This window comes from Lentzea albidocapillata, from assembly GCF_000719115.1.
Taxonomy (GTDB): Bacteria; Actinomycetota; Actinomycetes; order Mycobacteriales; family Pseudonocardiaceae; genus Lentzea; species Lentzea albidocapillata.
Genome location: NZ_JOEA01000006.1, coordinates 56786 through 113268 on the forward strand (window position 1 = coordinate 56786; position 56483 = coordinate 113268).

Consider the following 56483-nt stretch of genomic DNA (forward strand, 5'->3'; position numbering starts at 1 on the left):
ACTGGTCGGCCACGCGCTGCTCGCGCTGGGCCTGCAGCCGGGCGAACGGGTGGCGATCCACTCCGAGAACCGGCGCGAATGGCTCTACGCCGACCTCGGCATCGTCGCCGCCCGGGGCATCACGGTCGGGCTCTACCCGACCAACCCCGCGTCCGAGGTCGCCTACCTCCTGTCCCACTCGGGCTCGCGGATCCTGATCGCCGAGGACCAGGAACAGGTCGACAAGGCGTTGCTGGTGCTGGAGGACACGCCAGACCTGGAATGGATCGTCTACATCGAACCGCGCGGCATCAAGGGCCGCTACGACAACCCGAAACTGCTGGCCTGGGAGGACTTCCTGGCGCTGGGCGCCCAGCACCGCGACTCGTTCCCCAATGAGCTCACCGAACGCATGGCGGCCGTCGAACCCGACGACGTCATGACGCTGATCTACACGTCCGGCACCACCGGGCCGCCCAAGGGCGCGATGCTCACCGTGGCGAACGTCGAGTTCGCCGTCCACGTGCTGGTGGAGGGCGGCGGTTTCACTTCGCCACCACCGTCCTCCACCGACGTCACGCTGTCCTACCTGCCGTTGTGCCACGTCGCCGAACGCATCTTCACGACGTGGTTCAGCGCGGCCAGCGGCGTGCAGGTGCACTTCGCCGAGTCGATCGAGACGGTGCAGGCGAACCTGCGCGAGGTGCAGCCGACGATCCTGTTCGGCGTGCCCCGCATCTGGGAGAAGGTGCTGGCGGGCGTCACGATCGGGGTGTCGTCGGCTTCCCGGCTCAAGCGCACGACGACCCGGTTCTGGCTCAAGCGCGCTGAAGCCATCGGCGAAACGCTGGTGCACAACGGTGGTAGGCACACGGGCAAGAGCCGGTTGATCTACGCGCTGGGCTGGCTGTTCTGCTTCCGCGCCTTGAAGGCCCGGATCGGCATGCGGCACGTCCGGTACGCGGCCTCGGGTGCCGCGCCGATCGCCCCGGACGTGCTGAAGTTCTTCATGGGCATCGGGGTGCCGATGCACGAGGTCTACGGCATGACCGAGAACACCGCCGTGGCAACGGGAAACCGGCCGGGCCGGGTGAAGATCGGCACGGTCGGCGAGCCGCAGCCCGGCACCGAGCTCCGGATCGACGAGGAGACCGGCGAGATCCTCACCAGGCACGGTGGCACGTTCGCGGGCTACTGGCGTGATCCCGAGTCCACCCAACGGGTGCTGGACGACGGCTGGCTGCACACCGGTGACGTCGGCGAGTGGGTCGACGGCACGCACGTGAAGATCACCGACCGGATGAAGGACATCATCATCACCGCGGGCGGCAAGAACATCTCGCCGTCGGAGATCGAGAACGCGCTGAAGACCTCCCCGTACGTCAAGGAAGCCGTGGTGATCGGCGACCAGCGGTCCTACCTGGTGGCGTTGATCGGCATCGAGTACGAGACGGTCGGCCACTGGGCGCAGCAACGAAGGATCACCTACACCACCTACCGGGACCTGTCGGAGAAGCCCGAGGTCCTGGAGCTGATGCAGAAGATCGTGACCGAGGTGAACGGCAAGTTCGCCACCGTCGAGCAGATCAAGAAGTTCCGGATGTTCCCCAAGGAGCTCGACCACGAGGACGGCGAGCTGACCGCGACCCAGAAGGTCAAGAGATCCGCGCTGGGCAAGATGTTCGACGACCTCGTGGAGAGCATGTATGGATGAGTTTCTCCAGTCGTTGATCCGGGGTCTCGGCACCGGGTCGATCTACTCGCTGCTCGCGCTCGGCTTCGTGATCATCTACAAGTCGACGCAGGTGATCAGTTTCGCGCAGCCGGCGTTCATGCTGGCGGGCGCGGTGCTGGTCTCGTACCTGTCACCCGTCGTGTCGTTCGTCGGGGCGGTTCTCGTGGCCGCCGTGGTGATCGCGGTGCTGGCGCTGGGCGTGGAACGCACGGTGCTGCGGCCGATGGTCGGCAAACCGGTGTTCGTGGTCGCGATCATCACGATCGGCGTGGACGTCGTGGTCAGGGTGGTCACCAACGCGTTCATCGGTCTGGACGTGCGGCAGGTCGGTGATCCGTGGGGCCTGGACACGGTGAGCTTCCTGGGTGCCGAGGTGCAGCAGCGCTACCTCGTGATGATCGCGACGACCGCGGTCGTGACGGCGCTGCTCTTCCTGTTCTTCCGGTACTCGCGGATCGGGCTCGCGATGCGGGCGGTTGCCTACGACCAGGAAGTCGCGCTGGCACAGGGCATCTCGGTCGGATCGGTGTTCGCGCTGTCGTGGGCACTGGCGGGCGGGCTCGCCGCTCTCGCCGGCGTGTTCGTCGCCACGGGCGCCGGTGTCGACCAGCAACTCTGGATCGTGGCGCTGAAAGCGTTGCCCGCGATCATCCTCGGCGGCCTGGAGTCGCTGGGCGGCGCGGTGGTCGGCGGGCTCGCGGTCGGCATTGTCGAGTCGCTTTTCGGTACGTACCAGAACGACTTCGCACCGTGGCTCGGGCCTAACTTCGCGCTGGTCGCGCCGTACGCGCTGATGCTGCTCGTCTTGCTCGTCAGACCGTACGGACTGTTCGGCAAGAGAGAGGTGGAGCGGCTGTGAAAGGTCGTCCTGAGCTGTACACCTCATACGGGCAGGACATGGGGTTCCTGAACACGCGTCCCAAACGCGCGTGGTCGGGCGGGCTCGTCGTCGTCGCCCTGATCCTGCCGTTCATGATCACCGACGACCTGTTGCAGCTGCTCGCCACCGGGTTCGTGGCGGCGATCGGTGCGATCGGGCTGAACATCGTGACGGGGTACGCGGGCCAGGTTTCCCTGGGCCACGCGTTCTTCCTCGCGATCGGTGCGTACACGGCCGCGGCTCTCAGCGGTCCCGAGACCGGGCGGGTGATCGGGTTCGGCATCACGTCGCTGCCGATCTGGCTGCTGGCCTCGGGGTTGGTGGCCGCGTTGTTCGGCGTCCTGGTGGCGCCGGTGGCGGTGCGGTTGCGGGGGCTCTACCTCGCGATCGTGACGCTGGGGCTGGTCTTCCTGGGAGAGCACGTGTTCCGGGAGTGGACGTCGCTGACCGGCGGCCCCGGTGTCGGCCGGCCCGCCGCCGTGCCCGAGCTGTTCGGGGTGCGGCTGGACCAGGACAGCGCGCTGTTCACGGCGGCACAGCAGTTGTACCTGCTGATGTTCGTGCTGCTGGTGATCTTCGGTGTGCTGGCGCGGAACCTCGTGCGCTCGCGCGTCGGCCGGGCGTTCGCGGCGGTGCGGGACCGGGACCTGGCCGCGTCGGTGATCGGCGTGGACCTGACGAGGTACAAGGTCCTGGCGTTCGCGGTGTCCTCGTTCTACGCGGGTGTCGCGGGCGCGTTGCTGTTCGTGGTGAACGGGTTCTTCGATCCGGGCTCGTTCAGCCTGTTGTTGTCAGTGCAGTACATCGCGATGGTGCTCATCGGCGGCGCGGGCACCATCTCCGGAGCGATCATGGGCGCGCTCTTCATCACTCTGCTGCCACGCATCACCAGGGAACTGCCCACGGTGCTGCCGTTCATCAGTGGTGACGCGACCGGCGGGATCACGGTCTTCCAGCTGGAAGCCGTGCTCTACGGCGTGCTCATCATCGTGTTCCTCATCGTCGAGCCACGAGGGTTGTTCGGCATCTGGGTCCGCGTCCGCAACTACTGGCGTACCTGGCCGTTCTCGTACTGAGGAGAGAATCCCCATGTCCGGTAAGAGACTCGCAGTCATATTCGTCGGGGCGCTGTTGCTCGCTTCATGTCGAGGCGGGGACGGGGCCGCACCTCAGGAGGGCGCGGGCGGCATCAAGGTCGACGCCGGCGTGACGTCGGAGGCGTGTCCCAACGCCGTCGACAAGTCCAAGGGCTGCATCTACCTCGGCACCATCTCGGACCTCACCGAGGGCCCGTTCAAGACCCTGGCCGTGCCGATCACGGACTCGCAGAAGGCGTTCTGGAAGCGCGTCAACGACAAGGGCGGCATCGGCGGCTACGAGGTCGACGTCACCAAGTACGTCAAGGACAACAAGTACAACCCGCAGATCCACAACCAGGTCTACCAGGAGATCAAGGGCAACATCCTGGCGCTGACCCAGACGCTCGGCTCGCCCACCACCGTCGCGATCCTGCCGGACCTCGAGAAGACCCCGATGGTCTCCGTGCCGGCGTCCTGGACCTCGTTGTGGGGCCACCAGGAGGTCGTGCTGGAGTCCGGCGCGAACTACTGCGTCGAGTCGATGAACGCCGTCGACTACGCCACCGAGAAGCTGGGCGTGAAGTCCGTGATGGCCGTGCACAATGCCGGTGACTACGGCGACGACGCGGCGGCCGGCACGAAGATCGCGGCCGAGAAGCGCGGGCTGACGTTCGAGAACGTGACCACCACGGCCGGCCAGGACAACCAGGGCGGTGCGATCGACGCCGTGGTGTCGAAGAAGCCGGACCTGGTGATCCTGACGACCGGACCGACCGACGCGGCCGTGATCATCGGTCAGGCCGCGGCCCGTGGCTTCAAGGGCAAGTTCATCGGCACCTCGCCGACGTGGAACCCCGGTCTCCTGAAGTCGCCGGCCGCACCCGCGATCAAGGCGCTGTACATGCAGTCGGCGCCGTGGAAGTCGTGGGGCACCGAGTCCGTCGGCCACACCGCGATGCGCGCGGCACTGCCCGGCGTGACGCCGAACGACGGCTACACCGCCGGCTGGGTGTGGGCGTACCCGCTCAAGGCGGCGCTCGAAAAGGCTGCCTCGAACAAGGATCTGACGCGCGCCGGCCTGCTCGCCGCGGTGCGCCAGCTCACGTCGGTGGACTACGAGGGCATGCTTCCTTCGGGTGCGGGCAACTTCTCCGCTTCGCCCCAGGACGCACTGTTCCGTCAGTCGACGCTCTACCGGCCCGACGACGCCGCTCCGACCGGAGTGACGCTGGTGGAGGACTTCTTCACCGGCTCGACGGCGAAGGACTTCAAGTTCGAGAAGCCCTGCTACCAATGAACCGAACGGGTGACACCCGACGCTGAAACCGGACATCCCTGACTAGTCTCGTTGCTGAGGCTTGGTAGGAGGTTGTGACGGTGTTGTCGTGCGTCGAGGTTCGCCGCTCCACCGGAGGCCTCCGGTTGTTCGTCCGTCCCCCGGCCGCGTTGCGCTGGAGCGCGCGGCTGGGGTACGAACGGGTATCGGAGTTGCTGACCGCGATTCGTCAGGCGCAGTCGTGCACCGTGCCGGACGTGGCACTGCGGTACGTGCCCGACCAGCGCACCGGTGAGGCGGTGCTGGCGTGCGAGACGGGGTCCGTTCTGCTGGACGCCGACGAGGTGTCGGCGTTGCACGACACGCTTCGCGCGCACATGCCGGACCGGATGAGGCCCCTCCCGATCTAGTTGATCGGCGCGGGAGAGCTCGCCTCCGGGACCAGGATCGCGGGCGTTCCCGAACCGTCCGCGGGCACCGCCCACACGTCGTTGAGTCCGTCGTCGCGCTGGATGCCGTACGCGACAGTCCTGTCGTCCACCCAGGCCGGTTGGTCGTCGATGCTGCGGGTCTCGGCGAGCTCCGTGATCGCGCGTGTCGCGAGGTCGAGCACGGACACCCGCCAGCCCTTCTGCGGGTCGCCGCCGACCGCCTTCTTGTAGGCGATGCGGGTGCCGTCCGGTGAGAGCGACGGGCACTCGACGTCGTCCATGTCCGTGAGCGGCCGGATCCTGCGTGCCGCGAAGTCGCCTTCGAGCAGGTAGCGGTGACCGCCGGTGGACATGGTGGCGTAGAAGCGGTTGTCGTCGGCGGTGAACGTGACGCCCCAGTAGTTCGTGTCGATCGGCCGCTGTGGCATGCCCTCGACCGCGAACTCCTCCAGCGAGGTGACCAGCGTGCCGGTCTTCGTGTCCAGGATGCCCGTGCTGGTGGAGAACCCGTTGGCGGCGTAGGAATGTCCGTCGACGAACAGTGTCCAGGCCACCATCCGGCCGCTGGCCGACACCCTCGTGCGGTTCGGGAAACCGGTCAGCGGCACCGTCCTGAGCTCCTTCAGGTCGCGGTCGAGCACGGCCAGTTCGCTCGCCTTCAGCGCTCCTACCGGCCGCAGGCAGGAGATCGTGCCCGCCGCCGAGTAGACGCGGTCGCAGCGCTGTTCGGTGACTTCCCGCGAACCGGCCGGATCGGTCCGCGACACCGTGGAGAGCTTGCCGTTGCTCAGAACCATCAGCCGCGGCCCGGCACCGGCCGGAACGGACTGCGCGGCATCGTCCGGCGTGGCACCGGACAACGCGGTGTAGCCGGCGGCGACGCCTCCGAGCAGGACGGCGGCGGTCAGGGTGATCAGCAGGCGCTTGTTCATCGGCGGCGTCCCAGGAGTGCGGCGGTGGCGATCAGGGCGCAGACCACCGCGACGGCGGCGATCCTGGTGGCGGCTTCGGGGCTCCAGAACTGCCAGGCGAGGCCGAACAGCACGGACGAGCCGAGGTAGGCGAGCGCCTGTCCACTTTGGATCAGCGCGATTCCCGTGGTGCGCAGGCGTTCCGGCAGCACCGGGCCCGCCAGCGCCATCAGCACGCCGTCCGTGCACGCGTAGAAGACGCCGTAGAGCAGCACCACCAGAACGAGGAGCGGCCAGCCGCCCAACGGTCCGTGCAGCAGCAGGTAGACGACGGTCAGCGCGCCGTAGCCGGCCAGCATGACCTTGAGCCGGCCGATCCTGTCGGCGAGCGCGCCCAGCGGTGCGGCGAGCAGCAGGTAAACCAGGCTCGTGCCCACCGCGAGCAGCGGGAACCAGCCGAACGCCAGCCCTTCGCGCTTCTGCAGCAACAGGTACACGAAGCCGTCGCCGATGGTGACCAGGCCGAGCAGTGACGCGGCCAGCACGATCCGGCGGACAGCCGGGTCCTTGAGCAACGCGAGTTTGAGAGGCTCCTTGCGCGCCAGGGGTTCCGGCCGGTCCCGCACGTAGAGCACGAGCACCAGCACACCGAACGCGGCGATGCAGGCGCTGGTGACGAACACGGCGTCGAACGACTGGGCGGAGGCCGCGAGCACGGCCATCGCGACCAGTGGCCCGGCGAACGCGCCGATGCCGTCCATCGCCCGGTGCACGCCGAACGCCCGTCCCAGGTCGCCGCTGGGCGTCGAGAGGGTGATCAGCGCGTCGCGCGGAGCGGTCCGCAGACCCTTGCCCGCGCGGTCGGCGGTGATCGCGAAGCCCAGCGCGGTCAGGGAGTTGCCGGCGGCGAGGAGTCCGAGCTTGGCCACCGCCGAGATGCCGTAACCGAAGCCCGCGACGGCCTTGCGCTTGTTCGTCCGGTCGGCGAGGTAGCCGCCCGCGAGTCTGAGGAGCGTGGTGGCGCCGGTGTAGACGCCGTCGATCAGCCCGTACGCGGCGGGACTGAGCTGGAGGCCGATGACCAGGTACAGCGGCAGGATGGCGGCCACCATCTCCGACGAGACGTCGGTGATGAGGCTGACCGTGCCGAGCGCGAAGACGTTGCCGCTCAGCCCTTTCCAGTTCGCCGTCCTGGGTTTGTCGATCGTGGACAGGTACATCATCGGCCTCCAGCGGTCCGTCAGTGACAGTTGGTGGTGCCGCTGTCGGTGTAGGTCTTGCCCGCGACGGGGACGAACTGCCAGTCGAAGCTGTTGCTGCGCAGCGTCAGCTTCAGCACGCCCTGGGTGCCGGTGTTGCGGGCCTCGCTGTTCGGCTTGATCGTGCCGAAGCCGTAGGCGCCCGCACCGCCCATACCCGCGACGAACGTCCGGATGCCGCGCGAGTTGTCCAGCCCGCCCGTGGGGTTCTGCGGGGCGAACCGCTCGTACTGGTGGTTGTGACCGAAGACCACCACGTCGGCGTTGGCGTCGTACAGCGCCTGGAACAACGGCCTGGTGGCCGTCGAGGGCGCGTGGTTGGCACCGCTGGTGAACAGCGGGTGGTGCCAGTACGCGGCGGTGCACGGCTTCGTGCTCGCCGCCAGGTCCTGCCGCAGCCACTGCTCCTGCGCGCTGCCCGCCGACATGCTGATGTTGGAGTTCAGCGACACGATGTGCCAGTTGCCGAGGTCGTAGGAGTAGTAGCCCCGGCCGGACGGCCCGGCCTGTGCGCCGAAGTAGTTGTAGTAACCGGTGGCGCCACTGGTGTGGTAGTCGTGGTTGCCGGGCGAAGGCCGGGTGCGCGCCTTGTGCCGGCCCCACGTGGGCTCGTAGTAGGTGTTGAACTGGCTCGCGGTGCCGTCCGGGTAGACGTTGTCGCCGGTGGTCCAGACGGTGCCCTGGATGTTGTCCAGCAGCGCGGCCGTGGCCGTGTCACCGGAACCGGAGTCGGCGATGTCGCCGGCGCCGACCCAGACCGGGTCGCCGGGAGGCGGGATGGTGCCGTCGGTGACGACGAGCTGTGGTGCGGTGGAACCCGACTCGCGGGAGTCGTAGTCGGCGCCGTCCGTGCTGCTCGACGTGATGCCGATGCTGTACGTGCCGTTGCCCGTGACGTAGCTGGTGACGTCGACCTCGTACCAGGCGTTGCGCACGACCGAGCCGAGCGAGCCGACCGTGGCGCCGTCGATCGCGGGCTGGTTGTTCCAGGTGACCGCGGTCTCGGTCCAGCTGACGTTCGACATCGCTCTGAACGTGCCGCCGTTGGGGCTTGCCGCGCCGGAGACGTCGTCGGTGTGGATGCGCAGCTTGGCGTTGCTGACGCTGCCGGTGATCCCGGAGACGGTGAACTTGAGGAACGTCCGCTTGATCGGCGAGTTGTCGATGCCGAGCTGGCCGGAGGTGCCGTAGTTCGTGCCGGTGGACCCGTTGTCGACGTAGGTGTCGGCGGTGGGTGTGAAGGTGGTGGTGGCAGCCTGAGCTGCGGTGGAGGCGGTGAGCGTGGCCGCCGTGACGATGACGGTGGAGAGCACGGCCAAGGGAGCCCTGCGACGTGACATGCCGGTCCTTGTGGTGGTGGGCGGACATGGGCCGTCGCGAAGAGTAGGGGTGCGATGGTTCGGTCACCAATGATCGTTCGGCGGCGGTTCGGTGAACGGTGGGAAAACCCCACCAGGGGGTGACTTCCGGCGGCTCGGTATTTCCACGGCTGCCGCTCGCTCCGTAAGAACATGGGAGTCGAGGTCTGCGACCCTCGCTGGCTCACGGCCGTGCCGGAAGCCGAGCTTGTGGTCGCGCTGGACGAGGTGGGTGGATACGCCGCCGACGGGCACCGGGTGACGGTGCTGATCGACCTGGTGCCGGGCAATGTGTCGATGCTGCGCGGCCTGGCCGCCGAAGCCGTGGGCGAAGGCGCCCGCAAGGTGCGGGTGCGGCCGCACGGCGTCGATCGGGTCGACCTCGTCTACGCGGCGGTGGAGCTGAACCGGATCGCGGAGGACGACGCCGTCGAGGTGCAGTTCGACGTCACGTCCGCCGCGTTGCTGCGGGCCGATCCCACGGCGTTCGTGCGGGTCGATCCGCTCGTGGTGAAGGCCGACGGGACGGTCGTGCCGATCTGCGCCGGGCTGGAGCGGTACGCGCTCGGGTCACTCGGGTCGCTGGACGACCTGGTGGCCGCGTGGGATCCCGAACCCGTCCGGGACCTGTGCCGGGTCGCGCTGAGCCGCGCGCTGGCCGACACCGGGCCGCTCGTGTCCTGGTACGAGCACCTCACCCGGACAGCAGCCGGGCTGCGGTCCTCGTGTTGATCACCTGCTCCGGCTCGACACCGCACTCCTCCGCACGCGCGCAGCCGTAGTTCAGCCAGTCGAGCTGGCCGGGCGCGTGCGCGTCGCTGTCGACGGAGAACGTGCAGCCGGCGTCGACGGCCAGGCTGAGCAGCCGGCGCGGGGGATCGAGCCGTTCCGGCCGTGAGTTGATCTCGACCGCGGTGCCGTGCTCGGCGCAGGCCTCGAAGACCTGCACGGCGTCGAACTGGGACTCCGGGCGGCCCTTGCCCACGACCAGCCGGCCCGTGCAGTGGCCGAGGATGTCGACGTGCGGGTTCCTGACCGCGTTGACCATCCTGCGGGTCATCTCGGCGCGCGGCATCTTCAGTTTCGAGTGGACGCTCGCGACCACGACGTCAAGGCGTGCCAGCAGATCCTCGTCCTGGTCCAGCGAACCGTCGTCGAGGATGTCGACCTCGATGCCGGTCAGGACCAGGAACGGCGCCAGTTCGGCGTTCAGCTCGGCGACGACCTCGAGCTGCTTCTCGAGCCGCTCGCGGGAGAGTCCATTCGCGACGGTGAGGCGCGGGGAGTGGTCCGTCAGCACCATGAACTCGTGGCCGAGATCGCGTGCCGCCTCGGCCATGTCCCTGATCGGGCTGCCGCCGTCGGACCAGTCGGAGTGGACGTGGCAGTCGCCCTTCAGTCGCGCGCGCATCTCCTCGCCGCCGGTGATGTCGACGTGCCGCAGCTTCGCCAGGTACGACGGCTCGCGGTTCGCGAGCGCGTCCGCGACGACACCGGCCGTCGACTTGCCCACGCCCTTGAGGTCGGTGAGCGTGCCGAGCCTCGCCCGTTTCTCGACGTCGGCGGGGTCGAGGTGGGCGAGGACGGCGGCCGCGTTGCGGAACGCCTGGACGCGGTAGGTCGGCTCGCCGGCACGTTCGAGGTGGAAGGCCACCTGCTTCAACGCCTTGACCGGATCCATACCTCTTCCTACCTCATCGGCGGTGTCCGCGCGCTGTCTCGAATGGCGCCGTCGCGGTGAATTTCACCCGACCTTCGGGGGTGTCGACCGGGACGGCGACTGCGAAAGCGTTCTGTCGCTGGCCGACGATCGTGAGGGGTACGCGTGAGGAAGCGTTGGGGCGCGGCGGCTTTGGTCGCTCCGCTGTTCATGTCCCTGGTGGGAACGGCCCAGGCGGCGCCGGGACCGTTGGACGAGTACTACACGCAGACCGTCGCCTGGGCCGAGTGCCCGGCGGGCTGGGTCTCGCCCTCGACGGGGATCGAGTGCGCCACGGTCATCGTGCCGATGGACTACAAGAACCCGGGCAACGGCAACCTGGAGATCGCCATCTCGCGCAGGAAGGCCACAGATCCGGCGCGCCGCAGAGGCGTGCTGATGACGAACCCGGGCGGTCCCGGTGGTTCGGGTCTCGGCGCCGTGCACTGGTTCAACGCCCAGACCGACGTCCTGAAGATCTACGACGTCATCGGCATGGACCCCCGCGGTGTCGGCCGGTCGACGCAGATCCGGTGCATCTCGACGCCGTCCGACGATGAATTCCCGTCGCGCCCAACGGATTCGCAGCTCGCGAACTGGTCGGACTACGCCCGTGCGGTCGAGGAGAACTGCCAGCGCGGCGGCGGTGAGATGCGCCGGTTCATCTCGACCATGAACACCGCCCGCGACATGGACGTCATCCGCGGAGCCATGGGGGAGAAGAAGATCTCCTACGTCGGCTACTCCTACGGCACGCAGCTCGGTGCCGTCTACGGCTCGATGTTCCCCGCGCGCCTCGACCGCAGCGTCCTCGACTCCGCCCTGGACCCGCTGAAGACGTGGCACGAGCAGGACGTCGACGTGGTGGACGCGATCACCGACAACCTCCGCAAGTGGACGGAGTGGACCGCCGCCCGCAACGGCACCTACGGCCTCGGCACCACCCCGGCAGCGGTGCGCGGCGAACTCGACGCCATCGCCGCACGCCTGAAGACCGGTCCCTACGGCGGCTACGCGGACGTGACCTCCTTCGACTACGCGGCCGGCGCCACCCGCTACCGCCGCTCGTGGGCCGCGTTCTCCCGCCACATCGCCTCGATCAAGGCGGGTGCCGCGGACCCGGCCGAGGCCTCCGCGATCGTGGCCGCGCTGAAGAAGGGCGACATCGAGCCCACCTCACCGGGCACCTTCCAGGCCGTCGTGTGCGAGTGGGACTGGTTCTCCGACGTCAACACGTACTACAACGACATGAAGCGCTGGCGCGACACCAACCCCTACGGCGGCACCGTCGACTACATGGCGCCGACCAACTGCACGTTCCGCGCCTTCCAACGCCCGGAGAAGATCCCGGCCATCACCCGCAAGTACCCGGCCGGCCTCGTGGTCAACTCCGACGGCGACACCCAGACCCCGCTCGCCAACGGCCGCGTCATGGCGGAGCACCTGCGCCAGCCGCTGATCAGCGTGGCGAACGACGGCCAGCACGGCCACTACGCGTTGCGCCGCAACACCTGCGTCGACACGCTGGTCAACAAGTACCTGGTGTCGGGAATCCTGCCGGCGTCCCGGGTGACCTGTGCCGGGACGGACATCGCGGAGACCGTGCCTCCGGGGCAGGCGGCGGCCCTGGGCGCGCAGCCGGCCCGGCCGTTGAGCGACATCCTGGGTGAGATCGCGGCGGAGACGAAGCCGTTCTGATCGTGTGAACGATCTTGTCGGACCCTCCGAGTACGTTGAGATCTACCGATTCCGTGATTTACCAGTGAGCTGGGAACACTCGCCTGGTTGCTGCTACTGACGGTCGGATGTGCTGCTACGCGGTAGCATCACATCCGATCCTCGGCAGCACTCTCGGGCCGCCTGTGAGCTGCGCCGTTGCGGGCGTCGCTGGTGCCGGCCGTCAGCGGTTGTCGAGCCTGTGTTCAAGCCAGCGGCGCGCGCCTTCGGTGGCGTCTGTCCCGGCAAACTTCCGCTCCCAGAGGCGCACGAGGGAGGCGGTGTACGCGGTGATCCCGTCTGGATCCGCTGCCCGGAATCCGTCGAGTTGCCCGGCCCATGCTTCAGCGGCTGAGGGCGGATGTCCTGCGGCGATGAGCCGAACAGCGACTTGAGCGCCGTCAACCCACGGAGCGCCAGACCTCCACCATGCCCAATCCACGACACGAGCGCGGTCCGAGATGAGGAAGTTGAACGGGTTCAGGTCGGAGTGGATCAAGGCCGTGCCGTCCATGTAGGCCGGTGCGCGGCTGGCCCACTCCCTGATTGTGGCTGCGTTCTCCCGAGACCAGGCGTGGGCATCTTCGGGTAGCTCCATGCTCAACTCGCGGTCGAGAGCGGTAGCCCATTGCTTCCCCATCTCGCGCTTCGCAGAGGAAGTAGGGGGCGCGTTGGTCGTGCTGATCGTTCGCACAGCGTCGGCCAGCATCGGCAGATGCGGCGATCCAGGGGAAAAGTCGGCATGCTGCCCGGACACGTGCTCGAACCCGAGCAGCAGCCAACCTTCCTCTTCGATCTGCCACAGCAACCGTGGTGCCAGCCCCTCGGGCAGGAACGGGTTCACGGCTGCTTCGTTGCGGTGCATGAAGGACTGAGGATCGTCCGCCTTGACGCCCTTGCAGAAGAACCAGCCATCCGTAGCCATGAGTGAGACGGCGATCTCGGAGTTCCGGCCCGCTGGCGCGTCCTCCGTGTCGATCACATCGCCGACCTCCTTCTCGACTGCGTTCACGAGGGCCGGAGGTAGCACGGTCCAGTCAAGGCGGTTAATCGTCAGTCTCCTGTCCAGGCGGTGTTACGGCTGGTCTTCCTGCCCGCAGCTGGTACAGCCGGCGTGGCACTGAGTGCACTTGCCCGCTTCCGCGAACCACAGCTCTTTGTGGATCGGCAGGCCTGCTGCCTCGATCGCGTCCACCGTAGGCCTCAGCGTGTCGGCCACGTCGGTGCTCTCCCCGCTCGGCGCGGCGAACTTTTCCGGGACGTGGTGAAGGAACCGCCCCGCGACGCGCTCGCAGAACTCGGCGTAGTCTCTTGTGCTCAGGATGAACTGATGCCAGCCGATGTCGACCTTTTTACTCGGCCGGTAGCGGTTGCACGGGTTCAGCGCGCATACGGTGAGGAAGCTCAACGTGTCGCTGATGATCTGGTCCGCCTCCATCAGCGGAAGTCCGCTGTCCTCCGTGATCTGATTCCGCCACGTCATGCGGAACTCCGTGGAGACAGTTGCCTGAGCGGCCTTGACCTCAGGCTCAAGCGTTGTCGTCATTGTGCGTCCTTTCGTCGTTTCCTGTGGTGACACCCGCGATTGCGCGCAGATGATTGGTGCCACCGAGTAGGAGCCTTTGGGGGCTCCGATGCTCATAGCTGGGGTCTCTCTGTGCTTTGCGGTGGCCGGATGCCGCAATTCCGAACGAAGGTCCGGCGGCTTCGGTCAGGTGGGCCGGCACTGATCGGTGTCCTAGCGGTGCCTCCTGCAGCCCGGGAGCAGGCAACGCGAGGGAAGTTCGGAAGACGTGTACGGGCTGGTCGGAATAGGTCCACGACACGAAGTTGGGCTCGAACGGGTCGGGAGATGCGGTGAGAATCCCGCGATAGCCGTACGCATATCCAGGTCGCGTCATGATGGCGACATCGGTGACCACGTCCGCGCTCACGGCTTCCGCTCCGGGCAGAGTGAGTAGCGCTCGACGGACGCGAGGCAACTCACGCACCCGCAAGCCCTCGCGTGAAACAAGCGGCAAGCACAGACCGCGAGGAGCCCGAGCGCTACTCCCGATAGTGCGAGCACAATCCCTGCGAGCATCAGACTCCTCCCAACCGTGCGAACAGGACGGAGGCTGAAGCGCCATCAGGTTCCGTAACCGAGGCGCTCGGGGATCCAGACCCCGCCCTGTTCTTGGCCTGCTCGACATCTCGTGAGCGGGCTTTGCTGACGGTAAGCGGGATCATGAACTTAGAGTGACAGTGAAATGACAGTCCGTTCGAGTGAAGGTGTGGCCTGGGTACTCTGGGGAAGCGGCGACAACACCTGCCACCCCACCGGGAGGACTCGTGACGGACTCGACCGGCGTCGGTGCGAACGTCGCGCGGGCACGCAAGCTACGCGGCTACACCCAAGAACGACTCGCTAGTGAGATCACGTACTCAGTCTCGATGGTGCGCAAGGTCGAGCGCGGACTTGAGCCCGCGTCGCCCGCGTTTCTGTCAGCCGCCGCACGCGCACTCCGAGCCGACGTCAACGACCTGACCGGCGCTCCGTACCGCGGAACCATCGAGTTGGACGGGCTCAGCGATCTTCGCGCGATCCTCGCGGAGGGGCTCCACGTGCGAGCGATCGAACCGCAGCCACTCGACGAGCTGGCCGCTGAGGTCAACCGCGTGAACCTGCTCTATCGCAACGACCGGGGCAGGCAAGCACTCGCGAAGCTTCCGATCCTCATCCGCCAACTTCACGGCGCACTCCACACCGCCGGCACTGAAGCCGAGCGAAGCGCGGTGTACTCGCAGCTCGCGAGCGCCTACGTCACCGCCGAGCGGATCGCGCGTCGGTTCGGGTATTTGCCGCTCACCACTCCCACGTTGGACCGGCTGGAGGTCTTCGCCGAACGCGCCGACGATCCGCTGTACGTTGCTCAAGCGCTGGTGAAGCGCGCTCGGGTGCTCATGTACCACGACAGCTACGACCTGGGGCTGACGCTGGTCGAGCAAGGGCTCAGCAAGATCGAAGGCACCGGCGAACGAGCACTGGCTGTTCGCGGATACGGCCACCTTGCCGGGGCGATCGTGGCAGCACGCGGGCGGAAGCCGGACGTTGCCCGAGCACACATCGCCGAAGCGCGGAGCGTCGCTGAGCACGTCGATGGAGAGTCTGACGCCTACGGGACGCTCTTTGGGCTCGCCAACGTCGGCATCCACTCAGTCGCGGTGGAGTTGGAAGCTGGAGACCCCGCGACGGCTGCTCGTCAAGGCTCCACGCTTCGCCTCCCGAAGTCGATTGCGGCACCCCGCGCTGGCCACCATTGGCAAGACACCGCACGTGCATTCCTGCTCGCAGGAGACCCCGGAAACTCACTGAGGGCGCTCAACCGGGCTCGGAAGGCTGCACCGCAGCAGACACGGCTGCACCCGATGGTCCGCGAGACTCTTCGCGGAATCGCGACGCTCGAACGCCGCAAGTCGGACACGGTTTCGAACTTCGTGGACTGGCTCGGTCCGAGCGCGGTGCTGTGACTTGGCTGATCTCTGCTTCGTGACTCACGGTTGTAGCAGGTCGCCGTCTAACCAGGCGGCACGACCGGGCCGAGCCGCTTGCGCACGCCGTCCTCCTGATAGCGCGCGACGGTGTCGGCCAACTGCTCGCACGCCCGCTCGATGGCCTGCCTGGCCTCGTTGCGCTCGCTGGTGACGGCGCTCAGGATCAGCCCGGTCAGCGCCACCGATCCGTTGAACGCCTGCAGCACGATCATGGTGGTCAGCAGGTCGTGCGCGACGAAGTGGCCGCTGGCCGCGGACATCACGGCGGCCACGGCGATGATCACCGCGCACGGGGCGGCGACCGCGTGCTGGAAGCGGAGCGCGGCCCAGATCAGCATCGGGAACACCAGGAACAGCAGGCGCGACTCCGTTGTCGTCACGAAGGCGGCGATCACGGCGGTCACGACCAGCAGCGCGGCCGCCTCCGCCAGCCGGCGTGGCGGGGCGTTCCAGTGGCGCGGCACGGTGAGCAGCAGCGGCGTGAACACCAGCACGCCCATCGCGTCGCCCGTCCACCACACCGACACCACGGCCGGCACGTCGTTCCACGGGATCACGCCACCGGCCCTCAACGCCGCCGCGCCGACCAGCGCGCTGACCGACATCGCACCCAGGGCTCCCGCGAACACGAGCAGCAGCGCGTCCTTCAACCGGTCGAGCGCCGGGCGGAAGCCGAAGCGGGTCAGCAGGTACCAGGCGAGCAGGGGTGCGGCGGTGTTGCCCGCGGTGATCAGCAACGCCGAGAGCAGCGGCGCGCCCAGGGAGATGTTGGTGGCGAACGCTCCCAGCGTGATCCCCGGCCAGACCCTGCGGCCTGACATCAGCAGTGCCGCCACGGCGATCCCCGTCGGCAGCCACAGCGGAGTGACCTGACCCTTCACGAGGGCCAGGACCAGGCCGACCTGCGCGGTCGCGTAGTACGCGAGCGCGATCGCCGCGATCGTGACGACGGTGCGGAGTGTGGCGTTCACCGCCACATGCTGCACCTGTGTACAGACGTTGGCCATACCCCGCGACAGGGCGTACCCACCTGGACTCACTCCGTAGGTAGACGCCGGCCGGTCCCGCCGGCACACCCGGCTTTGACCAGTGCAAATCGACATACCGGCTGGTATGCTCGGCGACTCTCAGGCGGTCGTTGGGCTGTTCGGGTTGACCTCGGCCGGGCGGTTGCGTCGGATGGCAGACGACTAGTACCCGTTAGTAACAAGCGGCTTAAGGGGACCCATGAAGACCGTGTTCACGACCTGCCCGCTCTGCGAAGCGATGTGCGGGCTGGAGCTGACGGTCGAGGGCGACCGCATCACGAAGGTGCGTGGCGACCGCGAGGACGAGTTCAGCAAGGGCTTCATCTGCCCCAAGGGCGCCTCGCTCGGCACGCTCGACGCCGACCCCGACCGGCTGAGCACCCCGCTGATCAAGCGCGACGGCGAGTTCCAGGAGGCCACCTGGGACGAGGCCTTCGCGTACATCGACGAACGCCTGAAGGACTTCCCCGACCGCGATGCCGTCGCGATGTACCTCGGCAACCCGGTCGTCCACTCGCTCGCCGGCGGCCTCTACGCGGGACCGCTGCGCAAGGCGCTGGGCAGCCGCAACGTCTTCACCGCCAGCACCGTCGACCAGATGCCGAAGCACGTGCAGGTCGGCCACATGTTCGGCGGCATCTTCTCGATCCCCGTGCCCGACATCGACCGCACCGACTTCATGCTGGTGCTGGGCGCGGACCCGTTCTCGTCCAACGGCAGCCTGTGGACGGTCCCGGACGCGCCCGGCCGGTTCAGGGACCTGCAGAAACGCGGTGGTTCCTTCGTCGTCGTCGACCCGCGCCGCAGCCGCACCGCCCAGGCCGCCGACCAGCACGTCGTGATCAAGCCGGGTACGGACGTGTTCCTGCTGCTGGCGTTGATCCACGAACTGTTCGCGCAGGACCTGGTGAACCTCCGCGAACTCGCGGGGCACGTCACCGACCACACGGTGATCCGGGACCACGTCGAGAAGTTCAGCCCCGAGGCCGTCGAGGAACGCACGGGCGTCGGCGCGGCCACGATCCGCGCGCTGGCAAGGCAGCTGGCTGGGGCCGAACGCGCCGCGGTGTACGGCCGGATCGGCACGACGACCGTCGAGTTCGGCACGGTCGCGTCGTGGGCGGTCGACACCCTCAACGTCCTGACCGGCAACCTCGACCGGCCCGGTGGCGTGATGTGGCCGCTGCCCGCGCACAGCAAACGCGGTTCCGGCAGTGGCAAGGGTTTCGCCATCGGCCGCTGGCACAGCCGGGTCAAGGGCCACCCCGAGGTGATGGGGGAGTACCCCGCCGTCACGATGGTCGACGAGATCGAGACGCCCGGCGAGGGCCAGGTGCGGGCGCTGTTCACGATCGGCGGCAACCCCGCGCTGTCGCTGCCGAACTCGGCGCGGGTGAACGACGCTCTGTCCTCATTGGACTTCATGGTCAGCGTCGACCCGTACCTCAACGAGACCACGAGGCACGCGGACGTCATCCTGCCGACGCCGCCGCCGTCCCGCCGCGACCACTACGACATCGCGTTCCTCAACAACTCCGTGCGCAACGTCGCGAAGTACTCCCGCGCGGCGATCCCGTTGGAGGAAGGCAGGGTCGACGAGACGGACATCTTCTTCCGCCTCACCACGATCCTCGCCGGCATGGGCCCGGCGGCCGATCTCGACGCCATCGCGGCGTTCCAGCTCGACGACCTGAAGAAGAAGGCGGGCGCCGGCTTCGAACCCGAGGGCGAGACGCGCGAGGAACGCCTGCTGGACCTCAAACTCCGCACCGGCGCGTACGGGGTGACGTTGCGGCAGTTGCTCGACCACCCGCACGGCATCGACCTCGGCCCGCTCACCTCGCGCCTGCCGGAGATCCTGCGCACGCCGTCAGGCAAGATCGAACTCAGTCCGCAGCCGATCATGGACGACCTGCCGCGCGTGCTCGCCGCGCTGGAGACGCCCGAGACCGGGATGGTCCTGGTCGGCCGCAGGCACCTGCGCACCAACAACTCCTGGATGCACAACGTGCCCGCGCTGGTGAAGGGCAAGCCGTTGTGCACGCTCCTGGTCAACCCCGGCGACGCCACCCGCATCGGCCTGACCGACGGCGCGACCGCCCAGGTCACCTCGCGCGTCGGCAAGATCGAGGTGCTGGTCGAGGTCACCGCGGACATCGCGCCCGGCGTCGTCTCGATGCCGCACGGCTGGGGCCACGACCAGCCCGGCACGCGGCTCACCGTCGCCGAGAAGCACGCCGGCGTGAACGTCAACCTCCTCACCGACGACCTCCGCATCGACCCGCTCTCGGGCACCGCCGTGCTGAACGGCACCCGCGTGCAGGTCGTGCCCGCCTGAGACCCCGTTTCCCGACGTGTAGGAGCCGCCATGACCGCCGGAGTCACCAGCCCCAACGCGGTGCGAGCCGTCCGCCGGATAGCCGACCTGCCGTTCCTCGCGGAGCAGGCCTACGGCGACGCGGTGGCGTGGCGGTTCAAGCAGGACGGGCAGTGGCGCGAGCAGACCTACGCGGAGGTCGCCGAGGTGGTCCTGGACCTCGCGTCCGGGTTCGTCCACACCGGACTGGAGGTGGGCGACCGGGTCTGCGTGCTCGCGAACACCCGTCCGGAGTGGACGGCGGTCGAGCTCGCGGTGCTCGCGGCGGGTGGCATCGTCGTGCCGATCTACCCGTCGAGCGCCCCGGAGGAGATCGCCTGGGTCGTCGGCGACTCCGGCGCGTCGATTGTCGTGGCCGAGAACGAGGAGCAGTGCGCCAAGGTCGAGGCTGTCCGATCCGAACTCCCCGAGCTGCGCGCGGTTCTCTCGATCGATCCGGCCGGCGACCGCCCGCGGGTCGCGGAACTGCAGGACACCGGCCGCACCTCGCCGCTGGCCGGCGTGCTGGACTCCCGCCGGGCCGCGATCAGGCCGGAGGACCCGAGCCTGATCATCTACACCTCGGGCACCACCGGCCCGCCCAAGGGCTGCGTCCTCACCAACGCGAACTGGGTCGCGCTGTGCCGGGTCGCGGAAGAGGCCCGCATCGACGCGATGACCGGCGTCGTCTACCTGTTCCTGCCGCTCGCGCACGTCTTCGCGCAGATCATCATGTTCGGCACCATGTACCGCGGCGGGGCGCTGGCCTACTTCGGCGGCGATATGAAGGCGATCGTGCCGGAACTGGCCGAGGTCCGGCCGACGTTCCTGCCGTCCGTGCCGCGCATCTTCGAGAAGATCTACACGTTCGTCACGTCGAGCGTGCCCGCGGAGCAGCTCGACCAGGCCGTGGCGCTGGGCCTCGAGGTCCGGCGCAGGCGGGCGGCGGGCGAGCCGGTGCCGGCGGAGATGGCGGCCGCGTTCGAGCAGGTCGACGCGTTGTTCGCCAACGTGCGGGCGGTGTTCGGCGGCCGGCTCGTGCAGGCCCTGTCCGGTGCCGCACCGATCTCGCGTGAGGTGCTGCGGTTCTTCCACGCGGCCGGGGTGCCGGTGCTGGAGGGCTACGGCATGACCGAGTCCACGGCGGTCGGCACGATCAACACACTGGACCGCTTCCGGCTCGGCTCGGTCGGCGCGTCCGGTGTGGCGGGCCTCGAGATGTCGCTGGGGGAGGACGGCGAGCTGCTGATGCGCGGCCCGCACGTCTTCGCGGGCTACTGGCGCAACGACGAGGCCACGGCCGAGACGCTGCGGGGCGGCTGGCTGCACACCGGCGACCTGGGCGAGATCGACGCCGAAGGGTTCGTGACGATCACGGGGCGCAAGAAGGACATCATCATCACCGCGGGCGGCAAGAACATCGCGCCGGCGAACGTGGAGAACGTGCTGCGCCAGTCCCGCTGGATCTCGCACGCCGTCCTGTTCGGCGACCGCAGGCCGTACTGTGTGGCACTGATCACACTCGACGCCGACGAGATCGCGCCGTGGGCGACGGCCCGCGGCTTGCCCTCCGACGTCGAATCTTTGGTGGGTCACCCAGACGTGCGCACGCTCGTGCAGGAAATTGTCGACGAAGCGAACTCGCACTTCGCCAGTGTTTCCCAAGTGAAGAGGTTCGTGCTGCTCACCCGTGATCTGTCCCAGGAGGAAGGTGAGCTCACCCCGACGTTGAAGGTCAAACGCAACGTCGTCCATCGCCTTCACTCTGCGTTGTACGAAGGGCTCTACGGGTAACCCGAACGTACGAGAAATCCAAAAACAGGTACATCCACCCTGGCGGATTCGTTCCGGTCAGGGCAGAGTGGGACACCAAGCGGCGCTAGGCCCCCTCCCCCCTCGGGCCCAGCCGCTTCGCGGCCCCGGCTCAAGGCGTACTCCCCCCAGACGCCCAGCCGGGGCCGCCTTGCATCTCCGTCCTTTGTGGTCGCGCCGGCGACCGATCGGATCCGTGTCAGCGTTTCGGTGGCGTCGTGGTCCCGCGCACGATCAGCTGGGTCTCCGCCATGATCTGCGGCGCGTCGGTGTGGTCCGAGTCCAGCCAGTCCAGCAGGAGGTTCACGGCCGTGCGTCCCGCCTGCGCCACCGGCATCGCCACCGTGGTCAGCGCGGGCGAGCACAGCGAGGCGTACGTGAGGTCGTCGAAGCCGGTCACCGACACGTCGCCCGGCACGGACACGCCCCGGTCGCGCAGCCGTGCCAGCACGCCCAGCGCCATGATGTCGTTGTAGGCGACGATCGCCGTCGTGGCTGCCGCGAGGGCAAGGTCCGCCGCCTGCAGGCCGCCCTCGAAACGCGGTGCGAACGGCCCGAGGTCGACCAGGTCCACCCCGTGCTTCGCCACCGCCGTCATCAGGCCGCGGCGACGCTCCTGGTTGGACCACGAGGTGCGCGGCCCGTTGAGGTAGGCGATGCGGCGATGCCCCAGCGCGACGAGGTGGTCGATGACGGCGTGCATGCCGCCCGCCGAGTCCATCAACGCCGCGGGCACGCCGGGCAGACGCCGGTTCAGCAGCACCAGCGACGTCACGCCGGCCACCTCGCGGACCTGCGAGTCCTCCAGACCTGGCGCGCACAGCACGACCCCGTCGACCTGCTTGGCCATCGCGTGCACGAGCTTGGCCTCGGCGACCGGGTCCTCGTCGCTGTCCGCCACGAACACCGCGTAGTCGGCCTGCATCGCCCGTGCCTGCACGGCCTTGAGCACGCCGGTGAAGAACGGGTTGTCGAGGTCCGGCACGACGATGCCGATGTTGCCCGTCTTGCCCGTGATCAGCCCGCGAGCCGCCCTGTTGGGCTGGTAGCCGAGCTCCGTCGCCGCAGCCAGCACGCGGGTCCTGGTCTCCGGGCGCACGAGCTCCGGGGACGTCAGCGCACGCGAAACGGTGGCCACCGACACGTGTGCCCTGCGCGCCACGTCGCGGATGGTGACTGCCACTTGTACCTCACCCTCAACAGCTGGTTGAACCAATCATGACGGGTGCTGCCGGGAAAGCCCGTCGAGCAGCAGGCTGATCAGCCGCCGGGGGTCGTAGCGTGGGTCGTCGTCCCGGCCGATGCACAGGTTGCCGATCCCGCGCATCAGCTCGAACGGCCGCACGTCGGCGCGGATCTCGCCGGCCTCGGCCGCCGCGTCGAGCAACGAGCCGCACACCGGTCCGAGCCGGTCGAGGAAGTACGCGTGCAGCGACGCGAAGCCGCTGCTGTCCGACTGCATCGCGCCGGCGAGCCCGTGCTTGGTCACCAGGAAGTCCACGAACAGGTCGATCCACTTGCGCAGCGCGGCGGCAGCGGAGTCCTCTGTGGACAGCAGGGCGGGGCCGGCCTCCGCGCAGGCCTCGACCTGGTGCCGGTAGACGGCCACGACGAGGTCCGCGCGGGTGGGGAAGTGGCGGTAGATCGTGCCCATGCCGACACCGGCCTCGGCGGCGATCTCGCGGATCGGCGCGTCGACGCCCGACCGTACGAACACCTCGGCCGCGGCGGCGAGCAGCGTCTGCTCGTTGCGCACGGCGTCGGCTCGCTTGCGTGGTGGCACGCGCGCTCCTTCCCGAGCGGACGGTTGACAAAACGGAACAGTGCTCCGTATCGTTCCGGAACGTCGCTCCGCTTGAGTGGACTGTACTCGAAGGGAACCCCATGACCGTCTTCACGGTGAGCCCTGTTGTGCTCGAAATCCCCGGCAGGCCCGTTGACCTGCAGTTGAAGGTCTCCGCGCCGACCGAGGGCACCGGCCTGCCGATCCTGCTGCTGTCGCACGGGCAGGGCTACTCGAACCACCTGTCCTCGCTGAACGGCTACGCGCCGCTCGCGAACCACTGGGCCGAGCAGGGCTTCGTCGTCCTGCAGCCAACGCACCTGAGCAGCGGAAGCCTGACGCTGCCGGAGAACACCCCTGGCGCGCCGATGTTCTGGCGTTCCCGCGCCGAGGACATGTCGCAGATCATCGACCGCCTCGACGAGATCGAGAAGGCCGTGCCGCAACTGCAGAACCGCTGGGACCGCACGAAGATCGCCGTCGCCGGGCACTCGATGGGCGGCCACACCGCGAGCCTGCTGCTGGGCATGAGGACCGAGGGCGTCAGCCTGAGGGACGACCGGATCAGGGCGGGCGTGCTGCTCGGCTCGACGGGCCGGGGCGACGTGGTCACCGACGTGGTGAAGGAGCACTACTCCTTCATGCAGCACACGGACTTCAGCGAGATGACCACGCCCGCGCTCGTCGTCGCCGGCGACGCGGACGCCTCCGCGCACCTGACCACCATGGGGCCGGACTGGCACGCCGATCCGTACCACCTCGCGCCCGGCCCGAAGGATCTGCTCACGCTGTTCGGCGCGGAGCACGGGTTCGGTGGCATCTCCGGTTACGACGTCGCCGAGACCACGGACGAGAGCCCGGAACGGGTCGCGGCCGTGCAGCGGCTCACCGCGGCCTACCTGCGCGGTCAGCTGCACGGAACCACGGACTGGCAGGACATCAAGGCCGCCGGGATCACCGAAGGCCGCGTCGAGTCCAAATAGGACTCAGTGCGCGTTCGGCTCGGGGTTTCGCCCAGGCCGTGACAGGAACTCGAAGTCGCAGCCCTTGTCGGCCTGCGTGATGTGCTCGTAGTACAAGGCGCCGTAACCGCGTTCGAACTTCGGCGGTGGCGTTGTCCACGCGTCACGACGACGCGCCATCTCCTCGTCGGAGATCTCCACGCGCAGCACCCGCGCCTCGACGTCCAGCGTCACGAGGTCGCCGTCCCGCACCAGTGCCAGCGGACCGCCGATGTGCGCTTCCGGTGCCACGTGCAGAACGCATGCGCCATAAGAAGTTCCGCTCATCCGCGCGTCCGACACGCGCACCATGTCCCGGACACCCTCGCGCAGCAGCTTGTCCGGGATCGGCAGCATCCCGTATTCCGGCATGCCGGGCCCGCCCTTGGGGCCGCCACCGGCCAGCACGATCACCGAATCCCTCGTCACCTCCAGCGACGGGGAGTTGATCCGTGCCTGCAAGTCCTGGTAGCCGTGGAAGACCACGGCGGGCCCGGTGTGCCTCCACAACGCGGGATCGGCCGCGACGTACTTGATCACCGCGCCGTCGGGGGCCAGGTTGCCCCGCAGCACGGCCAGCCCGCCCTCGGGTGAGATCGGATCGTCCAGGGGGCGGATCACGTCGGAGTCGTACACCTCGGCGCCGTCGAGGTCCTCGCCGAACGTCCGCCCCGTCACCGTGATCCGCTGGAGGTGCAACGAGTCCCGCAACCGCGACAGCAGCCCGCGCAGCCCGCCCGCGTAGTAGAAGTCCTCCATCAGGTGCGTTCCGGCGGGCTGGACCGAGGCCAGCACCGGCACCTCGCGCGACAACCGGTCGAAGTCGTTCAGCGACAACGGGATCTGCGACCGCCCGGCCATTGCGATCAGGTGGATGTACGAGTTCGTGGAGCCGCCCAGCGCCAGCACGGTCCGGATCGCGTCCTCGTAGGCCTCCGCCGACAGCACGTCGCCGATCGTCAGCCCCTCGCGCACCATCTCGACCGCGCGCATGCCCGACGCGGCCGCCATCCGGTGGTGCGCCGAGTCGACGGCCGGGATCGACGACGCCCCCGGCAGCGTCAGCCCCAGCGCCTCCGCGGCGGCCGTCATGGTCGAGGCCGTGCCCATCGTCATGCACGTGCCGGGGGAGCGGGCCAGTCCGGACTGGATCTCCGCCCAGTCGCCGGACGAGATCGTGCCCGCCCGCTTCTCGTCCCAGAACCGCCACATGTCCGTGCCGGACGCGAGCTTCTCGCCCCGCCAGTGGCCCCGCAGCATCGGCCCGGCGGGCACGAAGACGGCAGGCAGCCCGGCGGAGGCGGCACCCATCAGCAACGCGGGGGTGGTCTTGTCGCAGCCGCCCATCAGCACGCAGCCGTCGACGGGATAGGACCGGAGGATCTCCTCGGTCTCCATCGACAGCATGTTCCGGTACAGCATCGGAGTCGGCTTCTGGTACGTCTCCGACAGGGTGGAAACCGGGAACTCCAACGGGTAACCGCCCGCTGCCCAGACCCCGCGCTCGACCTGCTGCGCCCGTTCGCGCAGGTGCATGTGGCACGGGTTGATGCCGCTCCACGTGTTCAGGATCGCGATGACCGGTTTGCCAAGGTGCTCGGCGGGGTTCAGGCCGAGCTGACGCATCCGGGCGTTGTGCGAGAACGCCCGCAGCCCCTCGCCCTCGAACCACTCCGCGCTGCGAAGCCTCACAGCAGGCTCCACGAGTTCAACAGCACACCCACGGCCGAACGGTCGGCCTCCGACAGCACCGAGGCAGGCGGCCGTACGTCCCGGCGGCACAACCCGAGCTGTGCCAGGGCTTCCTTCACGACGGACACGTTGTTCGCCGACTCGCCGGCCGCCCGCAGCTCCTCGAACCTCCGGACGAACTCCCAGAACTCCATCGCCGCACCGAACTCGCGGGCCCGCAGGCACCGGAACATCTGCACCGACAGCTGCGGCGCGACGTTCGCCAGCCCGGACGTGAACCCGGTGGCCCCGACCGCGAAGTACCCCGGCGCCGACAGCTCGGCCAGCCCCGCGATCCACGTCAGCCGCTCGAGCCCGGCGTCGCGGGCCACCGAGGCGAACCGCACCGGATCCGGCACCGCGTACTTCACGCCGACGACGTTCGGGCACGCGTCCGCCAACGCCGCGATCTGTGCGCCGCCGATACGTGGGTTCCGCACGTACAGCACCACGCTCAGCTCGGGCACCGCCGAGGCGATCGCCCGGTGGTAGTCCACCCACCCGTCCAGCGAGACGTACGGGTGCACCGGCTGGTGGATCATGATCCCCTGGGCGCCGGCCCGATCCGCGAACCGGGCGGCGGCCACGGCGGACGACAGGTCGTGCCCGACCCCGGCGACGATCGCCGCACGATCCCCGGCCACGTCCACGGTGATCCGCAGCGCGCGTTCGGTCTCGGCGGAGGACAACGTGTAGAACTCGCTCGTGTTGCCGTTCGGCGTCACGACCGAGATCCCGCCCTCGACCATCCGGTCCACGACCGCGGCGTAGCTCTTCTCGTCGATCGCGCCGTCCGCGCCGAACGGTGTGACGGTGATCGCCACCACGGAAGCCAGCTGCTCGGACAGGTCATCGAACGACATCGGAAAGCTCCTCGACCACTCGATCGGCGAAAGTCCGGATGTGGCGGCGCAACAGATCGGCCGCGACGTCGCCGAAGCCCTCCTCGGCGGCGACGAGGATCGCCCGGTGCTCGGCGGCCTCGGCGTCCCAGGTGGGGTGGAGGCCCCAGCCGGCGATGGTGATCAACGCGGCCTGGTCGCGCAGCCCGTCGAGGATCCCGACCAGCAACGGGTTGCCGCACCCGGCGTAGAGCGCGCGGTGGAAGCGGCGGTTGGCCAGGCTGCGCCGCGCCAGGCCGGGGACCTCCTCCAGGGCTGATCTCGCCTCGGTGAGGTCCGCTCCCAGCTCGACGGAACGGCGCAGCGCCTCCGGCTCCAGCAACATCCGCACGTCGTAGACGGACGCGGCCATCCCGGCGTCGACCGTGCGGACCGTGGCGCCCTTGTACGGGCTCATCACCACCAGCCCCGACCCGGCGAGCGTCTTGAGGGCCTCGCGCACGGGCGTCTTCGAGACGTTGAGCGTCGCGGCGAGATCGGTTTCCACGAGCGCCTGACCGGGCTTCAGTTTTCCGTGAAGAATCGCTTCTTTGATCGATTCCAGAACGAAGTCCGTCCGGGACGCCGGAACGACTCCGGGCCGGTCATACATCATATATGAGAGCGTAGGAGCTGGTAGAGCCCCAGGTCAACCGTTTCGTGTGGGCTGTACAACCTCCTTGTATCCACGTTGAACCAACTTCCTCGCAGGCTCGTTCTGAAGATGTTGGTCACCGCCGTACGCGGGGCTGGAGAAGAAGAAATTCGAACGTCCTGGGCACCGACGAGTTGAACGAGAACGACATGCTGATGGAAGAACTGCCACCGGAGGCCGCGATCGACGGGCCTCCGCCGGACCTGGACCACCTGCTCCAGCGCACGCTGGGCACGGTCCGTGAAGAGAGACATCAGGCCGTGCGCCGCCGAGGGCGCATCACGGCACTGTCGTCGACCCTTGTCGTCGCCGGAGTGCTCGCCGGGGGCGTCTGGCTGGGTCAGGGAATGGGGGTCGGTGGCACCGAGAACGTCGACGCGCTCCTGCAGGGGACCTCGTCGTCGGGTGCGCGGATGGCCGTCCAGGTCACCGACACCGAAGGTGGCTTGAAGCTGGTCGCGACGGTCGACGGCATGCAGGACGGGGAAGCCTGCTGGCTGGTCGTGCACACGAGGGACGGGCGAACGTTCACCGCCGGCTCATGGAGGGCGCACGCCGGTGAGGTGACCCTGGCCGGGTCCGCGATGGTGCGGGCAGGGGACGTGGCCGGAGTCAGCGTGGTCGACCACGATCGCCGGCCGCTGGTGACCGCCCACTGACGCGGGACTCCCGGCGCGCCGGGTTATCGTCGTGCCCGGACGTGCCGGCCAGTCCTGCTGAGACGGCGCGCTTCTGTTCGCGCGGACGGATTGGCAGGCTGTGGACGTGGCCCGGAACAAACCGGTGACCTTCGCGGTCGCGGTGGTCGCGCTCCTCGTCGTCACGGGCTCCGCGGTGCTGCTGTGCGGCACGTCCAACGGTGCGCTGTCCGCCGACCAGTACGTCAGCGAGCTCGACCAGGTGCTCACCGGCCCGAAGACGCCGAGCGTCGTCATCCGGTGCGGTGCGAACGAGGACCGCCACCTCAACGCGGACAACCCCGTCGTCTCACCCGGCATCCCGTTCGGCGCTCACCACACGCACGAGTACGTCGGCAACAGGTCGGCGGACGCCAAGTCGACCGACGAGTCGCTCGCGGCCGCGACCACCACGTGCGAGAACGACGACCTCTCGACCTACTACTGGCCCGTGCTGCGCCTGACCGACGGCGTCGGGCACGACGAGCACGCGGACGGCGGCGGCCTGCACGGCAACACCGGTGAGGTGCTCCGGCCGAAGAGCGTGGAGATCCGGTACGACGGCAGCCCGGTGAGCAACGTCCTGCCGATGCCCCGGTTCCTGCGCCTGATCACCGGTGATCCGTCGGCGTTCTCCAACGACTACGGCCCGAACACGCGCGCCCGGTGGGGCTGCTCGGACCGGCCGGACCGCTACACGACGAAGTACCCGTTGTGTGGAAACGCGACCACGTTGCGCAGCTACGACTTCGGCAGCTGCTGGGACGGCAACAACACCGACAGCGCCTCGCACCGCACGCACGTGGTGTTCCCGCTGGCCGGCGGCATGTGCCCGGCCAAGACGTTTCCGATCCCACGCGTGCACGTCACCGTGGGCTACGACATCCCCGCAGGTCGCCCGTTCGCGATCGACAGCTTCGAGGAGGAGCTGCGCGACCCGGCGACGGACCACGCGATGTACGTCAACGCAATGCCGGAGCAGCAGATGGCCGAGTTGGTCGGACATCTCAACCGTTCCCGCTAACATCCGGCATTCCAATTTTTCGTTGAAAAGCCGTTGAACCGAAGCTCTCTGTCGCTCGTGTGTCGGCTGAGGTCTTGAACAGGACGCCCGCAGAGGTGTTCGCGGGCGGGGAGGAGTGGGTGGATGGCGGCTTTGTTCTCCCGCAAACGGGAGGCCGCGGCCGACGAGGCACTGATCCGATCGCTCTACGAGGAGCACGGCCGTGCGCTGCTGGCGTACGCGACGCGGCTCACCGGCGATCGGGCGGCTGCCGAGGACGTGGTCCAGGAGACCCTGGTCCGAGCTTGGCGCCATCCCGACGCCCTCGTGAACGGCAAGGGATCGGTGCGTGGCTGGCTGCTGACGGTGGCGCGCAACATCGTCACCGACAGGGTTCGTGCGAAGGCCGCGCGTCCTCAGGAGGTGGCGGAGTCTCCGGCGACGCCACCGATCGAGCGCGACCACGCTGACCAGGTCGTCGACTCGGTCGTGGTACTCGAAGCGCTCGACAGGCTGTCCTCCGACCACCGCGACGTGCTGATGGAGATCTACTTCCGCGGCCGGAGCGTGACGGAGGCGGCGGCGGCGCTCGGGGTGCCACCTGGCACAGTGAAATCGAGATCGTATTACGCGTTGCGAGCCTTGAGGGAGACCTTCGGCGGTCAGAAGGTCGCACTGAAGGGGGTGGCCGGATGACCACGCGACACGACCCGCAACTGCTCGGTGCCTACGTTCTCGGGGCACTGGACGAGCAGGAGGTGCGTGAGATGGACGAGCACCTGGCGTCCTGCCCCGACTGCGCACGTGAACTCGGCGAGCTCCGCGACATGGAGGCCTTCCTCGGCGAGGTGCCGCCGGAGGCCATGCTGGACGGGCCGCCCGAGGGCGCCGATCTGTTGTTGCAGCGCACCCTGCGCCAGGTGCGTTCCGAACGGGGCGGCGTCGCACGGCGTCGTCAGTTCGCGCTCGGTGCCGCGGCGGCCGTCGTGGCCGCGGTGGTGCTCGGTGCCGGTGTCTTCGTCGGTAAGGCCACGTCACCCGATGTGACGGCCCTTCCCACCCCGACGGTGGCACCGGACCCGGCGGGCACCAGGCTCGCCACGTTCACCGACCCGCTGACCAAGGCGTCGATGACCGTGAAGGTCGTCCCCGCCGCCGGGTGGGTCCGCACGAACATGGCGATCAACGGCATTCCCGAAGGCGAGAAGTGCCGGATCTTCGTCGTCTCGAAGGACGGCAGCCGCCAGGAGGCGGGCTCCTGGGTGGTGTCCAAGAAGGGCGCCGCCGAGGGCACGAACCTGGACGGTTCCGCGCTGGTCGACCCCAAGGACGTGAAGTCCGTGGTGGTCGAGAACTTCGCGGGCAAGAAGTTCGTCGAGGTGCCGGTGCAGGCGTGACCGAGTGGCCGCTTCCGCTGGTCGGAAGCGGCCACTCCTCTCACGGCCTGAGCACGACTTTCCCCGCCGTGGCACGGGATTCCAGCGCCTCATGGGCTTGGGCGGCGTCCTTCAACGCGAACGGCGGGTTGACCAGCGGCACGAACCGCCCGCTCGCCAGCCCGGCCATCGCCTCGTCCTCCAGCACCCGCAGCCCGCGCCGCATCAGGCCGGGCCCGAGCGCGACGGTCGCGGTGAGACTGTTGGCGAACAACGCCTCCGTGCTGATCGGGGTCGAGGTCCCGGACGCCCACCCGTAGATGATCTGCCGCCCACCGGGCCCCAGCGTCCTCAGCGCCTGGGCCCCCGCCTCACCGCCGACGCCGTCCAGCACCACGGTCATGTCCTTGAGGCCGTCCGCCCAGCCGGGCCGGGTGTAGTCGATGGCGGCGTCCGCCCCGTTGTCCATGACGAGGTCGAGCTTCTCGCCACTGGCGAGCCCGATGACCTGGGCCCCGACGTTGCGCGCCTCCTGCACGAACAACGCGCCCATGCCACCGGCGGCCGACGTCACCAGCACCACGTCGTCCTTCGTGAGCTTCGCGGCGTCCAGCACCCCGACCACCGTCCGCCCGGTGCCGATCATGGCGACGGCGACCTCGAACGACACGTCGTCGGGCAGGCCGTGCAACGCGCTGACGCCGGCGACCGCGAGTTCGGCATAGCCGCCGTTCGCCTGGCCGAGGTGCGCGACGACCCGCCGCCCCAGCCACTCGGCCTCGACCCCGTCCCCGAGCGACGTGACGACCCCGGCGACCTCACGCCCCGGCGTCATCGGGAAGTCGACGGGCCCGAAGCCGCCCTTGCGGATCGTGGTGTCGACCAGGTGCACCCCGGCCGCGGCAACTGTGATCCGCACCTGACCGCTCGCCGGTTCCGGGTCGGGAACCTCCTCGAAGCGCAGGTTCTCCGCCGGGCCGAACTCGTACTGCCGAATCGCGAACATGCCGCCGACGCTAGGAGCTCGACTTAACTGGAGGTCAACAGCCGGAGTGCGCGATCATCACATGCTTGACGCGCGTGTAGTCCTCGAGTCCGTGCATCGACAGGTCCTTGCCGTAACCCGAGGCGCCGAACCCGCCGTGCGGCATCTCGGCCGCGACGAGGCCGTGCGTGTTGACCCAGACGATGCCGAAGTCGAGCCGTGCGGTCAGTGCCGCGGCCCGGCCCGTGTCGCGGGTCCACACCGAGGACGCGAGTCCTTGCGGAACCCCGTTGGCCAGAGCGATCGCCTCGTCATCGGAACCGAAGGTCTGCACGGTGATCAGCGGCGCGAACGCCTCCTCCTGGACCAGTTCGTCGTCCTGCGCGAGGCCGGACACGACGGTGGGCTCCAGGAAGAAGCCCTCGGAGCCGTGCCGCTTCCCTCCACAATGGACGGTGCCGGACGTGCGGGACAGCAGGCCGAGCACGCGGTCCAGCTGGGCCTGGCTGTTCAACGGCCCGAAGTCGCTGCCGGGAACCTGCGACGATGCGGCTTTCACCAGTGCGGCAACGAACTCGTCGTGCACGGCCGAGTGCACCAGCACGCGTGACGCGGCCGTGCAGTCCTGGCCCGCGTTGTAGAACGCCGCGCCCACAACGCCTTCCGCTGCGGCGACGACGTCCACGTCGTCGAACACCAGGACCGGCGCGTTGCCGCCGAGTTCGAGGTGCGTGCGCTTCACCGTCGCCGCGGCGCTACGGGCCACCTCGACGCCGGCCCGGGTGGAACCGGTCAGCGACACCATGGCGGGCACGGGGTGCTCGACGAGCAGCCGGCCGGTGTCGCGGTCGCCCAGCACGACGTTGAACACGCCCGCCGGGAGAACGGAAGCGGCGAGTGTGGCCAGCAGCACGGCGGACGACGGCGTGGTGTCGGCCGGCTTCAACACCACCGTGTTGCCCGCCGCCAGGGCCGGGGCGATCTTCCACACGGCCATCATCAGCGGGTAGTTCCACGGCGTGATCTGCGCGATCACGCCGACCGCCTCACGCCGCTGGTACGAGGTGTGGCCGGGCACGTACTCACCCGCGGCGGCGGTGCCCAAAGCCCTTGCCGCACCGGCGAAGAACCGGATCTGGTCCACGCACTGCGGGATCTCCTCGTCCAGCAGGACCGAGCGGATCTTGCCGGTCTCGCGGACCTCCGCACCGGCGACGGCCTCGGCGTTCGCTTCGAGGAGGTCGGCGAGCTTCAGCAACGCCAGCTGACGTTCGCCGGGCGTGGTGCGCGACCAGGCGGGGAAGGCCGCCTCGGCGGCACGCACCGCCGCGTCGACCTCGGCGGCCCGGGAGACGACCGCGCGGCCGAACTCCTCGCCCGTGGCGGGATCGATGAGCGGTGAGGTCTCTTCAGCGGCGGCGGAGGTGCCGTTGACGAAGTTCGCGACGATCACGTGTGCTCCAGGTGCGTGGGGGCGAACATGCGCAACACCGCGGGCAGCACGACCACGTGCGGGCCGTCCCCGGCGAACGCCTTGGCGAGGTCCTCGCGCAGCGACTCGGGTGTGCTGAGGGTGGCGGGCACCCCGAACGCCCCGGCGAGTGCCACGAAGTCCGGGCGGGCCAGTTCGGTGGCGGTGGCCTGGCCGAACGCGTCGGTCATGTACTCGCGCAGGATGCCGTAGCCGCCGTCGTCGACGATCAGCCACACGACCCGCGACCCGTGCTGCGCGGCCGTCGCGAGCTCCGAGATCCCGTACATCGCGCCGCCGTCACCGGACACCGCGAGCACCGGCCCGTCGACGGCCGCCGCGACCCCGAGCGCGGCCGGGAAGCCGTAGCCGAGCCCGCCGGAGCCCTGGGCGGAGAACTGCGCGCCACCCCGCGGATCCCAGGCCGACCAGGCCCAGTACGCCAGGATCGTCATGTCCCAGCAGGTCGGCGTGCCGTCCGGAACCGCCGCCCGCAGCGCGGCGAGCACCTGCCACTCCAGGTCGAGCTCCTGCTCCGAGAACCGTTCCCGCACGCTCGCCAGCAGCCCCAGCACCCGTTGCTCCGCGGCACCGTCCACCGCGCGGGCCGTCACGCCGGAAGCCAACGCCCGCAAGGCATGCCGGGCGTCGGCGTGGATGCCGAGCGCGGGGTAGTTCGACTCCAGCTTGCCGAGGTCGGCCTCGATCTGGACCACGGCGCCGCGCGGCCGGAACGTCCGGTAGTTGCTCGACAGCTCACCCAGCCCCGATCCGACGACGAGCAGCACGTCCGCGTCGGCGAGGAACTCCGTGGTGTGCCAGTCCTCCAGCCACGACTGCGCGGAAAGCGGGTGCTCCCAGGGGAAGTTGCCCTTGCCGCCGAACGTCGACACGACCGGCGCCCGCAGCTTCTCCGCCAGCTCCAGCAGTTCGGCCGACGCACCGATCGCGCCGCCACCGGCCAGGATCACCGGCCGGTCGGCGCCGTTCAGCAGCCGCACGGCCTCCTCGACCAGTTCGGCCCGCGGGTGCAGTTCGCGCGGCGACCAGGCCACCGACGTCACGGGCGGCACGGAGGCGGGCCCGAGCAGCACGTCCTGCGGGATCTCCACCCACACCGGCCCGAACGGCGCGGTCAGCGCGATCTCCCACGCCTCGGCCAGCGCCGACGGGATCTGGGACGCGTGCCGGACGACCCGCGCGTGCTTGACCACGTCGCGGAACGAGGCCAGCTGATCGGTCAGCTCGTGCAGGTACCCGCCCCGCACGCCACCGAGGCCGGCCGAGGGGATCTGGGACGAGATGCCCAGCACCGGCGCCGACCCGGCGGCCGATTCCTGCAGCCCGGCAAGGGTTTGCAGCGCGCCGGGCCCGGTCGACACCAGCAGCGGCGTCACCGAACCGGTGATCCGCGCGTGACCGTCGGCGGCGAACGCGGCGTTGACCTCGGTCCGCGAACCCACGTACCGCAGTTCGGACCGGCGCAGGGCGTCGAACAGGCCCAGGGCGTGCTGACCGGGGATGCCGAACACCGTGTGCGCGCCGAGCGCCTCCAGCGTTTCGACCACGACGTCACCGCCGTTGCGAGTCACTGCCCCTCCTTCAACGCCAACAGGCCCACCAGGTCATAAGCTACGTGCGAGGCTGCCACAGAGGTGATGTCCGCGTGGTCGTAGGCGGGCGCCACCTCCACGACGTCGGCGCCCACCAAATTCAGCCCGCGCAACCCGCGCACGATCTCCAGCAGCTCGCGCGACGTCATCCCGCCCGCCTCGGGCGTTCCGGTGCCGGGGGCGTGCGCCGGGTCCAGCACGTCGATGTCGATCGACACGTACAGCGGGCGCGACCCGATCCGCTGCCGCAGCGCGTCCACAGTTTCGTCCACGCCCCGCCGCATCACGTCCGACGACGTCACGATGCCGAACCCGAGCCGCCGGTCGTCCTCCAGGTCCTTCTTGCCGTACAACGGTCCGCGCGTGCCGACGTGCGAGATCGCCTCGGTGTCGAGGATCCCGTCCTCGACCGCCCGCCGGAACGGCGTCCCGTGCGTGTACGGCTCGCCGAAGTAGGTGTCCCACGTGTCGAGGTGCGCGTCGAAGTGCAGCAGCGCCACCGGCCCGTGGATCCGCGACACCGCCCGCAGCAACGGAAGCGCGATCGTGTGGTCACCGCCGATGGTGACCAGCCGCGTGCCGTCACGCTGCAGATCGGAAGAAGCCTGCTCGATCGTCTCGATGGCCTCGCCGATGTGGAACGGGTTGACCGCGATGTCCCCGCCGTCCACGACCTGCAGGCGTTCGAACGGCGACACGTCGAGGCCGGGGTTGTAGGGGCGCAGCAGCCGGGACGCCTCCCGCACGGCCGCGGGCGCGAACCGCGCGCCCGGCCGGTACGAGACGCCGGTGTCGAACGGGACTCCCACCACCGCGACGTCCGCGTGCGCCACCTGGTCGAGGCGCGGCAGCCGGGCGAAGGTCGCCGGGCCCGCGTAACGCGGGACCCGCGAGGAGTCGACGGGGCCGATCATGCGTTCACCAGTTCTTCTTCGGTCGCGTCACCGGCCACCCGGCGGTCCCACGTCGCGAGCACCGCCGGATCCGTGGCAGGGGTGGCGAGACTGACCACGACGTACGTCACGAAGGACGCGCCGAGGCTGTAGTAGATGGCTTCGTTGGCGTACACGTCCACGAACACCATGAACCCGATCGCCGTCAGCGAGCCGACCGCCATCGACGCCATCGCGCCGAGCCGGGTGCCGCGCTTCCACACCAGACCGCCGATGATCGCGACCAGCAGCCCGCCGACGAGGATGTTGTAGGCGACGGTCAGCGCGGCCACGACGTCGTTGAGCGCCACCGCGATGGCGATCGCGACGACACCGATCACGAGCGTGAACATCCGGTTGTTGTGGACGTCGGAATCGGTCTTCCTGCGCCAGATGTCGTTGGACGCCACCGTGGCGCAGGCGATGAGGGCACCGGACGAGGTCGACATCATCGCGGCCAGCGCGGCGGCGAGCACGAGTCCGCGCACACCGGTGGGCAGCAGGTTCTCCACGATCGTCGCGAACGCCTCGTCCTTGTTCGCGATGTCGGGGTACAGCGCCTTGCCCGCGAGGCCGATCAACGCGCCCGCGACCGCGTAGACGAGGCAGTAGAGGCCGGACGTGATGCCGCCCCACGTCGCGACCTCCGGCGACTTGGCGGTGAACACGCGCTGCCAGATGTCCTGGCCGATCAGCAGGCCGAACACGTAGATCAGCAGGTACGTGATGATCGTGCTGACGCCGATGTTGCCGACCTCGAACATCGCCGGGTCGCCCAGCCGCGCCTGGATGCCGTCGAAGCCGCCCGCGGTGGCGAGGCTGATCGGCAGCAGCAGGAACAGGATGCCGACCGTCTTCACGACGAACTGCACGATGTCGGTGAGCGTGATCGACCACATGCCGCCGAGAACGCTGTACAGCACCACGATGCCGCCACCGATGATCACGCCGACGGACTTCGGCAGTCCGAAGAGGACGTTGAAGATGGTGGAGTACGCGATCGTGGACGTGACGGTGAGCATCAGCGTGTACGCCGCCATCACCAGGCCGGAGACCATGCTGGAGTTGCCGCCGTAGCGGAGGTCGAGCATCTGGGAGACGGTGTAGACCTTCAACCGGACGATCCGGCGCGCGAAGAGCGCGCTGAGCAACAGGATGCCGAGCCCGATCGCGAAGACCATCCAGGCGCCGGAGACGCCGTACTTGTAGCCGAGCCCGACACCACCGATGGTCGACGCTCCGCCGAGCACGACGGCCGACATGGTGCCGGAGTACATCGTGAAGCCGAGCCTGCGTCCGGCGACCAGGTACTCGCTCTTGCTGGTGGCGCGGCGCATGCCCCACCAGCCCATGCCGATCATGCCGAGCACGTAGGCGGCGATCACCGCGTAGTCGAGAGCCACTGTCGGACCTCCTTGGGTTGCAGGTCACAGTAGGAACGCGGGCTGGCGCCGGTAAGTGGTCGTTGTGCACAATCCTGTGCTTATGGTTGTGCAGACCGTCCCGCTGAAGGATCTCGTGGCCCGAGTCGACCTCGGGCTGACCGTCCTGTGTGGAGCCGGCGCGCTGCACCGGCCGGTCCGCTGGGCGCACGTGTCCGAACTGGAGGACCCGACGCCGTACCTGGTCGGCGAGGAGCTGCTGCTCACGGCCGGCGTGCGGTTCCCGTCCGACGTGCCCGCGTACGTCGCCGGGCTGGTGTCCTCCGGCGTCTCGGCGATCGGCTTCGGTATCGAGCCGGAGTTCCCGACGGTGCCGTCGTCGCTGGTGGAGGCCTGTGAGGCGCAGGGGATGCCGCTGCTGGAGGTGCCGCCGTCGACGCCGTTCCTGGCGGTCTCGCAGGCACTCGGCGCGTTGCTCGCGGAGATCGCCGTGCGGGAGCAGCGGATGCTCGCCGACAGCCAGCGCGTGCTGACCCGTGCCGCGACCCGCGTCCGTCCCGTCGAGTCGGTGCTGACGACCCTCGCCGTGGTGCTGAACTGCCGGGCCGACCTGGTGGATCCGGCATCGGCGCCCGAGGACGTCGCCTCGCTCGCCGCGCGGGTGTCCTCCGGCCGGGGACCCCGTTCGGCCTCGGCCCAGGTGGGTGAGGACCACGTGACGTTCGATCCCGTCGAGTCCGCCGTGCTGGTCGTGCGGCGGGTGACACCGCTGTCGCCTGCCGAACGGGCTGTCGTCGCGGTGGCGCTCGCGTTGCTCGGGCTGTTGCGCCGGGACCTGGAGAGCGAACGCGGCCAGGTCGCCCGGCTCGCTGCCTCGGCCGTGCTGCGGTCGCAGGTGTCCGGGGTGGAGAAGGTCCTCGGTCCCGGCCCCTACCGTGTGGTGGCGGGGGAGTCGCGCGCCGACTACGACGTGCTGGCACAGCGGTACGGGCCGCTGGTTTCCGTGCTGGACGGCGGTTTCCTGGCGCTGGTGGCTTCGGGGGTGGAGGTGTCGGGACCGGTCGGGGTCTCGTCGCCGGTCGCGGAGACCGGTGTGGAGCGCGCCGTGGACGAGGCCTCGGCGTTGCTCGCCAGGGCCCTGGCCACCGGCGAGCCCGCCTACCCGGCGGCCGACCTGGCCTCCCTGGTGGACCCGGTCGCGGCCAGGGAGTTCGCCCGCCGTCAGCTGGCACCGCTCCTCGGGCGCCCCGAACTGATCGGCACGCTGAGGGTCTGGCTCGCCCAGCACGGCGGCTGGGACCGGGCCGCGACGGTGCTCGGCGTGCACCGCAACAGCGTCCGGCACCGGATCTCGCACGTCGAACGGCTGCTCGATCGTGATCTTGGAACGGCCGACGCGCGGGCCGCCCTGTGGCTTGCTCTGACGTGGCTCGATTAATTCCTTTGCGGCGGGTGTGCGCTCTCGGTCATCATTGTTCACATGATCCGAGCAGATGAATGGGCCGGGGCGCCCTCCAAGCTGTGACCTGCTAGTTCACTTTCTTCTATTTTGGCGAGCATTTGTGTATCAATGCTCGTTTCAGGCGTGTTCGTCCAGTGGTCAGGACGTCGGATTCTCAATCCGGAAACACGGGTTCGATCCCCGTACGCGCTACGTGGCCCGGTCTTCGTGGGGTGGACCGGGCCCTCCCGCGAGAGAGTCCATGTCAGACGGACCCAAAGAATCTTCGGAAACTTCGCCCGAATGGTCTAGGCGCCAGTTACGCTCTGCGAATGGCTGCGGTCCCCGCCTTCGCACGCTACGAGGTCGACGTACGTCGGCCGAACGCCGCGCGTATCCATGACTTCTACCTCGGCGGCGCGCACAACTACGCCGCAGACCGTGCGTTCGCCAAGCAGGCGGTCCGGATCGACCCGGAACTGCCGCTCGTGACACGGGCTCAGCGAACGTTCCTGCGCCACGCCGTCCGCCACTGCTGGGCGGCGGGCGTGCGCCAGTTCCTCGACCTCGGCTCGGGCATCCCGACATGCGGCGCCACGCACCAGACGCTGCCCGACGCCAGGGTCGTCTACGTGGACACGGACCCGGTGACGGTCGCGTTCTCCCGTGGACTGCTGCGCGGCGAACCGCGGGCGTGCGCGATCGAGGCGGACCTGCGCCGCCCGGACCAGGTGCTGCGGCATCCCGGCGTGCTGTCCCATTTCGACCTGCGCGAGCCGTACGCGGTCCTGATGGTCGACGTCCTGAGGTACGTCGACGACGCCACCGGACCGGGCCGCGTCGTGCGCCGCTACCGGCACGCACTGCCGGCCGGCGGGTTCCTCGTGGTGTCGCACCCGACGCCGGTGGAGCAGCTCATGGAGGGCCTGACGATCGAGGCGCCGGCCGTGGTGCCGGGCGCATACGCGGGCATCGGCCGCAAGGGGCACAACTAGTTCCAGGCGTTTGGTCAATGTGTGCCCGGGGTAGTCCGCCGAGCGACAAGACGGAGCCTGGAGGGCGTCATGACCCACCGCATCAAGATCGCCGGCCTTCAGCCGGTGCAGGTGCTGGCCGGACTGGCCGGCATCGCGTTCATCGTGTTCGGCATCGTGGGCTTCACCCGCACCGGGATCGGCGACTGGGCAGCCAACTCGTTCGTGCTCGGGTTCTCGGTGAACCCGTTGCACAACCTGGTGATCGTGGCCGTCGGCGTGCTCGGTCTGCTCACGGCTCTCGGTTCTGGCCTCGCGCGGCTGTACGGCTGGCTGCTGTTCGCCGGCTTCGGAGCGCTCTTCGTGTGGGACCTGATGATCACGGGGATCCTCGCTCAGAACCCGGCCGAGCGGTTCGGCAACCCGTTGGCGGTCAACGTCAACGACAACTGGCTGCATCTCGGCATCGCGCTGTTCGGTCTGCTGCTCGCGGTCATGCCCGCGCGCCGCAAGCTGGTCGAGGACGAGGAGCCGGTGCTGCCGGAGCCCCGCTCGGAGGCGTTCCGCGATGAGCGGGACGGGTCGCCGCGCATCGAGCAGATGGACCCGACGGTCAGCACCTCGCCGATCACCAAGCCCATCCCGGCCGCGCAGCGGCGCGAGGAACCGATCACCCACGAGCAGGCGGTGGTCGATCCCAAGACGGAGCGGATGAACAAGAACAGGATCAAGCACTGACCTGGTCCGAAACAGACGCGCCGTGAGAGGCCCACATGCGGCTCTCACGGCGCGTCTGTTTCGATGTCGCGATGCCTTCCGAGTTGCTGACCGACGAAGTGCTGATCACGTGGGGGACGGCGGCCGCCGCGTTCCTGGCCGTCGCGTTGCACGGGATCTGGCGGGTCACCCGCAACGTCATCACCATCGCCCACGAGGGCGGGCACGCCCTGCTGGCCGTGCTGACCGGACGGCGGCTGAGCGGGATCAAACTGCACTCCGACACGTCCGGGCTCACCGTGTCGCGCGGCAAGCCCCGCGGGCCGGGCATGGTGCTGACCGCGGTGGCCGGGTACGTCGCGCCGTCCCTGCTCGGGTTCGGCGCGGCCGTGCTGATCACCAACGAGCAGATCCAGCTGATGCTGTGGATCAGCATCGCGTTCCTCGCCGCGATGCTCATCATGATCCGCAACGTGTTCGGCGTGCTGTCCATCATCGTCACGGGCGGGGTGTTCTTCTTCGTCTCGTTCTATGCCTCCGTCGAGGTCCGGGACGCGGCCGCCTACGTGTTCGCCTGGTTCCTGTTGCTGGGCGGGGTCCGGCCCGTGTGGGAGCTGCAGGTCAAGCGGTGGCGGCGGCAGGCCCCCCGGTCGGACGCCGACCAGCTCGCGTGGCTGACCGGGGTGCCGGCACTGGGCTGGGTGACGTTCTTCGGGGCGATCAGCGTCGCCGCGCTCGTCGGTGGCGGGGCGTTGTTGCTCGGGCGGTGGTGAACGCGCTTTGCCGCGGGTGAAATACTCGGGGGAACAAGCCGGCGGTCGAGAGGTGGGTTCAGTGCTGCGTGGGGATGTCGGGCTCGAACTGGGCCAGCGGGTCGCGCGGGCGTTGCGCGTCGCCCTGGACGTGGACATCACCGCCGGGGAAGCGCTGATCCGACCGTCCAACCGAGACGGTGCCGACTACCAGTGCAACGTCGCGATGAGCCTCGCGAAGAAGGTCGGCAGGACCCCGCGCGAGGTCGCCTCCCTCATCGTGGAGCACCTGGACGCCGGGGACGCGATCGAGACGCCGGAGATTGCCGGCCCCGGCTTCATCAACCTGAGGCTGCGCCGCGAGTGGCTGGAGGCCGAGGCCGCGAAGCTGCTCTCCGACGACCGCCTCGGGGTGCCCGAGACCGAGGAGCCCCGGCGGATCGCGATCGACTACAGCAGCCCCAACGTGGCCAAGGAGATGCACGTCGGGCACCTGCGGTCGACGATCATCGGCGACGCGTTCTGCCGGCTGCTGACCTTCGCCGGGCACGAGGTCATCCCGCACAACCACCTCGGTGACTGGGGCACCCCGTTCGGCATGCTCATCGAGCACCTGACCGACGAGGGCCACGGCGCCGACCACGAGATCAGCGACCTCAACGCGTTCTACCAGCAGGCGCGCCAGAAGTTCGACAACGAGCCGGGTTTCGCCGACCGCGCGCGGCGCCGGGTGGTGCTGCTGCAGGGCGGCGACGAGGCGACGCTGGCGCTGTGGCACGAGCTGGTGGGCGAGTCGCAGCGGCACTTCAACCAGGTCTACGAACTGCTCGGCATCGGCCTGACGGCCGGCGACAACTACGGCGAGAGCTTCTACAACCCGTACCTCGCGGACACCATCACCGAGTTGCAGCAGAAGGGTCTCATCGAGACCAGCGACGGCGCGCTGTGCGTGTTCCCGCCGGGGTTCACCAACCGTGAGGGCGACCGGCTGCCGCTGATCGTGCGCAAGAGCGACGGCGGCTACGGCTACGCCACCACCGACTTCGCGACCGTGCGGTACTGGGTGCGGGAGCGCAAGGTCGACGACCTGATCTACGTCGTCGGCACGCCGCAGGCCCAGCACTTCCAGATGATCTTCGCCACCTCGAAGCAGGCCGGGTGGCTCGACGACGCGCACACCGCCGTGCACACCGGGTTCGGCACGATCCTCGGGGCCGACGGCAAGACGATCCGGACGCGGGCAGGCGGCACGATCAAGCTGATCGACCTCCTCACCGAGGCCGTCGAGAACTCCTACCAGGTGATGCCGGAATCCTCCGATGTGGAGGGTGCGGAGAAGGACGCTCTCGCCCGCACGCTCGGACTCGGCGCGGTGAAGTACGCGGACCTCTCCAACGACCGGGAGAAGGACTACGTCTTCACCTGGGAGAAGATGCTCGCCAAGACCGGCGACACGTCGGTGTACATCCAGTACGCGAACGCGCGCATCCTGTCGATCATCCGCAAGGTCGGCCGTGAGGCGCCCCAGGACGCGCCGCTGGTGCTGCGGGAGCAGGCCGAGCGAGACCTCGCGTTGAAGCTGCTGCAGCTGCCCACAGCCATCCAGGCGGCCATCGACGAGCTCGCGCCGCACAAGCTCACGACCTACCTGTTCGAGACGGCGACGGCGCTCTCCACCTTCTACAACCACTGCCCGGTGCTGACGGCGGAGACCCAGGAGTTGCAGGATTCGCGCCTGCACCTGCTCACGCTGACGTCACGGGTGCTCACGCTGGGCCTGTCGCTGCTGGGGATCGGCGCACCCGAACGGCTGTAACAGGTTTATCCCTGGTCAGGCCACGGGTACGCAGTGATCGCAACTCTTTCCCCTAGTTCCCAGGGAGTCGCGATGACCTGCACCACCCGTCTGCCCAAGCCGGTCACCGAGGTCTGGGACTGGCAGATGGACGGCCTGTGCCGCGGTGAGAACAGTGCGATCTTCTTCCACCCCGACAACGAGCGCGGCTACGCGCGAGCGGCCCGTGAGGACAAGGCGAAGGCGATCTGCGGGAACTGCCCGGTGCTCGAACGATGCCGTGCCCACGCGCTCGAGGCCCAGGAGCCGTACGGCGTGTGGGGTGGGATGGGGGAGGACGAACGGCGCCAGATCGTCAACGCGGCCCGGCGCCGTGTTCGTGCCTACTCCTCCAGCACGTCCCGCAGCTGACGCAACGTCTTCGCGAGCAGGCGCGAGACGTGCATCTGGGAGATGCCGACCTTCTGTGCGATCTGGGTCTGGGTCATGTTGCCGAAGAAGCGCATGACCACGATCTTGCGTTCGCGCTCCGGCAACTTCTCCAGCAACGGGTGCAGTGCCTCGCGTTGCTCGATCATCGCGATCTCAGGGTCTTCCTCGCCGATGGTCGAGCCCAGCGAGATCGACGAGTCCTCCGACATCAGCATGTCGTCCAGGGACGCGCTCTGGTAAGCGTTTCCGGCCGCGAGTCCTTCGTGGATCTCCTCGCGCGACAGGCCGAGGTGCTCGGCCAGTTCCGACGGCGTCGGGGCACGACCGAGTGACTGGGCCAGCCGCGAGGTACCCGCGTTGATCGCCAGGTGCAGCTCCTTGAGCCGCCTCGGCATCCGCACCGACCAGCTGGAGTCGCGGAAGTACTTCCGGACCTCACCCATGATCGTCGGCACCGCGAACGACAGGAAGTCGCTGCCGCGTTCGGGGTCGAACCTGTCGACCGCGTTGATCAGACCGACCGTCGCGACCTGCACCAGGTCCTCGTGCGGTTCGCCGCGGTGGCCGAATCTGCGGGCGATGTGCTGGGCGACCGGGAGGTGCTCGGTGACGAGCCTGTCCCGCAACGTCTCGCGCGCCGGGCCTTCAGGGGTTCCCGAGAGCTCGGCGAACAACGGCGCCAGGTGGTCGTAATCACCCGACCGCGTCTTCTTCTTCTCCTCGGTCCTGGTCGCCTCTTCCGATCCGGTCACGCATCCACCGCCCCTGCCGTGGACTTCACGAGGTTGATATGGACCAGGAACCCTTCGACCTCCTCGACTCGCGTCTGCACGGAGTCGACGAGCGCGGTCAGCACCCGCCAGCCGAAGCTGGCCTCGTCGGGCCCGGCCGCGGACTTCGCGGAGATCTTCGCCGCGACGTGGACGGCACCCTTGTCGTCCACCGCGAAGTGGCAGCTGAGCACGGCGTCCTGCGCCGCCAGCGTGATCAGCGTGGAACAGGTCTCGTCCACGGCGAGCTTCAGGTCCTCGATCGAGTCGAGGTCGAAGTCCTGCCGCATCGCGATGTCCGCCGCGACCGCACGCACGATGGAAAGCTGAGTGGGATCCGCCGCCATCCGGAGCTCGACGCCTGACAGTTGAGTCACAGCCACCTCGTAGTCCGTTCTGCTGGGGGACGGCATGTCGTTGCCGTACCCGAATCGATCTCATTTCACACGTGTACTGACTGGGCGCTCAGGGAAGTCACCTGCTGAAGGCAATCGACCGGAGGAGCGCTGTGCTTGTGCACGAAGATTCTCTGGCCCTCCGCTTCCCGGCGGACGCGCGCGAGGTGGCGCCTGTGCGGCACCAGCTTCGCGAATGGCTGCACGGTGCCGGTTTCGGCGAGGACGAAGCGAGCGATCTGGTCCTCGCGGTCAGCGAGGCGGTCAACAACTCGGTGGAACACGCCTATCCGGGGGCCGCCCGCGGCACCGTGGAGGTGCGTGCCCACCGTGAACCGGACGGCTCCGTCCACGTGGACGTCACCGACCACGGCCAATGGCGCGTGCCGCCTCCAGCGCTGACCATGCGCGGACGAGGTCTCCTGCTCATGCGGGAGAGCGTGGACGACGTCGAGATCCACCGCAGGGCGAGCGGCACGACCGTGCGCCTGCGGCGAGCCCGTTCGCCCGTGCTGCCCATGGCCAGAACGGCGCCCGAATGCGACGTCCAGATCCACGAGACCTCCTCCGGCGTAGTAGCGGTCGTGCGCGGGAACGTGCCCGTCGATGCCGGCCCGTCGCTGCGCCGCACGCTCACCACGGCGGCACGCGGGGGCACCGTGCCGTTGACCGTCGAACTCAGCGGGCTCGGCGTGGAGGAGGGCGGGGTCGAGCAGGCCCTCCACGACGTCGCCGAGGCGCTCACCGCGGCGGGCAACCGACTCGTCGTCCGCAGGCGTTAGGCCAGGGCGGAGTCGACGGAGTCGTGCAGGCTGAAGACCTCGCCGAGCCCGGTCGCCTCCAACGGGCGCGTCACGGCCCGTGCCTTCGCCACGACCTTGAGCGAGGCGTTCTCCTGCTGCGCCAGCTTCGCGGCCTCGACGAGGACGGCGAGTCCGGCGGAACCCAGGAACGTCACACTGGCCATGTCCACGACGAAGACGCCACCGTCGCCGAGACCGTTGATCAGGGCTTCGCGCAACGCGGGCGCGGACACCATGTCGACCTCGCCTGACACGGCGAGCACGGTGACTCCGGGCGCCGGCTGCCGCACGTTCAGCTCGATCTGCTCCGCACGCGGATCCTGCACAGTCACCGAAGCACTTCCTCTCGAATACAGGAAGCCGCCACGCAGCGGCCCCGACGCGGCTGGTGGCTCAACCGCTGCGGACACCACCGTACGGGAGGCGGCCGCCCAACAGGACAGGTCGTGAGGTCCATACCCGGACAAAGGGCGGGTCAAACGCATAGCGCGTCCCAACCGATCGTGGATCCGCGTTGTGCGGTCATCGGCGTACGACGAACGGTTGCGCAGGCAAGGACCCGCTCTTCCGTCGCGCTTCGGGCCCGAACAGCTCGGCGCGCCGTTTGGCCCAGTTAACGCTAAGGACCCAAACGGGACACGTGTTCTGAACCACAGTCGGACAGAATTCGTTCTCAGGGATAACGCCGGAGCCCCGGCACGCGACATCCCTGATGTCACGGAGGGACAGAAATGAGAACCGCCATGGAAACCCAGTCGCAGCAGGACGCAGAGTCCGATTCAGCGCTGCCGACCACGCCGTGCAGCGTGGTGTGGAGCCGGGGTCACGCCTACGTGCTCGAGGGTTTCCGCGCCCGCTGGGTGGGCCGCGACGACCGGGGCCGCCCGCACGCCATCACCGGCGCCGAGATGCAGCGCCGCGGCTGGACGCTCACCCACACAGCCTGAGCCGCACCCCGCAAGATCTGCATACCCGCAACCAGTCGCACAGCGAGCCGTGACGCCATCCGGCAGCCCTTGCGCAGTCACTCGTTTAGAGTGCGGGTGTGCGTGATCCGGCTGATCGCCTGCTGACGATTCCGAACCTGCTCAGCGTGCTGCGGCTGGCCGGTGTTCCGCTGTTCCTGTACCTGTTGCTCGGACCCCGCGAAGACGGCTGGGCGCTGCTCATCCTCGTTTTCGCGGGCTTCTCCGACTGGCTGGACGGCAAGCTCGCGCGCTGGCTCAACCAGATGAGCAACCTCGGCGCCCTGCTCGATCCCGCCGCCGACCGCCTCTACGTGTTCTGCACGCTGCTGGCGTTCGTGATCAGGGACATCGTGCCGCTCTGGGTCGCCCTCGTGCTCGTGGGCCGAGAGGTCGTCGTCGGCATCTGCCTGCTCGTGCTGCGGCAACGGGGCTGGGGCACGTTCGAGGTGACGTACCTGGGCAAGGCCGCGACCTTCAACCTGCTGTACGCCTTCCCGCTGCTGCTCCTCGCGCAGGGCGACTCGGGGTGGGCGCAGGTCGCCCAGCCGGTCGCCTACGCCTTCACGGTCTGGGGCGGAGCCCTCTACCTGTGGTCGGCGCTGCTGTACGTCTACCAGTTCTTCCTGGCCCTGCGGGTCACACCTCGCACGGTCGCGTGAAAAGATCACCCCATACAGGTTCAGCACGAGGAGCGCAGTCAGTTGATTCCCGAGGAGCTTCGTTACACCGAGGAGCACGAGTGGATCGCCAGCACAGGCGAGAACACGGTGCGCGTCGGCATCACCGACTACGCCCAGGAACAGCTCGGTGACGTCGTCTTCGTCCAGCTGCCCGAGGTCGGTCACACCGTGGCGGCGGGGGACACGTTCGGCGAGGTGGAGTCCACCAAGAGCGTGTCCGACCTCTACTCGCCGCTCGACGGCGAGGTGACCGCCATCAACGAGGCGTTGGTCCAGTCGCCGGACGCCGTCAACACCGATCCGTACGGCGAGGGCTGGATGGTCGAGATCAGGCTGAACGACCCCGAGGCGCTGGAAGGCCTGCTGGACGCGGACGCGTACAAGGCGTTGGTGGAGAAAGAGTGACGTCGATCTTTCGCCGGATCTTCGGCCGGAAGGGGAGCCGCGCTGAAGGCGGTGACCCCAACGCGATAGGTTTTACCGGAAGTGACGGATCCAGCAGCAGGAGGAGAGCTCAGGTGAGCACGAACGACGGCCCAGGCGTTCCGCCGGAGCAGTCCCCGGAGCGGACCTCCGTCTTCCGGGCGGACTTCCTCCAGGAGATGGAAGGCGGCGCCGAGGCGCCCGCACAGGAGCCGGCCGTTGCCGGTGTTGACGCCCTTCCCGCCGGTTCCGCGCTGCTCGTGGTGAAGCGCGGCCCGAACGCCGGTTCCCGGTTCTTGCTGGACCGCGACACGACGAGCGCCGGGCGCCACCCCGACAGCGACATCTTCCTGGACGACGTGACGGTCTCGCGCCGCCACGCCGAGTTCCGCCGGGAGAGCGGCGAGTTCGTCGTCATCGACGTCGGCAGCCTCAACGGCACCTACGTCAACCGTGAGCCGGTCGACCAGGCCGTTCTCGCGAACGGCGACGAGGTCCAGATCGGCAAGTTCCGCCTTGTCTTCCTGACGGGTCCCGGCTCCGCGGGAGCCTGACGCGTGACGGCCGGGCGGCCACAACGCGGGGTCTCGAGCATCGGGGCTGTGCTCGCGCAGCTTCGACCCGAGTTCCCCGACGTCACCATCTCCAAGATCCGCTTCCTGGAAGCGGAGGGGCTGGTCCGCCCGGCACGCACCGCCTCCGGCTACCGCCAGTTCAGTGTGGCGGACGTCGAGAGGTTGCGGTTCGTGCTGTCCGCACAACGCGACAGGTACCTGCCGCTCAAGGTGATCCGCGAGCAGCTCGACACCACCCCGGTGGACTCGGGCTCGATCTCGCGGCTCGAACTGCTGGCCCAGGCCGGTTTCAGCGCGGACCAGCTGTCCCAGCTGGAACGTGACGGTCTGCTGCGCCCCGGCCCCGGTGGCCGGTTCACCACCGACGACATCACCGCGCTCCGCACGATCCGGACGATGACCGGACTCGGCGTCGAGCGCGAGCACCTGCGCGCGGTCCGCGCGGCAGCGGATCACGAGGTGGTTCTGCTGAAGTCGTTCTCAGATACCGAGACGGTCCGGGAATTGGCAGACCTCTTCACCTCGTTGCACACGTTGTTGGTGCGAGCGGGCTTGCGCCAGTCCTGATCAGCCGATGGACGGTGCCTTCTTGATCACGATCTGCCCGCAATGATTGAGCACTGGGCCCGCTTGGCGGGTAGCGTCGGAGAGGTACGCCGGGGGATGCTCGGGTGTGAAACCGGGTCGTCCCCGAACGGATTAGAGGGAGGCGAGGCCCGATGAGCGAAATGCGTGTCGTCGGCGTGCGGGTGGAGCTGCCCCAAAACCAGCCGATCCTTCTTCTGCGCGAAACCGAGGGCGAGCGGTACCTGCCCATCTGGATCGGCAGCGTCGAGGCCACGGCGATCGCACTCGAGCAGCAGGGCGTTCGCCCCGCTCGTCCGCTCACCCACGACCTCCTCAAGGACGTCATCGGGGCACTGGGACGCAACCTCGAACAGGTCCGGATCACCGACCTGCAGGAGGGCACGTTCTTCGCGGAGCTCGTGTTCGACGGCGACGTGCGGGTCTCCGCGCGGCCCTCGGACTCGGTGGCGCTGGCGTTGCGGGTCGGCGTGCCGATCCACGCCGAGGAGTCCGTCCTGGCCGAAGCGGGCCTCATCATCCCGGACGAGCAGGAGGACGAGGTGGAGAAGTTCCGCGAGTTCCTCGACTCCATCTCCCCGGAAGACTTCCGTGGAGCGGATACCTGAGTTCGCACTCCGTTCGGCGAGTGCCTGAGGTCAGTTCGTTTGGATGTCCCTCGATTGGACTACTTACGGTCGTCATGACCGCTAAACGATCACTAAACGTCACCTGAACGTGCTTGTTCGGGTGACGGTATGACTCTCTACCTCAGGTTGAGAGTCGCAACTCCCCGCGCGTCGCGTTGACCTGCCATCGGACCGGTCCTACCGTCGAACTCGAGTGGACGTCGCTGCTTCGCGGAAGTGGACGCGGCGGCTTGACGGTCATGAGTTTCGTGGCCGTTCCGAGGGGAGGCAGGCGTGGTCGAGGAAGCGCCCTTGAGGGCCGAATCCGGGCTGCAGGGTGAACTGTTCCCGGACTCCTCGCTGCCGGACGAGCTCGTCGGTTACCGAGGACCCGCGGCGTGTCAGATCGCGGGCATCACGTACCGGCAGCTCGACTACTGGGCAAGGACCGGGCTGGTCGCGCCGACGATAAGGATGGCGCACGGCTCCGGCAGTCAGCGGTTGTACTCCTTCAAGGACATCCTGGTGCTCAAGGTCGTGAAGCGGCTGCTGGACACAGGTGTCTCGTTGCAGAACATCAGGGTCGCGGTGGACCACCTGCGCCGTCGTGGCGTGCAGGATCTGGCGAGGATCACGCTCTTCTCCGACGGCACCACCGTCTACGAGTGCACCTCGCCGGAAGAGGTCGTCGACCTGCTGCAGGGCGGCCAGGGCGTGTTCGGCATCGCGGTCAGCGGTGCGATGCGCGAGATCTCCGGCACGATCCACGAGTTCCCGGCCGAACGCGCGGACGGCGTCGAGATCGCCCCGATGACCGAGGACGAGCTGACCCGCCGGCGTCGCGAGCGTGCGACCGGCTGACCGGCCTGATGATCGTGGCCGACTGGCGCTGGTGAGTGGCCGGTCGGCAGAAGCGCCCGGATCTTGTTCTTCCGTAGCGTTTCCGGCATGACGCTCACCCCTTCCTACCAGGTCGTGAAGGTGCTGGCCGCGGCGACGAAGCGCGCGTTCCGGCTGGAGTTCGGCTTCCTCGGCACCGAGAACCTGCTGATCTCGCTGATCGACACCATCGGACCCGGCCGCAAGCTCGGCGTGAAGTCGCTGCGGGCCCAGGCGATGGCGCGGGGGCCGGAGCACTGGGCCGACGACGACGGTGGCGTCGTTCCCGAGGCTCATCCGGACGTCACGGCGTTGATGAACGCCGCCTGCGACCAGAGTCTCATCGGGACTGTGCTGCCCGTCAGCCGTGCGCTGGAGGAGTGTCTGCTCGCGGCGGTCGCCCAGGCCGGCGACGGCGTGCTGACCACGGCCCACCTCTCGCTCGCGTTGCTGGAGCAGCGTTCGGGACGTGCCGCCGACCTGTTCGTGCTGCGCGGAGTCGACGTCGAGGCGACGGCCGCCGCTGTGCGAGCCGATGCCGCGGGGCCGCACGCGGAGGTCGAGGAAGCGCCCGCCGTGCGGTTGCTGCGCAAAGCGGGAGCGTTGGAGGGGGAGTCCGGCGGCGGGTATGTGCGCTGGCTCGTCCGCTGGGTCGCGCGCGGCCAGGGCCTGGGCGGGCCGGTGCTGACCGTCGTGCGCAACGAGGCCGGACGGCTGGCCGTGGCCGCGAGGCGAGAAGTGTCGTCTCGCGACCTGGTGGAGGCGGTGGTGACAGTCGACCGCCAGGTGAAGGCGGCGGGCAGGAAGCTGAAGCCGGAGTTCGAGTCGGGCGGGGCGGCGGCACTGCGCGAGGCAGGGATCGACCTGGCCGCGTTGCCCGTCAGCGGCGGCAAGGTGGAGCGTGCGATGGAACGGGCGAAGCTCGTCGCGGCCCGGCGCGGGGACTCCGTCGTGGGCACCACGCACCTGCTCGCCGCGTTGCGCGACGACCCCGCGGACCCGGTCGCCGGGGCGCTCGCCGGTCTCGGCACTGAGATGTAGGTCGCGTCCCTAGGGACTACCTGAGCTGCCTGCGGGTATTCTTCTCGGGTAGTCGCTGAACTCAGGCGGGAGAGCCCGGGCTTCGAGCCCGGCGCCGAAGGAGCAAGTCCCTCCCCGGGAACCTCTCAGGCATCCAGGACCGCCAGAGTGAGACGCCTCTGGAAAGTGGAGTCCCCGCAGGGGAATCCCGCCGACGGTGAAAGCCCATCCTCGTGGTGGGTGAACCTCTCAGGCGCCCTTCGGGGTACGGACAGAGCGGGGAGGGCACAGGACACGTGTGCCCTCAGCCACTCCCGGAGGCGTTTGATGACGCAGGACCGCATTCCGCTCGCCGCTCTCGAGCACGGCACCCCGTTCGCCGACCGCCACATTGGTCCGCGCCCCGCCGAACTCGCGCGCATCCTCGATGTGATCGGCGTCGGTTCGCTCGAGGAGCTGGCACAGCACGCGGTGCCTTCGTCCATCCACGAGCGCGACCTCGTGCTGGACCTGCCCGCCCCGGCCACCGAGACCGAAGCGCTCGCGGAACTGCGTGAGCTCGCCTCGCAGAACCGCCCGATGACGCAGATGATCGGCCTCGGCTACTACGACACCGTGACGCCGGGCGTGATCCTGCGCAACGTGCTCGAGTCGCCCGCCTGGTACACCGCGTACACGCCGTACCAGCCGGAGATCTCGCAGGGCCGGCTCGAAGCGCTGCTGAACTTCCAGACCATGGTCGGCGACCTGACGGGCCTGCCGGTCGCGAACGCGTCCATGCTGGACGAGTCGACCGCCGCCGCCGAGGCGATGACGCTGGTGCGCCGCGCCGGCAAGTCCAAGTCGAACAAGTTCGTCATCGACGCCGACACGCTGCCGCAGACGCTGGCCGTCATCGAGACGCGCGCCGAGCCGCTGGGCATCGAGATCGTCGTCGCGGACCTGTCGCAGGGCATCGAAGGACTCGGCCTCGGCGGCGACTTCTACGGCGTGCTGCTGTCGTACCCCGGCGCGTCCGGTGTGGTGCGCGACCAGGCCGCGTTGATCGAGGAGATCCACGCCGCCGGCGCCCAGGCCGTCGTCGTCGCCGACCTGCTGTCGCTGACGCTGCTGCGCGCGCCCGGTGAGATCGGCGCGGACGTCGTCATCGGCACCACGCAGCGCTTCGGCGTACCGATCGGCTTCGGTGGCCCGCACGCCGGTTACATGGCCGTCCGGTCCGGTCTGGAGCGTCAGCTGCCCGGCCGTCTCGTCGGTGTCTCCGTCGACGCCGACGGCTCGCTGGCCTACCGCCTGGCCCTGCAGACGCGCGAGCAGCACATCCGCCGCGAGAAGGCCACGTCGAACATCTGCACCGCGCAGGTGCTGCTGGCCGTGATCGCGTCCATGTACGCCGTCTACCACGGCCCCGAGGGCCTGCGCGCCATCGCGACCCGCGTGCACCGCCTGGCCACCGTGCTCGCCACGGGCCTGTGCGAGGCCGGGCTCGACGTCGTGCACGGCGAGTTCTTCGACACCGTCCAGGTGCGCGTCGAGGGCCAGGCCGCCGCCGTCTTCGAGAAGGCGCGCGAGGCCGGCATCAACCTCCGCAAGGTCGACGACGACGTCGTGGCAATCGCTTGCGACGAGAAGACGACGCGCGCGCACATCCTCGCGGTGTGGGAAGCCTTCGGTGTCACGGGGTCCGATGTGGACGCCATCGACGCCGACACCGCCGACGGCATCCCGGCCGACCTGCGCCGCACCTCGGACTACCTGACCCACCCGGTCTTCCACGCGCACCGCTCCGAGACCGCGCTGCTGCGCTACCTGCGCGCGTTGTCCGACAAGGACGTCGCCCTGGACCGCAGCATGATCCCGCTCGGCTCCTGCACGATGAAGCTGAACGCCACCGCGGAGATGGAGTCCATCACGTGGCCGGAGTTCTCGACGCTGCACCCGTTCGCGCCCGTCGAGGACGCCAAGGGCCTGCTGAAGATCGTGTCCGACCTGGAGGCCTGGCTCGCCGAGGTCACCGGCTACGACGCGGTGTCGCTGCAGCCGAACGCCGGTTCGCAGGGTGAGTTCGCCGGCCTGCTGGCGATCCGCGCCTACCACCGCGCGAACGGCAACGCCGCCCGCGACGTCTGCCTGATCCCGTCGTCCGCCCACGGCACCAACGCCGCGTCCGCCGTCATGGCCGGCATGCGCGTCGTCGTCGTGAAGTGCGACGACAAGGGCAACATCGACATGGGCCACCTGCGCACCACGGTCGCCGAGCACGCCGACGACCTCGCCGCGATCATGATCACCTACCCGTCGACCCACGGCGTGTACGAGGACACCGTCCGCGAGGTCTGCGGCCTGGTCCACGACGCGGGCGGCCAGGTGTACGTCGACGGCGCGAACCTCAACGCGTTGATCGGCCTGGCCCGCTACGGCAAGTTCGGCTCGGACGTCTCGCACCTGAACCTGCACAAGACGTTCTGCATCCCGCACGGCGGCGGCGGCCCCGGTGTCGGCCCGATCGGTGTGAAGTCCCACCTCGCCCCGTTCCTGCCGAACCACCCGCTGCAGCCGACGGCAGGACCGGCCACCGGTGTCGGCCCGATCTCGGGCGCTCCGTGGGGTTCCGCGTCGATCCTGCCGATCTCCTGGGCCTACGTGCGCATGATGGGCGGCGACGGCCTGCGCCGCGCGACCCTGACCGCCGTGGCCGCCGCGAACTACGTGGCGCGCCGCCTCGACGAGCACTACCCGGTCCTCTACACCGGTGAGGGCGGCTTCGTCGCCCACGAGTGCATCCTCGACCTGCGCCCGATCACCAAGGCCACCGGCGTGACGGTGGACGACGTGGCCAAGCGCCTCGCCGACTACGGCCTGCACGCCCCGACGATGTCGTTCCCGGTCGCCGGCACCCTGATGGTCGAGCCGACCGAGTCCGAGGACCTGGCCGAGATCGACAGGTTCATCGACGCCATGATCGCCATCAAGCGCGAGATCGACCGCGTCGGCGCCGGCGACTGGCCCGTCGAGGACAACCCGCTGCGCAACGCCCCGCACACCGCGGCCTGCGTGACCGTCGGCGAGTGGAACCACCCGTACACCCGCGAGGAGGCCGTGTACCCGGCCGGTACCGGTGCTCCGAAGATCTGGCCGCCGGTCCGCCGCATCGACGGCGCGAAGGGCGACCGCAACCTGGTCTGCTCCTGCCCGCCGCTCTCGGCCTACAGCAGCTAGTACTTGAGAGGAACGGGCGCACTCGTGAGTGCGCCCGTTTTTCATGCTCCGGCGGGGCAGGCGTCGTCGCCGCAGTTCTCGTCGACGCTCAGACCCGGCTTGTTCAGGTCGTGCTCGAACGCGAAGTGGAAGCACTCGGGGTGCATCCGCTCGAACAGCTCGAAGTCCTCCTGGTCGAGCTCGACCGTCTCACCACAACGCTGGCACGTCTGTTCCTCTGACACCGGCTGATCGTCTCACCCGCGCCGCGCGAACAGGACCGCCCCGTCCTCACCTAGCAGCCACCGCGCCTCGACGGTGAACCCGGCCTCCCGCAGCCACTCCGCGACCCGTTCGGGCTCGCGCAGGTGGACGTGCACGCGCATCGGGTGCCCGCCGTAGCCCCGCGTCTTCAGCCGGGTCTCGTCGCCGACGTGAAAACCGAGCTGCAGCAACCCGTCCGGCCGCAACGCCTCCCGGAAGTGTCCGAACACCGCGGGCACCTCGTCATCGGGTACGTGGATCAGCGACCACCACGCGATGATCCCGCCGACCGGGTCGCCGAGCGGCTCGGTCATCGACCCCACCTCGAACCGCAGCCCGGGGTGGTTGCGCCGGGCCAGCGAGATCATCGCGGGGGAGAGGTCGATCCCGAACGCGTCCACGCCGAGCTCGTTGAGGAGCGCGGTGATGGTGCCCGGCCCGCAGCCGACGTCCGCGACGGGCCCGCGCACCTCCTCCGCGAACAACCGCAGCGCCGCCCGCAGGTGGGGCAGACCGTCCAGGAGGTCGCGCGTGTGGTCGGCATAGCTGACCGCGACCGTGTCGTAGGAGTCGCGCGTGTCCGCCAGCCAGTCGCTCACGCCGAAGGAAGTTACTCCTCGAACGGCTCCGGCCGGTGCCGTCCGAACAACGCCAGCGCGGCGATCCAGACGTCCGGATCGCCGTCCCAGTCCAGTGCCTTGATCTGGTCGGCCGACCGCCGCCCGCCGATGGCCCGCATCAGCTCGAACGACGTCGTCCGCAACGTCCCGGCGGGCTCGCCGTGCCCGAGCACGCGGTCGCCGTGCTCCAGCGTGATCCGCAACGCCGGCACGTCGTTCTCCCGCATCCGCTGGTCGAGCTGCTGCAACGGCCGCACCAGCGCCGCCCGCACCTCGACGCCGTCCCGCGCGCCCGGCACCCCCAGTGCCGCACGGAGGTCGTGCTCGTGCGCGATCACCTCCGCCATCAGGACCGGTCCCATCGGCGTGTCGAACAGCGGCCGGGTCGGCTCCAGGTTCGCGTCCCACTCGGCGAAGGCGTCGGCCAGCGAGTTGTCGCGGCGGTCGCGCACCTGCCGTTCGCCCCACTCGCCCGACTCGACGCCGTCGAACCGGCGGTCCGCGAAGTCGCGCAGACCGCCGGCGAGGTGTGCCACCACGTCCTTGACCGACCAGCCGGGCGTCGCCGCCACGGGTGTCCGGGGATCAGCGCCGGAGACCAGCGCGGTGATCCGTTCCTTGGCCGCGTCGTAGTGAGGGGCGTTGGTCATCGTCAGACCTCGTACTCCAGGGTGTAGGTGCCGCTGCCATCCTCCGCCCAGTTCACCGTCACCGCACCTCGCGCGTTCAGGTACTTCCCGGTGCCGTCGACGATCTCGATCACGGCCTCCACAGAGGACCGATACGCGCCGACGTGCCGCAGCACCAGCGTGCCCTCGTCCGTCGTGATCTCCTCGATCGCGGTCGTCCACGCCACGTCGTCGCCGTAGTACATGAGGTACCGGCAGCTTCCGACGCCGCTGACGTCGCCCGCGTACCCGAACTGGACGTGCGCCTCGGTGAGCTTGCGGCCCTCGACCTCCTTGTAAGACCGGCCGTCCCAGGTCTTCTCGTCCCAGCTCTTCACTTCGATGGTTCCGGTTGCCTTCATGTGGACCACTCTGCTGGCAATTCCTGACAGATCGTGTCAGGTTCATCCCGTGAAATCCGGCAGGCTTCTCCAGGTCCTCCTGCTCCTGCAGTCCAGGGGCCGGATGACGGCCGACGAACTGGCGTCCGAACTGGAGGTCTCGCCGCGCACGATCTACCGCGACGTCGAGGCCCTCTCGGCGTCCGGCATCCCGATCTACGCCGACCGCGGCCCGGCGGGTGGCTACCAGCTGATCGACGGCTACCGCACCCGGCTGACCGGTCTGACGACCGGCGAGGCGCAGTCGCTGTTCCTCGCCGGCCTCCCCGGACCCGCCGAGGCGTTGGGGCTGGGGGAGTTCGCGGCCGCCGCCCAGCTCAAGCTCCTCGCCGCCCTCCCGACCGAACTGCGCGGCAAAGCCGAGCAGATCCGCCAGCGCTTCCACCTCGACACCCCGACGTGGTTCCGCGGCGACGAACCCACCGAGCACCTCGCCGCGATCGCCGACGCCGTCTGGGAGCAGCGCCGGGTCCGCATGACCTACCGGCGCTGGGGCAACCAGACCGTCGAGCGCGAGGTCGACCCGTACGGGCTCGTGCTGAAGGCCGGCACCTGGTACTTCGTCGGCAGCGGCCGCACCTACCGCGTCTCGCGCGTGCTCACGCTCCAGGCCACGCCGGACACGTTCGACCGTCCCGGCGACTTCGACCTCGCGCGGTTCTGGGCGGAGTGGTCGGAGCAGTTCGAGGCCCGCATGTACGGCGAGCGCGTCACGGTCCGCATGACGCGCTCCGGACTGGACAAGACCCAGTACCTGCTCAGCGGCTACCAGGCGCGCGTCATCCGGGACGCCGCACCCGAACCGGGGGAGGAGTTCGGCTTCCCCACCGAGTCGAACCGGCACGCTGTCGCTGACCTGCTCAAATTCGGCGCGGACGTGGAAGTCCTGGCACCGAACGAGGTCAGGCACGACATCGTCGAGACAATCAAGGCGATGCAGGACGTCTACAACGATGCGAAGCTACCCGCATG

General features: G+C 68.9%; 57 protein-coding genes, 1 tRNA gene and 1 riboswitch (3 of these 59 only partly in view). Of the genes, 34 read left to right on the top strand and 24 right to left on the bottom strand.

The window, feature by feature from the left end:
• The 5 genes from IG04_RS0109825 to IG04_RS0109845 form a co-directional block, all read left to right on the top strand.
• Positions 1 to 1693: the 3' portion of an AMP-dependent synthetase/ligase gene (locus tag IG04_RS0109825; protein WP_030476257.1), read on the top strand. 128 nt of this gene lie to the left of the window's left edge; the window shows 1693 of its 1821 coding nt (coding positions 129-1821); its start codon lies beyond the left edge, outside the window; the stop codon is at positions 1691 to 1693.
• On the top strand, positions 1686 to 2573 hold the full coding sequence (locus IG04_RS0109830; protein WP_030476258.1) for a branched-chain amino acid ABC transporter permease: 888 nt from the start codon (positions 1686 to 1688) through the stop codon (positions 2571 to 2573). Before IG04_RS0109825 ends, IG04_RS0109830 begins: the two co-directional genes overlap by 8 nt.
• Entirely contained in the window at positions 2570 to 3670 is a 1101-nt protein-coding gene (locus IG04_RS0109835) for a branched-chain amino acid ABC transporter permease (protein WP_030476259.1), read from the top strand. The genes IG04_RS0109830 and IG04_RS0109835 overlap by 4 nt, the downstream gene beginning before the upstream one ends.
• Positions 3671 to 3683: 13 nt before the next feature.
• On the top strand, positions 3684 to 4970 hold the full coding sequence (locus tag IG04_RS0109840; RefSeq protein ID WP_030476260.1) for an ABC transporter substrate-binding protein: 1287 nt from the start codon (positions 3684 to 3686) through the stop codon (positions 4968 to 4970).
• Between the two features lie 74 nt (positions 4971 to 5044).
• The gene (locus IG04_RS0109845; RefSeq protein ID WP_030476261.1) at positions 5045 to 5359 is read left to right on the top strand and encodes a hypothetical protein; all 315 of its coding nucleotides are present in this window, start codon (positions 5045 to 5047) and stop codon (positions 5357 to 5359) included.
• Here the strand turns inward: IG04_RS0109845 and IG04_RS0109850 are convergent.
• Genes IG04_RS0109850 through IG04_RS0109860 form a run of 3 tightly spaced genes read right to left on the bottom strand, consistent with a single transcriptional unit; the run spans position 5356 to position 8890 of the window.
• On the bottom strand, positions 5356 to 6312 hold the full coding sequence (locus IG04_RS0109850) for a TolB-like translocation protein (protein WP_030476262.1): 957 nt from the start codon (positions 6310 to 6312) through the stop codon (positions 5356 to 5358). The genes IG04_RS0109845 and IG04_RS0109850 overlap by 4 nt on opposite strands.
• Positions 6309 to 7511 (bottom strand): MFS transporter, encoded by a 1203-nt coding sequence (locus IG04_RS0109855; RefSeq protein WP_030476263.1) that lies wholly within the window; start codon positions 7509 to 7511, stop codon positions 6309 to 6311. Before IG04_RS0109855 ends, IG04_RS0109850 begins: the two co-directional genes overlap by 4 nt.
• 20 nt (positions 7512 to 7531) lie before the next feature.
• Positions 7532 to 8890: a CBM96 family carbohydrate-binding protein gene (locus IG04_RS0109860; RefSeq protein ID WP_030476264.1), complete on the bottom strand. Its 1359-nt coding sequence runs from the start codon at positions 8888 to 8890 to the stop codon at positions 7532 to 7534.
• Positions 8891 to 9061: 171 nt separating this feature from the next.
• On the opposite strand from IG04_RS0109860, the gene IG04_RS42430 reads away from it, so the two are divergent.
• Positions 9062 to 9640, top strand: a complete 579-nt coding sequence (locus IG04_RS42430; protein WP_084401796.1) for a hypothetical protein — start codon at positions 9062 to 9064, stop codon at positions 9638 to 9640.
• Here IG04_RS42430 and IG04_RS0109870 read toward each other — a convergent pair.
• Entirely contained in the window at positions 9603 to 10589 is a 987-nt protein-coding gene (locus IG04_RS0109870) for a PHP domain-containing protein (RefSeq protein WP_030476266.1), read from the bottom strand. The two genes, IG04_RS42430 and IG04_RS0109870, sit on opposite strands and share 38 nt — an antisense overlap.
• A 144-nt stretch (positions 10590 to 10733) precedes the next feature.
• On the opposite strand from IG04_RS0109870, the gene IG04_RS0109875 reads away from it, so the two are divergent.
• Entirely contained in the window at positions 10734 to 12305 is a 1572-nt protein-coding gene (locus IG04_RS0109875) for an alpha/beta fold hydrolase (RefSeq protein ID WP_144065512.1), read from the top strand.
• Positions 12306 to 12507: 202 nt separating this feature from the next.
• On the opposite strand, the gene IG04_RS0109880 is transcribed toward IG04_RS0109875, so the two are convergent.
• Together IG04_RS0109880 and IG04_RS0109885 are read right to left on the bottom strand one after the other, a co-directional pair.
• Positions 12508 to 13335, bottom strand: a complete 828-nt coding sequence (locus tag IG04_RS0109880; RefSeq protein WP_144065513.1) for a phosphotransferase — start codon at positions 13333 to 13335, stop codon at positions 12508 to 12510.
• Positions 13336 to 13398: 63 nt separating this feature from the next.
• On the bottom strand, positions 13399 to 13965 hold the full coding sequence (locus IG04_RS0109885) for a glycine-rich domain-containing protein (protein ID WP_144065514.1): 567 nt from the start codon (positions 13963 to 13965) through the stop codon (positions 13399 to 13401).
• A 689-nt stretch (positions 13966 to 14654) separates the two neighbouring features.
• Here IG04_RS0109885 and IG04_RS0109890 point away from each other — a divergent pair.
• Positions 14655 to 15833, top strand: coding sequence for a helix-turn-helix domain-containing protein (locus IG04_RS0109890; protein ID WP_030476270.1), 1179 nt, complete (start codon positions 14655 to 14657; stop codon positions 15831 to 15833).
• A 47-nt stretch (positions 15834 to 15880) separates the two neighbouring features.
• Here the strand turns inward: IG04_RS0109890 and IG04_RS0109895 are convergent, their stop codons facing one another.
• Positions 15881 to 16828, bottom strand: coding sequence for an MASE1 domain-containing protein (locus tag IG04_RS0109895; RefSeq protein WP_211257726.1), 948 nt, complete (start codon positions 16826 to 16828; stop codon positions 15881 to 15883).
• Between the two features lie 256 nt (positions 16829 to 17084).
• Between IG04_RS0109895 and IG04_RS0109905 the strand changes: the two genes are divergently transcribed.
• Both IG04_RS0109905 and IG04_RS0109910 read left to right on the top strand, forming a co-directional pair.
• Positions 17085 to 19223: a molybdopterin oxidoreductase family protein gene (locus IG04_RS0109905; protein ID WP_030476272.1), complete on the top strand. Its 2139-nt coding sequence runs from the start codon at positions 17085 to 17087 to the stop codon at positions 19221 to 19223.
• 30 nt (positions 19224 to 19253) lie between these two features.
• Positions 19254 to 21035, top strand: coding sequence for an AMP-dependent synthetase/ligase (locus tag IG04_RS0109910; protein ID WP_051769446.1), 1782 nt, complete (start codon positions 19254 to 19256; stop codon positions 21033 to 21035).
• A 217-nt stretch (positions 21036 to 21252) separates the two neighbouring features.
• Here IG04_RS0109910 and IG04_RS0109915 read toward each other — a convergent pair whose 3' ends face one another.
• On the bottom strand, positions 21253 to 22236 hold the full coding sequence (locus IG04_RS0109915; protein WP_030476274.1) for a LacI family DNA-binding transcriptional regulator: 984 nt from the start codon (positions 22234 to 22236) through the stop codon (positions 21253 to 21255).
• Positions 22237 to 22269: 33 nt separating this feature from the next.
• Entirely contained in the window at positions 22270 to 22836 is a 567-nt protein-coding gene (locus IG04_RS0109920) for a TetR/AcrR family transcriptional regulator (protein ID WP_030476275.1), read from the bottom strand.
• 101 nt (positions 22837 to 22937) lie between these two features.
• Between IG04_RS0109920 and IG04_RS0109925 the strand changes: the two genes are divergently transcribed.
• Positions 22938 to 23819, top strand: coding sequence for an alpha/beta hydrolase family protein (locus IG04_RS0109925; protein ID WP_030476276.1), 882 nt, complete (start codon positions 22938 to 22940; stop codon positions 23817 to 23819).
• 3 nt (positions 23820 to 23822) lie between these two features.
• Here the strand turns inward: IG04_RS0109925 and araD are convergent, their stop codons facing one another.
• From araD to IG04_RS0109940, 3 genes are read right to left on the bottom strand one after another with little or no spacing between them, the layout of a single operon-like run.
• Entirely contained in the window at positions 23823 to 25529 is a 1707-nt protein-coding gene (araD, locus tag IG04_RS0109930) for an L-arabinonate dehydratase (protein WP_211257727.1), read from the bottom strand.
• Positions 25526 to 26431: a dihydrodipicolinate synthase family protein gene (locus IG04_RS0109935; RefSeq protein ID WP_030476278.1), complete on the bottom strand. Its 906-nt coding sequence runs from the start codon at positions 26429 to 26431 to the stop codon at positions 25526 to 25528. Before IG04_RS0109935 ends, araD begins: the two co-directional genes overlap by 4 nt.
• A complete protein-coding gene (locus IG04_RS0109940; protein ID WP_030476279.1) occupies positions 26418 to 27062 on the bottom strand; it encodes a GntR family transcriptional regulator in 645 nt (214 codons plus the stop codon). Before IG04_RS0109940 ends, IG04_RS0109935 begins: the two co-directional genes overlap by 14 nt.
• Before the next feature lie 191 nt (positions 27063 to 27253).
• Between IG04_RS0109940 and IG04_RS0109945 the strand changes: the two genes are divergently transcribed.
• The 4 genes from IG04_RS0109945 to IG04_RS0109960 all read left to right on the top strand — a co-directional run bounded on the left by IG04_RS0109945 (position 27254) and on the right by IG04_RS0109960 (position 30181).
• Complete coding sequence (locus IG04_RS0109945) at positions 27254 to 27763, top strand: anti-sigma factor (RefSeq protein WP_144065515.1); 510 nt, start codon at positions 27254 to 27256, stop codon at positions 27761 to 27763.
• Positions 27764 to 27869: 106 nt separating this feature from the next.
• Positions 27870 to 28805: a DUF1996 domain-containing protein gene (locus IG04_RS0109950; protein ID WP_245816433.1), complete on the top strand. Its 936-nt coding sequence runs from the start codon at positions 27870 to 27872 to the stop codon at positions 28803 to 28805.
• 123 nt (positions 28806 to 28928) lie between these two features.
• Positions 28929 to 29480 (top strand): sigma-70 family RNA polymerase sigma factor, encoded by a 552-nt coding sequence (locus IG04_RS0109955; RefSeq protein WP_030476282.1) that lies wholly within the window; start codon positions 28929 to 28931, stop codon positions 29478 to 29480.
• Complete coding sequence (locus IG04_RS0109960) at positions 29477 to 30181, top strand: anti-sigma factor family protein (RefSeq protein WP_030476283.1); 705 nt, start codon at positions 29477 to 29479, stop codon at positions 30179 to 30181. Before IG04_RS0109955 ends, IG04_RS0109960 begins: the two co-directional genes overlap by 4 nt.
• Before the next feature lie 40 nt (positions 30182 to 30221).
• Here IG04_RS0109960 and IG04_RS0109965 read toward each other — a convergent pair whose 3' ends face one another.
• From IG04_RS0109965 to IG04_RS0109985, 5 genes are read right to left on the bottom strand one after another with little or no spacing between them, the layout of a single operon-like run.
• Positions 30222 to 31166 carry a zinc-binding dehydrogenase gene (locus tag IG04_RS0109965; protein ID WP_030476284.1) on the bottom strand — a complete coding sequence of 315 codons (945 nt, stop codon included), beginning with the start codon at positions 31164 to 31166 and terminating at the stop codon, positions 30222 to 30224.
• Positions 31167 to 31200: 34 nt separating this feature from the next.
• Positions 31201 to 32598: an aminobutyraldehyde dehydrogenase gene (locus IG04_RS0109970; protein WP_030476285.1), complete on the bottom strand. Its 1398-nt coding sequence runs from the start codon at positions 32596 to 32598 to the stop codon at positions 31201 to 31203.
• Positions 32595 to 34208, bottom strand: coding sequence for a thiamine pyrophosphate-binding protein (locus tag IG04_RS0109975; protein WP_030476286.1), 1614 nt, complete (start codon positions 34206 to 34208; stop codon positions 32595 to 32597). Before IG04_RS0109975 ends, IG04_RS0109970 begins: the two co-directional genes overlap by 4 nt.
• Positions 34205 to 35143, bottom strand: a complete 939-nt coding sequence (gene speB, locus IG04_RS0109980) for an agmatinase (RefSeq protein ID WP_030476287.1) — start codon at positions 35141 to 35143, stop codon at positions 34205 to 34207. Before speB ends, IG04_RS0109975 begins: the two co-directional genes overlap by 4 nt.
• Positions 35140 to 36564 (bottom strand): sodium:solute symporter family protein, encoded by a 1425-nt coding sequence (locus IG04_RS0109985; RefSeq protein WP_030476288.1) that lies wholly within the window; start codon positions 36562 to 36564, stop codon positions 35140 to 35142. The genes speB and IG04_RS0109985 overlap by 4 nt, the downstream gene beginning before the upstream one ends.
• Positions 36565 to 36646: 82 nt before the next feature.
• On the opposite strand from IG04_RS0109985, the gene IG04_RS0109990 reads away from it, so the two are divergent.
• The 7 genes from IG04_RS0109990 (at position 36647) to IG04_RS0110020 (ending at position 42633) form a co-directional block, all read left to right on the top strand.
• The gene (locus IG04_RS0109990; RefSeq protein WP_030476289.1) at positions 36647 to 37981 is read left to right on the top strand and encodes a PucR family transcriptional regulator; all 1335 of its coding nucleotides are present in this window, start codon (positions 36647 to 36649) and stop codon (positions 37979 to 37981) included.
• A 144-nt stretch (positions 37982 to 38125) separates the two neighbouring features.
• A tRNA-Glu gene (locus IG04_RS0109995) sits at positions 38126 to 38197 on the top strand.
• A 119-nt stretch (positions 38198 to 38316) separates the two neighbouring features.
• A complete protein-coding gene (locus IG04_RS0110000; RefSeq protein ID WP_051769452.1) occupies positions 38317 to 38979 on the top strand; it encodes an SAM-dependent methyltransferase in 663 nt (220 codons plus the stop codon).
• Positions 38980 to 39048: 69 nt separating this feature from the next.
• Positions 39049 to 39696 carry a DUF4383 domain-containing protein gene (locus tag IG04_RS42435; RefSeq protein WP_051769454.1) on the top strand — a complete coding sequence of 216 codons (648 nt, stop codon included), beginning with the start codon at positions 39049 to 39051 and terminating at the stop codon, positions 39694 to 39696.
• A 71-nt stretch (positions 39697 to 39767) separates the two neighbouring features.
• Positions 39768 to 40448 (top strand): M50 family metallopeptidase, encoded by a 681-nt coding sequence (locus IG04_RS0110010; RefSeq protein WP_051769557.1) that lies wholly within the window; start codon positions 39768 to 39770, stop codon positions 40446 to 40448.
• Positions 40449 to 40509: 61 nt separating this feature from the next.
• Positions 40510 to 42243 carry an arginine--tRNA ligase gene (gene argS, locus IG04_RS0110015; RefSeq protein ID WP_030476293.1) on the top strand — a complete coding sequence of 578 codons (1734 nt, stop codon included), beginning with the start codon at positions 40510 to 40512 and terminating at the stop codon, positions 42241 to 42243.
• 72 nt (positions 42244 to 42315) lie between these two features.
• On the top strand, positions 42316 to 42633 hold the full coding sequence (locus IG04_RS0110020; RefSeq protein ID WP_036014250.1) for a WhiB family transcriptional regulator: 318 nt from the start codon (positions 42316 to 42318) through the stop codon (positions 42631 to 42633).
• Here IG04_RS0110020 and IG04_RS0110025 read toward each other — a convergent pair.
• Both IG04_RS0110025 and IG04_RS0110030 read right to left on the bottom strand, forming a co-directional pair.
• The gene (locus tag IG04_RS0110025) at positions 42606 to 43406 is read right to left on the bottom strand and encodes a SigB/SigF/SigG family RNA polymerase sigma factor (protein ID WP_030476295.1); all 801 of its coding nucleotides are present in this window, start codon (positions 43404 to 43406) and stop codon (positions 42606 to 42608) included. The two genes, IG04_RS0110020 and IG04_RS0110025, sit on opposite strands and share 28 nt — an antisense overlap.
• Positions 43403 to 43801 (bottom strand): ATP-binding protein, encoded by a 399-nt coding sequence (locus IG04_RS0110030; protein WP_245816434.1) that lies wholly within the window; start codon positions 43799 to 43801, stop codon positions 43403 to 43405. The genes IG04_RS0110025 and IG04_RS0110030 overlap by 4 nt, the downstream gene beginning before the upstream one ends.
• A gap of 137 nt (positions 43802 to 43938) precedes the next feature.
• Here IG04_RS0110030 and IG04_RS43855 point away from each other — a divergent pair, with 137 nt between their 5' ends.
• A complete protein-coding gene (locus tag IG04_RS43855) occupies positions 43939 to 44601 on the top strand; it encodes an ATP-binding protein (protein ID WP_051769459.1) in 663 nt (220 codons plus the stop codon).
• On the opposite strand, the gene IG04_RS47135 is transcribed toward IG04_RS43855, so the two are convergent.
• Positions 44598 to 44954, bottom strand: a complete 357-nt coding sequence (locus IG04_RS47135) for an STAS domain-containing protein (RefSeq protein WP_051769462.1) — start codon at positions 44952 to 44954, stop codon at positions 44598 to 44600. The two genes, IG04_RS43855 and IG04_RS47135, sit on opposite strands and share 4 nt — an antisense overlap.
• A 399-nt stretch (positions 44955 to 45353) precedes the next feature.
• Here IG04_RS47135 and IG04_RS0110045 point away from each other — a divergent pair, with 399 nt between their 5' ends.
• From IG04_RS0110045 to gcvP, 9 genes are all read left to right on the top strand, one after another.
• Positions 45354 to 45569 (top strand): hypothetical protein, encoded by a 216-nt coding sequence (locus tag IG04_RS0110045; protein ID WP_245816435.1) that lies wholly within the window; start codon positions 45354 to 45356, stop codon positions 45567 to 45569.
• A 98-nt stretch (positions 45570 to 45667) separates the two neighbouring features.
• A complete protein-coding gene (clsA, locus tag IG04_RS0110050) occupies positions 45668 to 46249 on the top strand; it encodes a cardiolipin synthase ClsA (protein ID WP_030476300.1) in 582 nt (193 codons plus the stop codon).
• Positions 46250 to 46291: 42 nt separating this feature from the next.
• Positions 46292 to 46675 carry a glycine cleavage system protein GcvH gene (gene gcvH, locus IG04_RS0110055; protein WP_030476301.1) on the top strand — a complete coding sequence of 128 codons (384 nt, stop codon included), beginning with the start codon at positions 46292 to 46294 and terminating at the stop codon, positions 46673 to 46675.
• Between the two features lie 113 nt (positions 46676 to 46788).
• A complete protein-coding gene (garA, locus tag IG04_RS0110060) occupies positions 46789 to 47247 on the top strand; it encodes a glycogen accumulation regulator GarA (RefSeq protein WP_030476302.1) in 459 nt (152 codons plus the stop codon).
• 48 nt (positions 47248 to 47295) lie between these two features.
• A complete protein-coding gene (locus tag IG04_RS0110065; protein ID WP_084401804.1) occupies positions 47296 to 47835 on the top strand; it encodes a MerR family transcriptional regulator in 540 nt (179 codons plus the stop codon).
• Between the two features lie 152 nt (positions 47836 to 47987).
• Positions 47988 to 48461 carry a bifunctional nuclease family protein gene (locus IG04_RS0110070; protein WP_030476304.1) on the top strand — a complete coding sequence of 158 codons (474 nt, stop codon included), beginning with the start codon at positions 47988 to 47990 and terminating at the stop codon, positions 48459 to 48461.
• Between the two features lie 294 nt (positions 48462 to 48755).
• A complete protein-coding gene (locus IG04_RS0110075) occupies positions 48756 to 49322 on the top strand; it encodes a MerR family transcriptional regulator (RefSeq protein WP_030476305.1) in 567 nt (188 codons plus the stop codon).
• 87 nt (positions 49323 to 49409) lie between these two features.
• Complete coding sequence (locus tag IG04_RS0110080; protein ID WP_030476306.1) at positions 49410 to 50381, top strand: Clp protease N-terminal domain-containing protein; 972 nt, start codon at positions 49410 to 49412, stop codon at positions 50379 to 50381.
• Between the two features lie 56 nt (positions 50382 to 50437).
• Positions 50438 to 50533: riboswitch (glycine riboswitch) on the top strand.
• A gap of 154 nt (positions 50534 to 50687) precedes the next feature.
• Entirely contained in the window at positions 50688 to 53579 is a 2892-nt protein-coding gene (gene gcvP / locus IG04_RS0110085) for an aminomethyl-transferring glycine dehydrogenase (RefSeq protein WP_030476307.1), read from the top strand.
• Positions 53580 to 53620: 41 nt separating this feature from the next.
• Here gcvP and IG04_RS0110090 read toward each other — a convergent pair whose 3' ends face one another.
• From IG04_RS0110090 to IG04_RS43860, 4 genes are read right to left on the bottom strand one after another with little or no spacing between them, the layout of a single operon-like run.
• Positions 53621 to 53803, bottom strand: a complete 183-nt coding sequence (locus IG04_RS0110090) for a hypothetical protein (protein ID WP_030476308.1) — start codon at positions 53801 to 53803, stop codon at positions 53621 to 53623.
• A gap of 12 nt (positions 53804 to 53815) precedes the next feature.
• Complete coding sequence (locus tag IG04_RS0110095) at positions 53816 to 54421, bottom strand: class I SAM-dependent DNA methyltransferase (protein WP_030476309.1); 606 nt, start codon at positions 54419 to 54421, stop codon at positions 53816 to 53818.
• A gap of 11 nt (positions 54422 to 54432) precedes the next feature.
• The gene (locus IG04_RS0110100; protein ID WP_030476310.1) at positions 54433 to 55092 is read right to left on the bottom strand and encodes a maleylpyruvate isomerase family mycothiol-dependent enzyme; all 660 of its coding nucleotides are present in this window, start codon (positions 55090 to 55092) and stop codon (positions 54433 to 54435) included.
• Positions 55093 to 55094: 2 nt separating this feature from the next.
• A complete protein-coding gene (locus IG04_RS43860) occupies positions 55095 to 55472 on the bottom strand; it encodes a DUF3224 domain-containing protein (protein WP_144065517.1) in 378 nt (125 codons plus the stop codon).
• A 49-nt stretch (positions 55473 to 55521) separates the two neighbouring features.
• Here IG04_RS43860 and IG04_RS0110110 point away from each other — a divergent pair, with 49 nt between their 5' ends.
• On the top strand, positions 55522 to 56483 hold the 5' portion of the coding sequence (locus IG04_RS0110110; protein WP_030476312.1) for a helix-turn-helix transcriptional regulator. The gene runs 10 nt beyond the window's last position; 962 of the gene's 972 nt are visible here — the first part of the coding sequence; the start codon lies at positions 55522 to 55524; its stop codon lies off the right edge, out of view.
• Positions 56481 to 56483, top strand: partial view of an aldo/keto reductase gene (locus IG04_RS0110115; protein ID WP_030476313.1) — the start only. It continues 813 nt past the right edge of the window; the window shows 3 of its 816 coding nt (coding positions 1-3); it begins with the start codon at positions 56481 to 56483; its stop codon lies off the right edge, out of view. The genes IG04_RS0110110 and IG04_RS0110115 overlap by 13 nt, the downstream gene beginning before the upstream one ends.

Excerpts from the sequence above, each read along its gene's own strand:
- IG04_RS0109830 (WP_030476258.1), top strand. The coding sequence starts at position 1,686 with ATGGATGAGTTTCTCCAGTCGTTGATCCGGGGTCTCGGCACCGGGTCG.
- IG04_RS0109840 (WP_030476260.1), top strand. The coding sequence starts at position 3,684 with ATGTCCGGTAAGAGACTCGCAGTCATATTCGTCGGGGCGCTGTTGCTC.
- IG04_RS0109850 (WP_030476262.1), bottom strand. The coding sequence starts at position 6,312 with ATGAACAAGCGCCTGCTGATCACCCTGACCGCCGCCGTCCTGCTCGGA.
- IG04_RS0109855 (WP_030476263.1), bottom strand. The coding sequence starts at position 7,511 with ATGTACCTGTCCACGATCGACAAACCCAGGACGGCGAACTGGAAAGGG.
- IG04_RS0109860 (WP_030476264.1), bottom strand. The coding sequence starts at position 8,890 with ATGTCACGTCGCAGGGCTCCCTTGGCCGTGCTCTCCACCGTCATCGTC.
- IG04_RS42430 (WP_084401796.1), top strand. The coding sequence starts at position 9,062 with ATGGGAGTCGAGGTCTGCGACCCTCGCTGGCTCACGGCCGTGCCGGAA.
- IG04_RS0109870 (WP_030476266.1), bottom strand. The coding sequence starts at position 10,589 with ATGGATCCGGTCAAGGCGTTGAAGCAGGTGGCCTTCCACCTCGAACGT.
- IG04_RS0109885 (WP_144065514.1), bottom strand. The coding sequence starts at position 13,965 with ATGAGCATCGGAGCCCCCAAAGGCTCCTACTCGGTGGCACCAATCATC.
- IG04_RS0109905 (WP_030476272.1), top strand. The coding sequence starts at position 17,085 with ATGAAGACCGTGTTCACGACCTGCCCGCTCTGCGAAGCGATGTGCGGG.
- IG04_RS0109910 (WP_051769446.1), top strand. The coding sequence starts at position 19,254 with ATGACCGCCGGAGTCACCAGCCCCAACGCGGTGCGAGCCGTCCGCCGG.
- IG04_RS0109925 (WP_030476276.1), top strand. The coding sequence starts at position 22,938 with ATGACCGTCTTCACGGTGAGCCCTGTTGTGCTCGAAATCCCCGGCAGG.
- IG04_RS0109935 (WP_030476278.1), bottom strand. The coding sequence starts at position 26,431 with ATGTCGTTCGATGACCTGTCCGAGCAGCTGGCTTCCGTGGTGGCGATC.
- IG04_RS0109940 (WP_030476279.1), bottom strand. The coding sequence starts at position 27,062 with ATGTATGACCGGCCCGGAGTCGTTCCGGCGTCCCGGACGGACTTCGTT.
- IG04_RS0109945 (WP_144065515.1), top strand. The coding sequence starts at position 27,254 with ATGCTGATGGAAGAACTGCCACCGGAGGCCGCGATCGACGGGCCTCCG.
- IG04_RS0109955 (WP_030476282.1), top strand. The coding sequence starts at position 28,929 with ATGGCGGCTTTGTTCTCCCGCAAACGGGAGGCCGCGGCCGACGAGGCA.
- IG04_RS0109960 (WP_030476283.1), top strand. The coding sequence starts at position 29,477 with ATGACCACGCGACACGACCCGCAACTGCTCGGTGCCTACGTTCTCGGG.
- IG04_RS0109965 (WP_030476284.1), bottom strand. The coding sequence starts at position 31,166 with ATGTTCGCGATTCGGCAGTACGAGTTCGGCCCGGCGGAGAACCTGCGC.
- speB (WP_030476287.1), bottom strand. The coding sequence starts at position 35,143 with ATGATCGGCCCCGTCGACTCCTCGCGGGTCCCGCGTTACGCGGGCCCG.
- IG04_RS0109990 (WP_030476289.1), top strand. The coding sequence starts at position 36,647 with ATGGTTGTGCAGACCGTCCCGCTGAAGGATCTCGTGGCCCGAGTCGAC.
- IG04_RS0110000 (WP_051769452.1), top strand. The coding sequence starts at position 38,317 with ATGGCTGCGGTCCCCGCCTTCGCACGCTACGAGGTCGACGTACGTCGG.
- IG04_RS42435 (WP_051769454.1), top strand. The coding sequence starts at position 39,049 with ATGACCCACCGCATCAAGATCGCCGGCCTTCAGCCGGTGCAGGTGCTG.
- IG04_RS0110010 (WP_051769557.1), top strand. The coding sequence starts at position 39,768 with ATGCCTTCCGAGTTGCTGACCGACGAAGTGCTGATCACGTGGGGGACG.
- IG04_RS0110020 (WP_036014250.1), top strand. The coding sequence starts at position 42,316 with ATGACCTGCACCACCCGTCTGCCCAAGCCGGTCACCGAGGTCTGGGAC.
- IG04_RS0110045 (WP_245816435.1), top strand. The coding sequence starts at position 45,354 with ATGAGAACCGCCATGGAAACCCAGTCGCAGCAGGACGCAGAGTCCGAT.
- IG04_RS0110070 (WP_030476304.1), top strand. The coding sequence starts at position 47,988 with ATGAGCGAAATGCGTGTCGTCGGCGTGCGGGTGGAGCTGCCCCAAAAC.
- IG04_RS0110080 (WP_030476306.1), top strand. The coding sequence starts at position 49,410 with ATGACGCTCACCCCTTCCTACCAGGTCGTGAAGGTGCTGGCCGCGGCG.
- gcvP (WP_030476307.1), top strand. The coding sequence starts at position 50,688 with ATGACGCAGGACCGCATTCCGCTCGCCGCTCTCGAGCACGGCACCCCG.
- IG04_RS0110100 (WP_030476310.1), bottom strand. The coding sequence starts at position 55,092 with ATGACCAACGCCCCTCACTACGACGCGGCCAAGGAACGGATCACCGCG.
- IG04_RS43860 (WP_144065517.1), bottom strand. The coding sequence starts at position 55,472 with ATGAAGGCAACCGGAACCATCGAAGTGAAGAGCTGGGACGAGAAGACC.